Annotated in this window: 53 protein-coding genes and 1 riboswitch (2 of these 54 only partly in view); of the genes, 16 read left to right on the top strand and 37 right to left on the bottom strand. The window is 42.0% G+C overall.

Annotated features, from left to right (window positions below; all coding sequences use genetic code 11):
• The 17 genes from PR808_RS08640 to leuO form a co-directional block, all read right to left on the bottom strand.
• A protein-coding gene (locus tag PR808_RS08640; protein WP_206082697.1) for a D-alanine--D-alanine ligase crosses the window boundary here: on the bottom strand, positions 1-670 show its 5' portion. It extends 251 nt beyond the left edge of the window; the window shows 670 of its 921 coding nt (coding positions 1-670); its start codon is at positions 668-670; its stop codon lies off the left edge, out of view.
• Between the two features lie 2 nt (positions 671-672).
• On the bottom strand, positions 673-2136 hold the full coding sequence (murC, locus tag PR808_RS08635; RefSeq protein ID WP_225819189.1) for a UDP-N-acetylmuramate--L-alanine ligase: 1464 nt from the start codon (positions 2134-2136) through the stop codon (positions 673-675).
• Positions 2137-2181: 45 nt separating this feature from the next.
• Positions 2182-3255 (bottom strand): undecaprenyldiphospho-muramoylpentapeptide beta-N-acetylglucosaminyltransferase, encoded by a 1074-nt coding sequence (gene murG, locus PR808_RS08630; protein WP_206082699.1) that lies wholly within the window; start codon positions 3253-3255, stop codon positions 2182-2184.
• The gene (ftsW, locus tag PR808_RS08625) at positions 3252-4445 is read right to left on the bottom strand and encodes a cell division protein FtsW (RefSeq protein WP_206082700.1); all 1194 of its coding nucleotides are present in this window, start codon (positions 4443-4445) and stop codon (positions 3252-3254) included. Before ftsW ends, murG begins: the two co-directional genes overlap by 4 nt.
• Positions 4445-5755, bottom strand: coding sequence for a UDP-N-acetylmuramoyl-L-alanine--D-glutamate ligase (gene murD / locus PR808_RS08620; RefSeq protein WP_272539110.1), 1311 nt, complete (start codon positions 5753-5755; stop codon positions 4445-4447). Before murD ends, ftsW begins: the two co-directional genes overlap by 1 nt.
• A gap of 1 nt (position 5756) precedes the next feature.
• On the bottom strand, positions 5757-6839 hold the full coding sequence (gene mraY / locus PR808_RS08615) for a phospho-N-acetylmuramoyl-pentapeptide-transferase (protein WP_206082702.1): 1083 nt from the start codon (positions 6837-6839) through the stop codon (positions 5757-5759).
• On the bottom strand, positions 6833-8197 hold the full coding sequence (gene murF / locus PR808_RS08610; protein ID WP_206082703.1) for a UDP-N-acetylmuramoyl-tripeptide--D-alanyl-D-alanine ligase: 1365 nt from the start codon (positions 8195-8197) through the stop codon (positions 6833-6835). The genes mraY and murF overlap by 7 nt, the downstream gene beginning before the upstream one ends.
• Positions 8194-9681, bottom strand: a complete 1488-nt coding sequence (gene murE, locus PR808_RS08605) for a UDP-N-acetylmuramoyl-L-alanyl-D-glutamate--2,6-diaminopimelate ligase (protein ID WP_206082704.1) — start codon at positions 9679-9681, stop codon at positions 8194-8196. Before murE ends, murF begins: the two co-directional genes overlap by 4 nt.
• A complete protein-coding gene (gene ftsI / locus PR808_RS08600; RefSeq protein ID WP_206082705.1) occupies positions 9668-11434 on the bottom strand; it encodes a peptidoglycan glycosyltransferase FtsI in 1767 nt (588 codons plus the stop codon). Before ftsI ends, murE begins: the two co-directional genes overlap by 14 nt.
• Positions 11435-11446: 12 nt before the next feature.
• Positions 11447-11767 carry a cell division protein FtsL gene (gene ftsL, locus PR808_RS08595; protein WP_206082706.1) on the bottom strand — a complete coding sequence of 107 codons (321 nt, stop codon included), beginning with the start codon at positions 11765-11767 and terminating at the stop codon, positions 11447-11449.
• On the bottom strand, positions 11767-12720 hold the full coding sequence (gene rsmH / locus PR808_RS08590) for a 16S rRNA (cytosine(1402)-N(4))-methyltransferase RsmH (RefSeq protein WP_206082707.1): 954 nt from the start codon (positions 12718-12720) through the stop codon (positions 11767-11769). The genes ftsL and rsmH overlap by 1 nt, the downstream gene beginning before the upstream one ends.
• A 2-nt stretch (positions 12721-12722) precedes the next feature.
• A complete protein-coding gene (gene mraZ / locus PR808_RS08585) occupies positions 12723-13181 on the bottom strand; it encodes a division/cell wall cluster transcriptional repressor MraZ (protein WP_206082708.1) in 459 nt (152 codons plus the stop codon).
• 699 nt (positions 13182-13880) lie between these two features.
• Entirely contained in the window at positions 13881-14897 is a 1017-nt protein-coding gene (gene cra, locus PR808_RS08580; protein ID WP_206082709.1) for a catabolite repressor/activator, read from the bottom strand.
• Between the two features lie 84 nt (positions 14898-14981).
• A complete protein-coding gene (ilvN, locus tag PR808_RS08575) occupies positions 14982-15473 on the bottom strand; it encodes an acetolactate synthase small subunit (protein WP_206082710.1) in 492 nt (163 codons plus the stop codon).
• A gap of 2 nt (positions 15474-15475) precedes the next feature.
• Positions 15476-17203 carry an acetolactate synthase 3 large subunit gene (gene ilvI / locus PR808_RS08570; RefSeq protein WP_206082711.1) on the bottom strand — a complete coding sequence of 576 codons (1728 nt, stop codon included), beginning with the start codon at positions 17201-17203 and terminating at the stop codon, positions 15476-15478.
• Between the two features lie 360 nt (positions 17204-17563).
• On the bottom strand, positions 17564-19396 hold the full coding sequence (locus tag PR808_RS08565; protein ID WP_272539109.1) for an AMP-dependent synthetase/ligase: 1833 nt from the start codon (positions 19394-19396) through the stop codon (positions 17564-17566).
• A gap of 244 nt (positions 19397-19640) precedes the next feature.
• A complete protein-coding gene (gene leuO, locus PR808_RS08560; protein WP_206082713.1) occupies positions 19641-20609 on the bottom strand; it encodes a transcriptional regulator LeuO in 969 nt (322 codons plus the stop codon).
• A gap of 914 nt (positions 20610-21523) precedes the next feature.
• Between leuO and leuA the strand changes: the two genes are divergently transcribed.
• From leuA to PR808_RS08525, 7 genes are all read left to right on the top strand, one after another.
• A complete protein-coding gene (leuA, locus tag PR808_RS08555) occupies positions 21524-23101 on the top strand; it encodes a 2-isopropylmalate synthase (protein ID WP_206082714.1) in 1578 nt (525 codons plus the stop codon).
• A gap of 2 nt (positions 23102-23103) precedes the next feature.
• Positions 23104-24192, top strand: a complete 1089-nt coding sequence (gene leuB / locus PR808_RS08550; RefSeq protein ID WP_206082715.1) for a 3-isopropylmalate dehydrogenase — start codon at positions 23104-23106, stop codon at positions 24190-24192.
• 2 nt (positions 24193-24194) lie between these two features.
• Positions 24195-25598, top strand: a complete 1404-nt coding sequence (leuC, locus tag PR808_RS08545; protein ID WP_272539108.1) for a 3-isopropylmalate dehydratase large subunit — start codon at positions 24195-24197, stop codon at positions 25596-25598.
• Between the two features lie 11 nt (positions 25599-25609).
• A complete protein-coding gene (gene leuD / locus PR808_RS08540) occupies positions 25610-26212 on the top strand; it encodes a 3-isopropylmalate dehydratase small subunit (RefSeq protein WP_206082717.1) in 603 nt (200 codons plus the stop codon).
• A 522-nt stretch (positions 26213-26734) separates the two neighbouring features.
• Positions 26735-28414 (top strand): HTH-type transcriptional regulator SgrR, encoded by a 1680-nt coding sequence (gene sgrR / locus PR808_RS08535; protein WP_272539107.1) that lies wholly within the window; start codon positions 26735-26737, stop codon positions 28412-28414.
• A 564-nt stretch (positions 28415-28978) separates the two neighbouring features.
• Positions 28979-29662 carry a DNA mismatch repair endonuclease MutH gene (mutH, locus tag PR808_RS08530; protein ID WP_206082719.1) on the top strand — a complete coding sequence of 228 codons (684 nt, stop codon included), beginning with the start codon at positions 28979-28981 and terminating at the stop codon, positions 29660-29662.
• A gap of 71 nt (positions 29663-29733) precedes the next feature.
• A complete protein-coding gene (locus PR808_RS08525) occupies positions 29734-30465 on the top strand; it encodes a TerC family protein (RefSeq protein WP_225819204.1) in 732 nt (243 codons plus the stop codon).
• On the opposite strand, the gene PR808_RS08520 is transcribed toward PR808_RS08525, so the two are convergent.
• On the bottom strand, positions 30462-30710 hold the full coding sequence (locus PR808_RS08520) for a helix-hairpin-helix domain-containing protein (protein ID WP_272539106.1): 249 nt from the start codon (positions 30708-30710) through the stop codon (positions 30462-30464). The genes PR808_RS08525 and PR808_RS08520 overlap by 4 nt on opposite strands.
• 151 nt (positions 30711-30861) lie before the next feature.
• Between PR808_RS08520 and PR808_RS08515 the strand changes: the two genes are divergently transcribed.
• A complete protein-coding gene (locus PR808_RS08515; protein ID WP_206082722.1) occupies positions 30862-31737 on the top strand; it encodes an alpha/beta fold hydrolase in 876 nt (291 codons plus the stop codon).
• A 65-nt stretch (positions 31738-31802) separates the two neighbouring features.
• Here PR808_RS08515 and PR808_RS08510 read toward each other — a convergent pair whose 3' ends face one another.
• The 4 genes from PR808_RS08510 to PR808_RS08495 form a co-directional block, all read right to left on the bottom strand.
• A complete protein-coding gene (locus tag PR808_RS08510) occupies positions 31803-32582 on the bottom strand; it encodes an acetoin reductase (RefSeq protein ID WP_102137372.1) in 780 nt (259 codons plus the stop codon).
• A gap of 337 nt (positions 32583-32919) precedes the next feature.
• Positions 32920-33840, bottom strand: coding sequence for an agmatinase (gene speB, locus PR808_RS08505; RefSeq protein ID WP_206082723.1), 921 nt, complete (start codon positions 33838-33840; stop codon positions 32920-32922).
• A gap of 272 nt (positions 33841-34112) precedes the next feature.
• Entirely contained in the window at positions 34113-36017 is a 1905-nt protein-coding gene (gene speA, locus PR808_RS08500; RefSeq protein WP_206082724.1) for a biosynthetic arginine decarboxylase, read from the bottom strand.
• 169 nt (positions 36018-36186) lie between these two features.
• Positions 36187-36330: a hypothetical protein gene (locus PR808_RS08495; RefSeq protein WP_272539105.1), complete on the bottom strand. Its 144-nt coding sequence runs from the start codon at positions 36328-36330 to the stop codon at positions 36187-36189.
• Positions 36331-36922: 592 nt separating this feature from the next.
• Here PR808_RS08495 and metK point away from each other — a divergent pair.
• A complete protein-coding gene (gene metK, locus PR808_RS08490) occupies positions 36923-38074 on the top strand; it encodes a methionine adenosyltransferase (protein ID WP_206082725.1) in 1152 nt (383 codons plus the stop codon).
• An 84-nt stretch (positions 38075-38158) separates the two neighbouring features.
• On the opposite strand, the gene PR808_RS08485 is transcribed toward metK, so the two are convergent.
• Genes PR808_RS08485 through PR808_RS08475 form a run of 3 tightly spaced genes read right to left on the bottom strand, consistent with a single transcriptional unit; the run spans position 38159 to position 39339 of the window.
• A complete protein-coding gene (locus PR808_RS08485; RefSeq protein WP_206082726.1) occupies positions 38159-38569 on the bottom strand; it encodes a DUF6691 family protein in 411 nt (136 codons plus the stop codon).
• Positions 38570-38573: 4 nt separating this feature from the next.
• Positions 38574-39011, bottom strand: coding sequence for a YeeE/YedE family protein (locus tag PR808_RS08480; RefSeq protein ID WP_272539104.1), 438 nt, complete (start codon positions 39009-39011; stop codon positions 38574-38576).
• Position 39012: 1 nt separating this feature from the next.
• A complete protein-coding gene (locus PR808_RS08475; RefSeq protein WP_206082728.1) occupies positions 39013-39339 on the bottom strand; it encodes an ArsR/SmtB family transcription factor in 327 nt (108 codons plus the stop codon).
• 109 nt (positions 39340-39448) lie between these two features.
• Here PR808_RS08475 and PR808_RS08470 point away from each other — a divergent pair, with 109 nt between their 5' ends.
• On the top strand, positions 39449-39982 hold the full coding sequence (locus tag PR808_RS08470; protein WP_206082729.1) for a SprT family zinc-dependent metalloprotease: 534 nt from the start codon (positions 39449-39451) through the stop codon (positions 39980-39982).
• 31 nt (positions 39983-40013) lie between these two features.
• On the opposite strand, the gene PR808_RS08465 is transcribed toward PR808_RS08470, so the two are convergent.
• Positions 40014-41084 (bottom strand): magnesium transporter, encoded by a 1071-nt coding sequence (locus tag PR808_RS08465; RefSeq protein ID WP_206082730.1) that lies wholly within the window; start codon positions 41082-41084, stop codon positions 40014-40016.
• 74 nt (positions 41085-41158) lie between these two features.
• Positions 41159-41331: riboswitch (M-box (ykoK) riboswitch) on the bottom strand.
• A gap of 576 nt (positions 41332-41907) precedes the next feature.
• Here PR808_RS08465 and PR808_RS08460 point away from each other — a divergent pair.
• The gene (locus PR808_RS08460) at positions 41908-42144 is read left to right on the top strand and encodes a HEAT repeat domain-containing protein (RefSeq protein WP_206082731.1); all 237 of its coding nucleotides are present in this window, start codon (positions 41908-41910) and stop codon (positions 42142-42144) included.
• 102 nt (positions 42145-42246) lie between these two features.
• On the opposite strand, the gene hcr is transcribed toward PR808_RS08460, so the two are convergent.
• Together hcr and hcp are read right to left on the bottom strand one after the other, a co-directional pair.
• Positions 42247-43251, bottom strand: a complete 1005-nt coding sequence (gene hcr / locus PR808_RS08455) for an NADH oxidoreductase (protein ID WP_272539103.1) — start codon at positions 43249-43251, stop codon at positions 42247-42249.
• Between the two features lie 77 nt (positions 43252-43328).
• Complete coding sequence (gene hcp, locus PR808_RS08450) at positions 43329-44981, bottom strand: hydroxylamine reductase (RefSeq protein WP_206082733.1); 1653 nt, start codon at positions 44979-44981, stop codon at positions 43329-43331.
• Positions 44982-45288: 307 nt separating this feature from the next.
• Here hcp and clcA point away from each other — a divergent pair, with 307 nt between their 5' ends.
• Entirely contained in the window at positions 45289-46674 is a 1386-nt protein-coding gene (gene clcA / locus PR808_RS08445) for a H(+)/Cl(-) exchange transporter ClcA (protein ID WP_272539102.1), read from the top strand.
• A gap of 43 nt (positions 46675-46717) precedes the next feature.
• On the opposite strand, the gene tehB is transcribed toward clcA, so the two are convergent.
• From tehB to PR808_RS08420, 5 genes are all read right to left on the bottom strand, one after another.
• The gene (gene tehB, locus PR808_RS08440) at positions 46718-47605 is read right to left on the bottom strand and encodes an SAM-dependent methyltransferase TehB (protein ID WP_206082735.1); all 888 of its coding nucleotides are present in this window, start codon (positions 47603-47605) and stop codon (positions 46718-46720) included.
• A gap of 120 nt (positions 47606-47725) precedes the next feature.
• Complete coding sequence (locus PR808_RS08435; protein WP_272539101.1) at positions 47726-48805, bottom strand: linear amide C-N hydrolase; 1080 nt, start codon at positions 48803-48805, stop codon at positions 47726-47728.
• Positions 48806-48984: 179 nt separating this feature from the next.
• Positions 48985-49758 (bottom strand): topoisomerase IV, encoded by a 774-nt coding sequence (locus PR808_RS08430; RefSeq protein WP_206082737.1) that lies wholly within the window; start codon positions 49756-49758, stop codon positions 48985-48987.
• 310 nt (positions 49759-50068) lie between these two features.
• The gene (locus PR808_RS08425; RefSeq protein ID WP_206082738.1) at positions 50069-50647 is read right to left on the bottom strand and encodes a YceI family protein; all 579 of its coding nucleotides are present in this window, start codon (positions 50645-50647) and stop codon (positions 50069-50071) included.
• Between the two features lie 13 nt (positions 50648-50660).
• On the bottom strand, positions 50661-51218 hold the full coding sequence (locus PR808_RS08420; protein ID WP_047756889.1) for a cytochrome b: 558 nt from the start codon (positions 51216-51218) through the stop codon (positions 50661-50663).
• A 366-nt stretch (positions 51219-51584) separates the two neighbouring features.
• On the opposite strand from PR808_RS08420, the gene PR808_RS08415 reads away from it, so the two are divergent.
• Positions 51585-52214 carry a glutathione S-transferase family protein gene (locus PR808_RS08415; RefSeq protein ID WP_206082740.1) on the top strand — a complete coding sequence of 210 codons (630 nt, stop codon included), beginning with the start codon at positions 51585-51587 and terminating at the stop codon, positions 52212-52214.
• Between the two features lie 147 nt (positions 52215-52361).
• Here the strand turns inward: PR808_RS08415 and PR808_RS08410 are convergent, their stop codons facing one another.
• Positions 52362-52982 (bottom strand): malonate decarboxylase holo-ACP synthase, encoded by a 621-nt coding sequence (locus PR808_RS08410; RefSeq protein ID WP_272539100.1) that lies wholly within the window; start codon positions 52980-52982, stop codon positions 52362-52364.
• Positions 52983-53190: 208 nt separating this feature from the next.
• Between PR808_RS08410 and PR808_RS08405 the strand changes: the two genes are divergently transcribed.
• Positions 53191-54186: an FUSC family protein gene (locus tag PR808_RS08405; protein ID WP_272539099.1), complete on the top strand. Its 996-nt coding sequence runs from the start codon at positions 53191-53193 to the stop codon at positions 54184-54186.
• Between the two features lie 19 nt (positions 54187-54205).
• Here the strand turns inward: PR808_RS08405 and PR808_RS08400 are convergent, their stop codons facing one another.
• Positions 54206-54898, bottom strand: a complete 693-nt coding sequence (locus tag PR808_RS08400) for a DAPG hydrolase family protein (RefSeq protein ID WP_206082743.1) — start codon at positions 54896-54898, stop codon at positions 54206-54208.
• A gap of 91 nt (positions 54899-54989) precedes the next feature.
• Between PR808_RS08400 and PR808_RS08395 the strand changes: the two genes are divergently transcribed.
• Positions 54990-55631 (top strand): TetR/AcrR family transcriptional regulator, encoded by a 642-nt coding sequence (locus PR808_RS08395; RefSeq protein ID WP_206082744.1) that lies wholly within the window; start codon positions 54990-54992, stop codon positions 55629-55631.
• 129 nt (positions 55632-55760) lie between these two features.
• The gene (locus PR808_RS08390; RefSeq protein WP_206082745.1) at positions 55761-56402 is read left to right on the top strand and encodes an NAD(P)-dependent oxidoreductase; all 642 of its coding nucleotides are present in this window, start codon (positions 55761-55763) and stop codon (positions 56400-56402) included.
• A gap of 181 nt (positions 56403-56583) precedes the next feature.
• Here PR808_RS08390 and iolB read toward each other — a convergent pair whose 3' ends face one another.
• Both iolB and iolE read right to left on the bottom strand, forming a co-directional pair.
• Positions 56584-57414, bottom strand: a complete 831-nt coding sequence (gene iolB / locus PR808_RS08385; protein WP_272539098.1) for a 5-deoxy-glucuronate isomerase — start codon at positions 57412-57414, stop codon at positions 56584-56586.
• Between the two features lie 174 nt (positions 57415-57588).
• A protein-coding gene (gene iolE, locus PR808_RS08380; RefSeq protein ID WP_272539097.1) for a myo-inosose-2 dehydratase crosses the window boundary here: on the bottom strand, positions 57589-57671 show its 3' end. The gene runs 811 nt beyond the window's last position; 83 of the gene's 894 nt are visible here — the last part of the coding sequence; its start codon lies off the right edge, out of view; its stop codon occupies positions 57589-57591.

The raw sequence follows: 57671 nt of genomic DNA, 5'->3' as shown, positions 1-57671 counted from the left end.
AATATTGGGTCTCATCAGACAAATATTTTGCTTCGTAGTCATAAAATATTCCTGGCGGCTGGATACGAATCGACGGTAGAGTTTTATCACCTAATACCGCGATGGTGTATTCAGGACCACTGAGCCATTTTTCAATTAATACGGTTTCGTCGAAACGAAACGCTAATTCAAGTGCCGCAGGTAATGCATCTAAGCTGTCCACCTTACTCATACCAACACTCGAACCTTCTAAGCTTGGTTTTACAATTAATGGCAAATCCAGAGCCTTAACTTTTGCAGTGATTTGTTCACTGCTCATCTGCAAATGTTGCTGTTTAGTTAAGTATATATAAGGAGATACACTTAGTCCCGCACCTTGCCATAATTGTTTTGTTCTGAGTTTATCCATACTCAGTGCCGATGCCATTACGCCACTTCCAGTATAAGGCAAACCAAGGTATTCAAGCATCCCTTGGATCGTACCATCTTCACCACCTCGACCATGTAATGCGATGAAAACTTTATCAAAACCTGCTTCTTTTAGTGTAATAACAGGGAAAGTTTTGGTATCAATAGGATGCGCATCAACTCCGCCTTGGCGAAGCCCTGCCAATACGGCATTTCCTGACTGAAGTGACACTTCACGTTCAGCTGATGTCCCACCAAATAGCACCGCAATTTTCTCTGCCATGTTTATTCCTCGACCATTGGCGGCTGTAATTTCGTTTCCGCGAGCGTTTTGGCTATTTTACCAATATTTCCTGCGCCTTGAACTAAAATTAAATCATTTTCATCAAGAGTTTGAGCTAAAAGGTGAGAAATTTGTTCCGGTTCTGAAACATAAATAGGATCAATCTGACCACGACCTCGAATTGTGCGGCACAATGAGCGGCTATCAGCCCCTGCAACATGCTTTTCACCCGCTGAATAGACATCCAACATCAGCAATACATCCACTTGCCCTAATACATTGACGAAATCGTCGTATAAATCACGGGTACGTGTATAACGATGAGGTTGAAAAATCATCACAATGCGTTTATCTGGCCAACCTGCTCGTGCTGCTTTAATGGTGGCATCCACTTCTGTTGGGTGGTGACCATAGTCATCTACTAACATGACCTCACCTTCTTTGCCGTTGACATTGCGTAATGCAAAATTACCCAAGAAGTCAAAACGGCGCCCTGTACCTTGGAATTCCACCAATGCAGACAAAATGTGTAAGTCATCAATGCCTTCTTCCGTCGCAACCGCAACCGCAGCTGTGGCGTTTAATGCATTATGGCGACCTGGTGCGTTCAACACGACCGTCAATTCCGGCATATTTTCACGTGCAATAGTGAAAAATCCTTGATTGCCTTTTTGTTCGTATTTGGTGATGCGCACATCGGCGTCCTCACTAAAACCATAAGTGGTGATGTAGCGGCCAATTTTTGGTAGCAATGAACGAATAACAGGATCATCAATACACATCACTGCACGGCCATAAAATGGCAAGTTATGCAGAAAATTAATGAAGGTGTCCGTTAAATTATCAAAGTTACCTTGGTAAGTATCCATGTGGTCAGCTTCGATATTGGTCACTACTGCGACTAATGGCTGCAAATGCAAGAACGATGCATCACTTTCGTCCGCTTCTGCAATCAGATAACGGCTACTCCCTAAGCGTGCATGTGTTCCCGCTGATTTCACTAACCCGCCGTTAACAAACGTAGGGTCTAAACCTGCTTGTGCATAAATGCCTGAAATCATCGCCGTCGTGGTCGTTTTACCATGTGTTCCCGCAACAGCGATACCGTGACGGTAACGCATTAATTCAGCCAACATTTCTGCCCGACGAATAACTGGAATACGGAGTTCTTTCGCCGCTTGAATTTCAGGGTTTTCACTTGAAATCGCCGTTGAAACGACAACCACACTGGCATTCTCAACATTTTCTGGACGGTGATTAAAATAAATCGTTGCACCTAATTCAGTTAATTGTTGAGTCACAGCATTGGGTGCCAAGTCTGAACCACTAATTTCATAGCCTTCATTTGCCAACACTTCAGCGATACCACCCATGCCTGCACCGCCGATGCCGACAAAATGGATGTGCCTGACTCTTCTCATTTCTGGCACTGATGTTCTTAATTTCGCTAATTGTTGTGTATTCACTCTGTTTTCGCTTCTTTATAAAATCGGTATCAAATGTGACTAAAACTATTTAGCCACTTCGCAAATCACGGCTGCAACACGTTCAGTTGCATCACTAATTGCACAATCATGGGCTTTTTCAGCCATCGACAACAATTCTGCTCTATCCCACTGCTCAAGCAAGTTTGCTACCGCTTCAGCGGTAAATTGTGGTTGCTCTAAGATCTTCGCAGCGCCCGCTTTTTCCAGTGGTAATGCATTCCAATATTGTTGGCGGTCTTTGTGCTGAAAAGGAACAAAAATAGCAGGTAAACCTGCGGCTGCAACTTCACTGACGGTCAATGCGCCAGAACGGCATACAACAATATCTGCCCAAGCATAAGCTTGCGCCATATCGTCAATAAATTCAGTAACTTTATACTCAGAATTGCCTGAAACTTGCAGCTGTTCATTATACAACGCTTCAGTGGATTCCTTACTGCCTTTTCCCGCTTGGTGCCAGATATTTAACTGTTTGCCTACTTTTGCAGCAACTTGCGGCATCACTTGGTTTAAAATCCGTGCGCCTTGGCTACCACCGACAACTAACACGCGTATCGCGCCTTCTCGGCCTGCTAAGCGAACCGCTGGCGTAGGAAGTGCCAGTACATCTTCACGAACAGGGTTACCAACTACAGGCGCATCAGGGAAAGCCCCCGGAAACGCTTGCAAAACCCGTTTTGCGATGCGTGATAACCATTTGTTCGTCAAACCCGCGATGCCATTTTGCTCATGCAGAACAACTGGAACACCACACTGCCATGCCGCAATACCACCAGGCCCTGAAACATACCCACCCATGCCTAATACCGCATCGGGCTGATAACGCTTGATGATTGTTTTCGCTTGTCGTATCGCTTTATAAATACGCCATGGCGCGCCTAACTGTGCGGCAATACCTTTGCCTCTTAAACCTGAAATCTGAATAAACTCAATATCTATGCCATGTTTTGGCACTAAGGTCGCTTCCATTCTATCGGCAGTACCTAACCAGCGAATTTCCCAGCCCTGAGCCTGCAAATAATGCGCCACAGCGAGCCCTGGAAAGACATGCCCTCCTGTTCCACCTGCCATGACGAGTAATTTTTTGGGCTGACTCATTTGGTACTCCTTACAAACGCCTGCGCTTTTTCTAGGCGTGTTTCAAAATCAATTCGCAGTAATACCGCTATCGCTGCGGCCATCACTAATAAACTGGAACCACCATAACTAATTAGGGGTAACGTTAACCCTTTCGTTGGCAGCATACCTGAGGCTGCACCAACGTTAACCAAAGCTTGGAAAGTAAACCAAATACCAATAGAGCAGGCCATATAGCCGCCAAATAATTGGTTAGACATCAACGCACGACGCCCAATCATCATCGCCCTAAATGCCAACATGAACACCATTAACAGGACTAATACAACTCCGACATACCCCAATTCTTCTGCTAACACGGAGAAAATAAAGTCAGTATGCGCTTCAGGGAGGTATTCCAGTTTTTGAACTGAATTTCCTAACCCTTGGCCTAACATTTCACCACGACCAAATGCCATTAATGACTGTGTTAACTGGTAGCCACTACCAAATGGGTCATCCCATGGGTTTAAAAACGAGGTCACACGGCGCAAACGGTAAGGCTCAAACCAGATCAGCGCTAATACCCCCACCGCACAGGTGGCAATACCGATAATAAACGGTGCCAGCCTTGCGCCCGCTAAAAACAGTAAGCCTAATGTTGTGACGACTAATACAATGACTGTACCTAAGTCAGGCTGTAAAAGCAGTAATGATGCCATCACAATCAAAATACACATCGGTTTGATAAACCCGAGAAAGCGAGTACGAACTTCTTCTGACTTGCGTACTAAGTAGCTTGAAACATAGCAAAATAGAGTGAATTTCGAAATTTCAGCTGGCTGAATTTTCACTAACCCGACGTCAATCCAACGAGATGCCCCGTTAACCGAACTCCCTGCCACTAATACCACGACTAACATGCCCAGTGAGCCCATCAAAAATAGGAAATTATACTTTTCCCAAAAAGCCATCGGTATGCGCATGACCGCTAATGATAAGGCGAAAGCAATAACGAGATAGACCATGTCGCGTTTTGCAAAGTAAAACGGGTCTTCTGTCAAACGCTGCCCTACTGGCATCGACGCCGAGGTCACCATAATGAAGCCGATAGCCGCTAAACCGAATGCCAACCAGACCAATGTACGGTCGTACAGCGTTGAGCCTGAAATTACGCCATTTTTTTCACCAATGACCCAATTTTTTAAACGCATCGCACCCGGTATGGTCATTACCCAAGCTCCTTCGCTAATTGAGCAAAAATAGCGCCACGCTGCTCAAAGTTTTTAAACTGATCTAAACTGGCGCAAGCTGGCGATAATAACACCATATCCCCTGCTTTTAATTGCGGTGCAATTTGACGTAAGCTTTGCTCCATCGTGTCAGTTAATACTGATTTTTCAGGGGCTAAAGCGGCTAATGATTTACCATCACGACCAAAGCAGTATAAATGGTAGTTATCCGCGGCAATATATTGTTTTAACGATGAAAAATCAGCCGACTTACCATCACCACCTAACAATAGATAGACTGAGCCGTCAACATGCAACCCATTCAATGCGGCTTCAGTACTGCCCACATTAGTGGCTTTGGAGTCATTAATCCAACGTACTCCATTGTTAAATAATACCAATTCAAAACGATGTGCTAACCCAGCGTAGGTTTTCAACACCTCAATACAAGCAGGGCGCGGAATATTTACCGCATCCGCAAGGGCTAACGCAGCCAGTGCGTTCAAATAGTTATGCTGGCCCGTCAAGCGCATCTCATTCACGTCTAACAATGTTTTATCGTTGACCACCAACGCACGATTTTTCGTGTCAAAGCAATACTTGCCACTGTTCACCCCAAAACCAATACATTCATCAGCGGATTGGTTTTCAGGCAGCGTTAACGCATCTTGCATATTCACGATACAGTTCTGTGCACCATGATAAATTTTTAATTTCGCACCGCGGTATTGTGATAAGCCCAGCGGATATCTGTCCATATGGTCTTCGCTGATATTCAGTACCGTTGCTGCTGCCGCTTTTAGGCTTGATGTGGTTTCGAGTTGGAAACTGGATAGCTCTAGAACGTACAATGCATGGCCTGAATTGAGTAAAGACAGCGCTGGCGTGCCAATATTGCCACCCACACCGACAGAAATTCCTGCCGCGCTCGCCATCTCCCCAACTAATGAGGTAACAGTGCTTTTCCCGTTTGACCCTGTAATCGCCACAATTGGCGCATCCGCTTCACGACAAAACAGCTCGATATCACCGACGATTTCAATACCGTTTTGCGCAGCTTCCTGCAATTGTGGTGTCGCTAATGCAATCCCTGGACTTGCAACAATCAAATCGGCTTCTTGAAGCCATGCGTTGTTCAAACTTCCGCTATGGCACTGCACATTTTCAGGCAGTTTATCCACACCCGGAGGTGTTGCACGGGTATCCATTACGCGTGGCACAGCACCACGCTCAATGAAAAATTGAACGCACGATAGACCTGTGACGCCCAGACCTATAATGACAACGTTCTTACCCTGATAATCAACCATATTAACGCACCTTCAACGTTGCTAGCCCAATCAGCACTAGCATCAAGGAAATAATCCAGAAGCGCACGATAACACGAGGTTCTGGCCAGCCTTTCAATTCATAATGGTGGTGAATTGGTGCCATGCGGAAGATCCGTTGACCACGTAATTTAAACGAACCGACCTGTAAAATAACGGATAAGGTTTCAACCACAAACACCCCACCCATAATCACTAATAGGAATTCTTGACGCAGTAAAACGGCGATTGTACCTAATGCACCACCGAGCGCCAGTGAGCCTACATCCCCCATAAAAACTTGTGCTGGGTATGTGTTAAACCAAAGAAAACCTAAACCTGCCCCAACAATAGCCGTGCAAACAATCACCAACTCACCTGCGTGTGGTAAGAATGGAATATGCAAGTAGCCCGCAAAATTGACGTTACCTGTCGCCCATGCCACTAATGCAAAACCAGCTGCAACAAATACCGTTGGCATGATGGCTAAGCCATCAAGGCCATCCGTTAAATTCACCGCATTACTGGTACCGACAATCACAAAATAGGTCAGTAAAATGTATAACATGCCCAGTTGTGGCATCACATCTTTGAAGAATGGCACAACAAGTTGAGTGGCTGGCGTGTCTTTGCCTATCGTATACATAGAAAAAGCAACAACTAACGCGATAACGGACTGCCAAAAATATTTCCAACGAGCGATTAAGCCACGCGTGTCTTTTCTTACTACCTTGCGGTAATCATCCACAAAACCAACGATGCCGTAGCCGATTAACACCAGCAATACACACCAAACATAAGGGTTATCTAAGCGCGCCCACAGTAAAACTGACACTGTAATTGAAAACAGGATCAACAGACCGCCCATAGTTGGCGTGCCACGCTTACTGAAGTGTGACTCAGGGCCTTCGCTACGCACGACTTGCCCAATCTGCATTTTTTGCAGATAAGCAATCAGGTGCGGCCCCATCCATAACGCAATCGCAAGTGCAGTCAGCAAACCGACAATGGCTCTGAACGTCAGATATGAAAAGACGTTCAAGACAGAAAACTTGTGGACCAACATTTCGGCAAGCCAGACTAACATTCGAAGCACTCCTTCAATGCATTCACCACATCTTCCATCGCGGAGCTGCGTGAACCTTTAACTAAAATGGAAACAACATCATTCTGCTGTGCTAGCGGAATTAGTCGGGTTAATAAATCGCTTTTTACCGTAAAGTGCTCACCACACTCACTAAATTCGCTGATCAACTTACTGAGTTGACCAACGCTGAATACTTTATCTAAACCAGCCTGTTTAGCCGCAACGCCAACACGTTGGTGGCACTCTTCTGCGTAATCGCCAAGCTCGCCCATATCACCGACAACTAAAATGCGGTAACCTGGCATTTTTTCCAGTACGTGAATGGCGGCAATCATGGAGCCATCATTGGCATTGTAGGTGTCGTCCAACACCACTTTGTGTTCTGCTAAGCGAACAGGAAACAAACGGCCTGGCACGGCTTTGGTATTTGCTAAGCCATTCTTGATATCTTCAAGGCTTGCCCCAACCGAAATGGCTAATGCACTCGCCGCTAATACGTTGGCAATATTGTGGACGCCTGGTAGTGGTAACGTAATATCAACGCACCCAACTGGCGTATGTAACACAAAATCTGTTGTTAGCTGTTTGATTTGAATATCTGTTGGGTAAAAATCAGCTTTAGGCTGTTGTGTTAATGAGTAATACCACACCGTTTGGCGTGGTTGGAACTGCCATTTTTCACTGTAGCTATCCAAATTGACAATTGCCGTCCCTTCTTCTGGGATACCTTGGTAAATTTCACCTTTGGCTTTTGCCACGCCTTCTGGCGAACCAAACCCTGCTAAGTGCGCACCAAATAAATTGTTTACTAATGCCGTTTCTGGCTTAACAATATTAGTGGTGTAAGCAATCTCATTTGGGTGGTTAGCCCCCATTTCAATCACAGCAAAATCGTACTCTGGCGTTAAGCGAAACAGCGTTAACGGCACGCCGATATCGTTATTTAAGTTACCTGCGGTATATAAGGTTTTGCCTCGCTCAGCCAAGATAGATGCCGTCATTTCTTTCACGGACGTTTTGCCCGATGAACCTGTTAAACCAACAATGCGAGCACTCACTTGCTGGCGAACCCAGGCAGCCAGTTGCCCCATTGCAATACGGGTATCATCAACAACCACTTGTGGGCAATTTACGGCCAGTTGGCGATCGACTAATAAGGCTTTTGCACCGCCTTCCACCACTTGCTCAGCAAAATCATGAGCATCAAAACGCTCCCCTTTAAGGGCAATAAACAAACCGTTCTCACCAATTTTACGGCTGTCTGTGCTAACGCTTTCAAGCACAAATTCGCAGTTAGATGCAAACTCAATCCGCCCTGAAGTGATTTTTGCGAGTTGCGTGAGGGTTAATGGGATCATGCTATCACCCCCAATAACCGTGCCACCGTTAAGCGATCTGAATAATCTAACTTACGATTACCTATAATTTGGTAATCTTCATGCCCCTTCCCTGCAAGGACAATCACATCATCGGGTGAAGCTTGCAAAATAGCATTAGTTACTGCTTCTGGACGCCCTGGTATCGCTAGAGCACGACTTGAATCCAGTAAGCCCGCCATAATATCGTTGATAATATCCATTGGGTCTTCACTGCGAGGATTATCGTCAGTGATAATGATTTTATCTGCCCACTCTTCTGCCACAGCACCCATAAGTGGGCGCTTACCTTTATCGCGATCTCCACCGCAACCAAACACACACCAAAGCTGCCCTTTACAATGTAAACGAGCTGCTGCAAGCGCTTTTTCTAATGCGTCAGGTGTATGAGCGTAATCAACCACCACGGTCGGTTTGTTTGGTGCACTAAAAACTTCCATTCGACCACAAACAGGGGAAAGGGAAGATGTGGATGCTAATAACGAGTCAAGTGGGTAACCCATCATTAACAATGTCGCCATCGCAACTAATAAGTTACTGACGTTGAACGCCCCCATTAATGGACTTTCAAATGCGCCGTTACCCCATGTGGAATCAAAATGAATAGTCGCGCCTTTATCGTGGTATTCCACTTCAGTAGCTTTTAACCAAGGCCCTTGCCAGTTGGCTGGAATACGATTTTCCATCGTTACCGCACATGCTTGTGGTAGGCGTTGTAACCATTTCAGCCCAACGTCATCATCTGCATTAATAATTTGATTTTTAGTTTGATGCGTCGAGAAAAGTAACCATTTTGCCGCTTCATAATTTTCCATATCACCATGGTAATCAAGGTGATCACGGCTTAGGTTGGTGAACACTGCGGCAGCGAATTGCAATGCAGCGACACGCCCTTGTACTAAACCGTGGGAGGACACTTCCATCGCAGTCAATGTGGCTTTTTTATTTAATAGCTGCGTGAGTTCTAACTGAATATCTACCGCAGAGCCTGTCGTATTCTCCGTTGGTGAAACCTGCCCTAATAAACCATTTCCAACAGTTCCCATCACAGCGCTTGTCTCGCCAAGACCTTGCGCCCACTGTGCAATCAGTTGGGTTGTTGTTGTTTTACCATTTGTTCCCGTCACGCCGACTAATTTCATTTTGGCAGAAGGCTGGTCATAAAACTCACCTGCCAGTGCAGATAAACGATTGTTTAAGTCATTGAGATAAATCACTGGCACACCATGAACAAAGCGAATTTCGCCTTCTTCAGCTTCACCTTGTGCCTCTGCAATCACAGCACCAACCCCTTGTGCAATCGCTTGAGGAATATAATGCCTACCATCCGACTGGTGGCCTTTTATGGCAATAAACAGATCACCCGCAGCAGCCTTTCGACTGTCTAGCGTCATCTCACGTAGTGAGATAGGAGTTGTGCTTACACCAAATGGCGCAAGAAGATCACAAAGATTACGATCTGCCACTTTTAACCTCTTTTTGACTGTTCACAATTTCATTTTTATCATCAGGTTGTAACGCATCTGGCTCAATATTCATCAGTCGTAAGACTCCGCCCATAATCGAACCAAACACAGGAGCAGAAACTGCCCCTCCGTAGTACTTACCACCGCTTGGCTCGTTGATTAATACAACAAGCGCATAACGTGGATTACTTGCAGGGGCTACACCCGCTGCATAAGCGAGATATTTTTCAACATATCGCCCTTCAGGACCGACTTTTTTCGCGGTACCTGTTTTAATTGCAATACGGTAACCTTTAATCGCGGCACGAGCACCACCACCACCAGGCAGAGCTACACTTTCCATCATATGCACCACCGTACGCATAATTGGCTCAGGGAAAACACGAGTTCCTGGTACTGGTGGGTCAACTTTTGTGATAGATAGCGGCCTATAGATACCAAAACTACCAATTGTTGCGTAGGCTCGCGCTAATTGTAACGGTGTTACCATTTGCCCATAGCCAAAAGAAAAGGTGGCCCTATCTAAATCAGACCACCGTGTTTTTTTACTTGGAAAGATGCCACTACTTTCCCCGACTAACCCCAGATTAGTCGGCTTGCCAAACCCAAAGCGGCTATACACATCCACCAGCTCTGTGGCAGGCATCGCTAACGCCAGTTTAGAAACACCCACGTTACTCGACTTCTGTAAAATTCCAGTAATCGTTAATTCCGCATAGCGCGCAACGTCTTTAATTTCATGTCCACTAATACGATATGGATAAGTATTAATGACTGAATTTTCTTTAATAATTTTGTTGTGTAATGCGCTCATTACCACCATTGGTTTTACTGTTGAACCTGGTTCAAAAATATCGGTAATTGCGCGATTACGCATGGCATCCATTGCTGTGCCAGCAAGGTTATTTGGGTTATACGATGGGCTATTGGCCATCGCCAATATTTCCCCAGTGTGTACATCCACTAAAATCGCCACACCTGATTCCGCTTTATTTTCTTGCACGCCGCGAGTCAGTTCACGGTAAACAATTGATTGAATACGTTCATCGATACTTAATGTCAGGTTATGCGCCGCTTGGCTATCGACTGATGAAATCGTTTCGATCACGCGACCATTTCTATCTTTACGAACAGTACGCTCTCCTGGAGCGCCTTTTAACCAGCGGTCAAAACTTTTTTCAACACCTTCAATACCTTCACCATCAATGTTTGTCACACCTAACAAGTGTGCTGTCACAGGGCCTGAAGGGTAATAACGGCGAGATTCTTTGCGCAGGTAGATACCTGGGATTTTTAATTTTTTAACGTAGTCACCGATAGATGGGTTAACTTGGCGCGCTAAATACACAAAACGGCCACGTGGATTGGCCGATATTTTCTTGGTAATTTGCTCGAGTGGAATTTCGAGTGCGTCTGCAAGCGCTTTCCAGTGCTCATCATTGCTAATTCCACCTTTCTCAAACACTTCTTTTGGATCTGCCCAAATTGCATTAACTGGCACGCTGACCGCGAGCTGCCGACCTTCACGATCACTAATCATACCCCGAGCAGTTGCCACTTCTTGAACACGCAAAGAGCGCATATCCCCTTCTTTAACCAGTTTTTCAGGGGCAATAATTTGCAGGTAAGCCACTCGCGTTAATAACCCTGCTAGCGCTAAGACAATACACCCGCACAGCAAAATAAAGCGCCAGCGGACAAAGCTGGTACTTTCTTCTTGTTTCTTATTTTTTGCTGTTTTTGGTGCTTTCATTGGGAACCTTTTTTATTGTTGAGAAACAATAATTTTTTCTTGTGATGGCTCAACTTGAACCATCTGTAATTTATCAACGGACAAACGCTCAATACGGCTATGGCTCGCTAATGCGTTTTCCTCGAGGATCAGATTGCGCCATTCAATATCCAACGAATCTTTTTCTTCGTACAATTTGTCTTTAGCTGCGGTTAATAAGCGAGTTTCATGTGCCGTTGTAACCACAAACACGGCGCTAATAATAATCGCAGCCAATAAAATCAAAGGAACGATGCCGTAGCGAAATAAATCACGTCCAATTACGCGTGCTAGGCTGTGCCTTTCAGGAACCATTATTGCGTCGCCTTTTCTGCAAAACGCAGCACAGAGCTTCGTGCGCGTGGGTTTTCGTCAATTTCATTATCTGAAGGCTTCATTTTGCCTAAGTCACGTAACTGCGCACTACCTAATGCTTTAATTTGCGTTTCTGTCAGTGGGATCCCAGCAGGCACACTTGGCCCTTTACTGTTTTTACGGATAAATTGTTTAACTAACCTGTCTTCCAAAGAGTGAAAACTGATCACTGATAAACGCCCTTCTGGTGCTAAAACCCTCATCGCACCGTTTAGTGCCTGCTCAATCTCTTCCAGTTCACTATTGATGTAGATACGAATAGCCTGAAAACTGCGAGTTGCAGGATGTTTATGTCGGTCTTTCATCGGGCTGACTTTTGAAATTAATTCAGCCAGATGGCGTGTCCGTGTTAATGGCTCTTCTTCGGGGTTATGATTGCGTTCCACAATCGCCCTAGCGATACGCTTCGAAAAACGCTCCTCGCCAAAGGTTTTCAGCACCCATGCAATGTCATCAGCCTCTGCGTTCATTAACCATTGCTGTGCCGATTGCCCTTTGGTTGGGTCCATGCGCATATCCAATGGTCCGTCTCGCATAAATGAAAACCCTCTTTCTGGGTCATCCAATTGCGGTGAAGACACGCCTAAATCCAATAAAACACCATCAATTTGCCCTGTTAACCCTTCTTCTTCCACATATTGTGCAATGTCAGAGAACGGGCCATGCTTAATCATAAAACGTGGATCATCAATGGCTTCGGCGGCTTTAATTGCCTCTGGGTCACGGTCAATGGCGATTAAACGCCCATGCTCACCCAATTGACTTAAAATTAAGCGAGAGTGCCCACCTCGACCAAAAGTGCCATCGATATAAATACCATTTGGCTTAATATTCAAGCCATTAACGGCTTCATCCAATAATACGGTTACGTGCTTAAATTGCTGTTGCGTCATTGTTATAGTGACAAATCCTGTAAGCGGGCTGAGAGTGGTTCAGTGGTGAGACGCTCCGCAGCGATATCATTTTCCACTTGTTTGTACCAAGTTTGCTCATCCCAAAGTTCAAATTTATTAATCTGGCCAACCAACATGACCTCTTTGGTTAGCCCTGCGTGTTGGCGCAATGTATTGGCTAACAAAAGACGTCCTGCATTATCCATCTGGCATTCGCTAGCATGACCCAGTAAAAGCCGTTGTACACGTCGTTCTGCTTCGTTCATGGTAGATAAACGAGACAGCTTTTCTTCAATGATTTCCCATTCAGGCAAGGTATAAAGCAGCAGGCACGGCTGATGAAGGTCAATGGTACAGACCATTTGCCCTTTCGCTTCCTCGGTCAGCATTCCTCGATAACGAGTAGGCACGGTTAGCCGCCCTTTGCTGTCGAGATTAACCAGTGTTGCCCCACGAAACATACCCGATTAAACCCCTTTTATTTCCTAGCTACCCACTTTACCCCACAATTCTCCACATATAAAGTTTACGAATGGTATGAAAACCTTGTCAAGCCAGTCACACCTGGCTTTAGGTTTATTTACAGAACAATTCAGAAAATAGAAGGACGAGTAAAATCTTACTTGGAAAGAAAATAAGAAATAACAAATTGATATAATTAGCTTATTTTATAAATTTCGCACAAAATAGCAAAGTGGCTGTTTATTGTTGAAAAATTACACAAACGACGCTAAATCCAATCTCTATCTCATTTTTAATCAGTGTATTTCGTACCAATTCTTTACTTTTAATCTGTTCGTAAAACAGTGTTGATGCACTGTAAAGATAAAAACGCCTCTCCAGTAAAATAAAACCGTTATATTTCATTGAACTAAACAACTGTTTTAATAAACAGTATTAAAATTACAAAAGAAGTAACCAACCCAATGCAAACCTATGCAAAAACCTTTTTTATTTTTGTTTTTATCGCATTTAGCTTTTGTTACAAAATAAATAAATAATCGACTAGGATAATTCCTAAAGTTAAATATTTACTTATTTTTAGCCTATAAAAAAAGGGCGCCTACATTGTAGGGGCCCTTATATTACTCATAATCGTGATCAACATCACTCATTATTGAATGGCATTACACTGATCGCCTAAAGTTGCGGCTATTTTTTTATTGCTTACGACCTAAACTTCCACGACGACATAAGTCACGACGAATTCGAGTGATACCGGCCTCGGGTTTTTGCTTTTCATCGAGGCTAGCTAATACTAGTTCTAAGATACGCTCTGCAATATCACGGTGGCGCTGAGCAAGTGATAGCACAGGGCAACCGAGGAAATCCAATAATTCGTTATCCCCAAAAGTCGCAATAACCATATGCTCAGGCAAACGGCCACTACGTTTAAGAGCCACATCCAGTACGCCTTGGAGTAAGGAAAAGGATGTTGTAAATAACGCATCTGGCATCTCATTACCGCTGTCGAGCCAATTCGCAAATACTTCTGCGGCAGCATCTCGCTCGTAGCTATTTGCATACAAATAGTCAACTTCACGTTCACGTGTATCGCCATTCCATGCTTTACGGAAACCTTGTTCACGTAAATAGCTGACAGACAGTTCAGGTAATGCCCCTAAGTACAATACCGATTCAGCTTTGAATTTACGCAATTCAGCTGAAATCATAAAAGCATCTTCTTGGTCATCCCCTACAACACTAATAAAGTGCTCTTTTTCAAGCGCCCTATCCAGTGCAATGATAGGAAGTGAACGGTTCGCCCAGCGCTGATAAAAAGGGTGCTCTGGTGGAAGTGCAGTCGACACAATAATAGCATCAACTTGGCGCTGCAAAAGGTGCTCAACACAACGGATTTCGTTGTCGGGTTGATCTTCAGAACACGCGATTAGCAGTTGGTAGCCACGTTGACGTGCCTGTCTTTCTAGATAATTTGCTATACGTGTATAGCTGGTATTTTCCAGATCAGGGATCACTAACCCAATGGAACGGGTGCGCCCTGCACGTAACCCCGCAGCAACTGCATTTGGATGGTAATTGTGCTCTCTGACGACTGCCATCACTTTTTCAACAGTTTTATCGCTGACTCGATACTGCTTGGCCTTGCCGTTGATCACATAACTAGCCGTTGTGCGGGAAACACCCGCTAGACGGGCTATCTCATCCAGTTTCACGTTAACCTCTTTTTAATTTCGGGAGCAGCCTCGAGTCATTCGAGGCCTTATATCCGAGTATTCTACCTTTGGAAGATAAATTTTTCACCGCATAATTTTGTCACCACGCGAAACACCGACAATACCCGAGCGTACAACTTCAACAATTTCAGCAACACCACGTACTGATTCGATGAAAGCATCCAGTTTATCGCTTGTTCCTGCGAGCTGAACGGTATAAAGCGTTGGTGTAACATCAACGATTTGCCCACGGAAAATATCTGCACAGCGTTTCACTTCATCACGCCCATAACCAGACGCTTGAAGCTTCACTAACATGATCTCACGTTCGATATGTGCTGAAGCCGTCAGCTCACTCACACGCAGAACATCCACCAGCTTGTGCAATTGTTTCTCAATTTGCTCAAGAACTTTCGCATCGCCTTTGGTTTGGATAGTCATTCGTGACAATGTTGGGTCATCAGTGGGTGCAACCGTCAAACTTTCAATATTATAACCACGTTGAGAAAACAGACCTATGACACGGGACAAAGCACCTGATTCATTTTCTAATAAAACGGATAAAATACGACGCATAATCAGGTCCTCTCTGTTTTACTCAACCACATTTCGTCCATTGCTCCACCACGGATCTGCATTGGATAAACGTGTTCGGTTTCATCAATATTGATATCAACAAATACTAAGCGTTGGTTTTCATTCACTTCCACAAGCGCTTGCTTGAGTTTTTCTTCCAGTTCATCAGGAGAAGCAATTGAAATTCCAACATGGCCATATGCCTGCGCTAATTTAATAAAATCAGGGAGCGATTGCATATAAGATTGTGAATGGCGGCCTTGATAAATCATATCCTGCCACTGTTTCACCATCCCTAAAAAGCCATTATTGAGGTTCAGAACTAACACAGGCAAGCCATATTGCAATGCCGTTGATAACTCTTGGATATTCATCTGGATGCTGCCATCACCCGTCACACAAACCACTGTTGAGTTTGGATGGGCTAACTTCACCCCTAGTGCAGCAGGTAAGCCAAAGCCCATCGTGCCGAGACCACCTGAATTTATCCAATGTCTTGGTTTATCAAAAGGATAATACAATGCGGCAAACATTTGATGCTGACCAACATCAGATGTCACATATGCCTCACCATTTGTTAAACGGTAAATCATTTCAATGGCTTGCTGTGGTTTGACTTTTGTTTGATTGGTTTCATAACGTAGACACTGTTTTTTACGCCACTCTTCAATGTCTTTCCACCAATCTTTTAATGCATTTTCATCTTGTTTTGCAACAGCTTGATCTAATTGCCCTAACATTTGTTTTAAGGTTGATTTCGCATCACCAACAATCGGAATATCTGCATTTACCGTTTTTGAAATTGAAGTTGGGTCAACGTCAATTTGGATCACAGTCGCATTCGGACAATATTTTTCTAAATTGTTCGTAGTGCGGTCATCAAACCGCACGCCAACAGCAAAAATGACATCTGAATTATGCATGACTTTATTTGCTTCATAAGTCCCATGCATACCTAACATCCCTACGGATTGCTTATGAGTTTCAGGAAATGCCCCTAAGCCCATCAACGTGGATACAACAGGCAATTTTAATGACTCTGCTAATTCAATGATTTCCGCTGAGCAATTGGCGTTAATCGCACCGCCACCAATATAGAAGACGGGTTTTTTCGCAGCGACTAATTTAGAAAGTGCTTTTTTGATCTGCCCTTTGTGCCCTTGCAGTGTAGGGTTATACGAGCGTAAAGAAACAGATTCAGGATAATGATAAGGAAACTTAAGTGCAGGGTTTACCGTATCTTTCGGGAAATCGATAACGACAGGTCCAGGGCGACCACTCGCCGCAATGTAGAAGGCTTTTTTAATCGTCTCAGGAATTTCTTCAGCACTTTTAATTAAGAAACTGTGTTTCACTATCGGGCGAGATATTCCTACCATGTCACATTCTTGGAATGCATCATTACCGATTAAAGAGCTAGCAACCTGCCCTGATAGCACCACCATCGGCACAGAGTCCATATAAGCAGTTGCTATGCCAGTAATCGCATTAGTTGCCCCGGGGCCTGAAGTGACGAGAACTACACCAACATCCCCTGTTGAGCGAGCATAGCCATCGGCCATATGCACTGCGGCTTGTTCATGACGCACCAGAATATGTTCCACACCACCAACGGTATGAAGCGCATCATAAATATCTAATACTGCACCGCCTGGATATCCAAACACGTGCTTTACTCCTTGGTCAATCAATGATTTGACGACCATTTCAGCTCCCGACAACTTCTCCATGAGTTTGCCCCCAGACATTATTTGCAAGTTAAGAGGTATTAATTACCCCTTTATTTTTATCGTTTAAACAGGTTAATGCGTGCTATTAACATATCTCTCTGGCTGAAACGAAGCAAACATCATTTCAGCACAAAAATAGCGAGTATTTCACATCATCTTAAACATTTATCGTTCACAGAGGGAATAACTGCATATGGAAAAAATGGAAGAAATATTGACTATTTTCCAACCGACTAACGACGTGAAATATTTTGTACTGCAGGCAGTAATGAATAAGAAAAAAGAACATGGATGAAATGAATATATAGAAATCAGGCTCACCTACCGAAATAGAAATAAGCCTGATAATAAAACGCTTAATTACTCTTGATACATAGATTCAATTTCTAATTGATAGCGTTCAGAAATAATCTTACGGCGCAATTTCAACGTTGGCGTTAATTCACCTTTTTCCATTGAAAACGTAGTGGGCAACAAGGTAAAACGCTTAACCTGATGAAAATTCTCTATATTTTTTTGCAGATCTTTTAAGCGAGCTTCAAAAAGTGCCACAATATTAGAATCTTTCAGCAACTCAAGGCGATCACGATATTTTAAGTTAATCGAATGCGCGTACTCTTCTAGGCTGTCATAACAAGGAACTATCAATGCAGAAACAAACTTACGTGCATCGGCAATGACGGCAATATGCTCAATAAATTTGTCTTGGCCTAATACCCCTTCAATCATTTGAGGTGCAATATACTTGCCGTTAGACGTTTTCATTAAGTCTTTGAGCCTATCCGTAATATATAAATTACCTTGCTCGTCAATTTTCCCTGCATCACCTGTTTTTAACCAACCGTCGGAGGTAAACGTGTCTAAGGTTTCATTCGGGCGATTGTAGTAACCTTTCATCACGACAGGGCCCTTGACTTGGATCTCATCATCTTTACCGATACGCACTTCAACCGAAGATAATGGTGTACCAATCGAACCTAGTGGATATTTACCCTCTTCCCAACATGAAACCGTCGCGCATGTTTCTGACATACCATAGCCGTATTTAATATCCACGCCTGCGGATAAGAAAAAGGCAATAACATCGTCATCTAAACGCGCTCCTGCGGCGGGCATAAAACGAATGCGCCCCCCTAACCCCTCGCGTATTTTACTTAAAACCAATTTATCCGCTAATGGAAAGATAGCCTGATTGATTAATGATGGTGTGCCGCCTTTTGACAGCGCTTTAATGCGACGTTTACCAAGGGAAATTGCCATCTTAAATAGCATTCTACGTGCCCACGACGCTTTCGATACCTTACTTTGCACCGCACTGTAAACTTTTTCATAGAAACGCGGCACTGCACACATCACCGTTGGTTTGACATCAGCTAGCGCTTCTCGCACTAAATTGGTGTCCGTTAAATAGACGTTAAGTGCCCCCACGTGTATGACATAGAAACTCCAAGCGCGCTCAAACACATGAGATAACGGTAAAAAGCTTAACGAAATATCATCGGCGGTGAGTTGTAATCGTTCATCGTGCAGATACAGTTGGGCAGCCATATTGTAATAATCCAACATAACGCCTTTTGGCTCGCCTGTAGTGCCTGATGTATAGATAATCGTAAATAAATCACTGAGGTTATGGGCTGAAATTCGGGCATCCAGCTCCATTTGGTATTCAGGTTGTGCTTGTTCCATAAAAGTCGACAAGTGTAAGGTTGCCACTGAGTTATCAATCAACTCAACACTCTCGTCCATGACGACAATCATTTTTAATTGCGGGCAAAGCGCAGGCAATTGGCACGCAATGTCATATTGCGTTTGTTCACCGACAAACAACACTTTAATGTTGGCATCGTTGATAATATAAGCGGCTTGTTCAACACTGCTGGTCGCATAAAGCGGAACCGTCACTGCTCTAATCTGAAGTGACGCTAAGTCAATCAGTGACCAATTCATGCTGTTATGGGCAAATAACCCAATATTTTCCTGTGTTGAAACATCTAAGGCCAAGAGGTGGCGAGAAATCGCAGAGATGCGCTCCCCCACTTCATTCCATGTTAATGAGCTTTGTTGCCCATTATTCCATTGACTGAAAGCTATCCGGCTCGCTGATTCGTGTGCGTTGATTCTGCTACGTAAGCGATTGACTAAATGGTATGGATATAGATTTTCAGTAATCAAAGTTAATTCCCTATCGGTCATTATTGATATAAGTCACTCGGTATCTTCACAAGAACTTAACCGTTTCATTATTTCAGCTTACAAGTGTTAGCTGAATATCGGCAGTGTATCGACTAATAACGTAGGAGGAAAGTTTTTGTATGTAAATTTTCTGCAAATGTTATGTTTGCCGCAAAACTCATCATAGTATTCTCTAGAATGAGTGAATTAACTTGTCTTGGAGCCAAGAATCCTATAGTTCAAGGCTCCATTCAGAGTATTTACCTTAAGCCGCGACAGCTTGGTCCAAGAGTTCCGCAATCATTTGGCTGAATTGCGATTTCATCCATTGGTGGCCTTTATCCCTTGCAGTTGATTCATGCCATGTCAGATAACAAGGACGAGACTGACTTTCTAAAAGCAACGGTAAAGTACGTAATTTCAGTTGCCCTGTATAATGTTCAACTAACCATTTAGGCGCAATTGCAACTAAATCGGTTTGTGCAACGATATTTAATACACTACTGAGGTCAGTGCCTTGATAACTAATAGTATGGGACAATTCAGTATTGTAATAATAAGGTTTGCTGAATGAACCAATATTGTCCATTGACATGATTGCGTGTCGTTCATTCATTAAATCATACTCTTTAATAGAATTAACAATTCGTGGATGGTTATTCGCTGTAACTAATACCAGTTCATCATTAAATAAAACCTGATGTTGATATTCGGGTTTTTCGAATTGGTTATATCCAATAAAGAAATCTATTTCTTGATATTTTAACTGATGTGCAATGTTATTATCCAAAAATGAATGAATAAACACATTAATATTAGGTGAGGCCATTTTAAATTTTGCAACAATCATAGCAGCCAAGCGAATATCTAAAGGTGAACAAATCGATAAATTAAATATACGGTCGCTATCTTGTGGGTCAAAACCTGCGCCAGGTAATTCATTATGCACTAATTGCAACGCTTGTCTTACAGGCCCAAAAAGCTGTTTTGCCCGCGATGTAGGCTGGATACCACGGCCATAACGAACAAATAGTTCATCGTTAAACATTGACTTTAAACGTGAAACCGCATTACTCACCGCGGGTTGAGACATCCCCAAAACTTGTGCTGCTTTCGTGACATTTTGCATCTGCATAACGACATCAAAAACGGTTAATAAATTTAAATCAACATTACGTAGGTGAATATCGCTGCTTTCTTTTTTACCTGTTGAAATCGTATCAAAATCAGTCATTTTTTACTCCACTAAATATATTTATCATTTTTCATTAACGAAAAGACAAATTCACCTTAAAAATACCGACGAATATATAAACTCGTTAAATATTATTTCTGAAACAACTTATAGATAGTAAGCTATTTCGCTTTCCCTGCATTTATTAAAACGACGTTTCTATTACTTTACTCATTAATTATAATTCACAGAATAGATATCATTATAAAACGCAAACATTCACCAAGGTAATGAGTGATATTTTTGTATTAGAATCACGATTACTCTCAGTAAAAATAATAAAACAATTTCCCGAAGAAATCATAATAAATCGCATTTGGATTCTGTAATTATTCTTATTATCAGATTAATTTTTACTTATTCATTTATTAGACAACTAAGTTAATCAATAGCTATTGATTTTAGTAATTAATTTTATGTGTTTTATCTTTTTTACAAATCATTAAACCCAAAAAAAGCCAACAATAATTTAAAAAACAATAAGTTACATGAATCAAAGACACCAATGAAATTCATTGAAAGAATTTTACCCTAAGTTTAGACTCAAAAAATAGGCAAAAACATCATAGAAATTAGTGAAAATAGTCACATACCCTAACTCAAGGACTTAATTCACAATTGGTAAAAAACAGTCAGAAATCCATGATTGACATTAACTTTAAGATCACGTATCAATAAATACAGTTTAATTTAGATATTGATGAGAGACAGTTTAAAATGACATTTTCTATTCGCCTACTAAGCCTACTACTACTCGCATTAAATTTGCGCGGTATGCTTATGGACGGAAAATAGAAAGGCACTGTCCACAAACATTAAGAACCCGCGCAACCCGCGGGTTTTTTTATGCCTGCGGCTTTGGAAGAACATAAAACTCAATTTATTAAAACAAAATTCGATATGAGGAACACAATATGAGCAACCAAGTCATTATTTTCGATACCACATTACGTGATGGTGAGCAGGCGTTACAAGCAAGTTTGTCCGTAAAAGAGAAATTACAAATCGCATTCGCATTAGAACGCTTAGGCGTTGATATTATTGAAGCTGGTTTCCCTGTGTCATCACCAGGCGATTTCGAATCAGTTCAAACTATTGCTCGTGAAATTAAAAATAGCCGTATCTGCGCATTGGCTCGTTGTGTTGAAAATGATATCGATGTTGCAGCAGAATCCTTAAAAGTGGCTGAAGCCTTCCGTATCCATATCTTCTTAGCCACCTCCAATTTACATATGGAGAAAAAATTAAATAAGTCGTTTGATGGTGTGATGGATATGGCAATCAACTCTATCAAACGTGCAAGACGCTACACGGATGATGTTGAATTTTCTTGTGAAGATGCAGGACGTACAGACCCTGACAATTTGTGCCGTATTGTTGAAACGGCTATTAATGCAGGTGCAACCACCATTAACATTCCTGATACCGTAGGCTATACAACACCTTATCAATTTGGCGGTATCATTACCGATTTGTATAACCGTGTTCCAAATATTGATAAAGCCATTATTTCAGTTCACTGCCACGATGACTTAGGCATGTCCGTCGCAAACTCTATTAGCGCCGTTCAAGCAGGAGCTCGTCAAGTAGAAGGGACTATTAATGGATTAGGCGAACGCGCTGGAAATACAGCATTAGAAGAAGTCATTATGGCCATTAAATTGCGCGAGCAAATGTTAAATGTCCACACCAATATTAATCACAAAGAAATTTATCGCACTAGCCAATTAGTTAGCCAATTATGCAACACCCCAATCCCAGCCAATAAAGCAGTAGTTGGTAGCAATGCGTTTTCCCACTCCTCAGGTATTCACCAAGATGGCGTATTAAAAAACCGCGAAACTTACGAAATCATGACGCCTGAGTCAATTGGTTTAAAAGCAGAGAAATTAAATTTAACCTCTCGTTCTGGCCGCGCTGCCGTGAAACACCGTATGGAAGAAATGGGCTATCACGAAGGCAAAGACTTCAAATTGGATGAGTTATACACCGCGTTTTTGAACTTAGCCGATAAAAAAGGTCAAGTGTTTGATTATGACTTAGAAGCCTTGGCTTTCTTTACTAAGCAACAAGATGAAACCGACCACTTTGTGATGGATTATTTCAGTACACAGTCTGGTTCAAGCATTGTGGCAACCGCAACTGTCAAAATGCAGTGTGGCGATGAAGTGAAATCTGAAGCTGCAACAGGCAATGGTCCTGTAGATGCTATCTACCAAGCCTTTAGCAACATCACCAATTACCCAATGAAATTAGTTTCTTATCAGTTATCTGCAAAAGGTCATGGTGAAAACGCATTAGGCCAAGTGGATATCGTGGTGGAATGCCATAACCGTAAGTTCCACGGCATGGGATTAGCGACAGATATCGTTGAATCCTCAGCAAAAGCGATGGTTCACGTCTTAAACAGCATTTGGCGTTCTGAACAAGTCGAAATCGAAAAACAAAAAATAAACCAAGAATTACAATCAAACACAAAGGAAGCAGTGTAACCATGTCTAGTTATCAAATTGCCGTATTACCGGGAGATGGTATCGGTCCAGAAGTAATGGCACAAGCGCATAAAGTCTTGGATGCAGTGAGCAAACGCTTTGCTATTACGATTAACACTAAAGAATATGATGTCGGTGGTGCGGCCATCGATAATCATGGCGAGCCACTGCCACAAGCGACGGTAAAAGGTTGTGAAGAAGCTGATGCGGTGTTGTTTGGCTCAGTTGGCGGCCCAAAATGGGAACATTTGCCACCCGATAGCCAACCAGAACGAGGGGCATTATTACCATTACGTAAGCATTTCAAATTATTCAGCAACCTGCGTCCAGCGCGCTTATACCAGGCCTTAGAGGCATTTTGCCCGTTACGTGCAGATATCGCTGCACAAGGCTTTGATATTCTGTGCGTTCGTGAATTAACAGGCGGTATTTACTTTGGCCAGCCGAAAGGCCGCAAAGGCGAAGGTAGTGAAGAATATGCGTTTGATACCGAAGTGTATCATCGTTACGAAATCGAGCGTATTGCACGTATCGCGTTTGAATCTGCGCGTAAACGTACACATAAAGTGACGTCAATCGATAAAGCAAACGTCTTGCAAAGCTCTGTATTATGGCGTGAGGTTGTCAACCAAATCGCCAAAGAATACCCAGATGTAGAAGTTAATCATATGTATATCGATAACGCCGCGATGCAAATGATTAAAGCACCATCGCAGTTTGATGTAGTTTTATGTTCTAACTTATTTGGCGACATTATCTCTGATGAGTGTGCAATGATCACAGGCTCAATGGGCATGTTGCCATCGGCGAGCTTAAATGCAGACGGTTTTGGTTTATATGAACCTGCAGGCGGCTCAGCACCTGATATCGCGGGTAAAAACATTGCAAACCCAATTGCCCAAATTTTATCTGCCTCAATGTTATTACGCTTTAGCTTAAACCAAGCCGATGCTGCTGATGCAATAGAGCGCGCAGTTAACAAAGCATTAGAAGATGGCCACAGAACATCCGATTTAGCGGGTGCGGGCAAATCAATCAGTACCAGTGAAATGGGCGATGTTATTGCTCGTTATATTGCACAAGGGGTTTAATCATGGCCAAAACTTTATATCAAAAATTATATGATGCTCACGTGGTACGTGAAGTCGAAGACGAAATCCCTTTGATTTATATCGACCGTCATTTGGTACACGAAGTAACTTCTCCACAAGCATTTGATGGGTTAAGAACCAAAAACCGTCCATTGCATCAACCAAGTAAAACGTTTGCTACGATGGATCATAACGTATCCACCCAAACCAAAGACATCAATGCTTGCGGTGATATGGCGCGTATTCAAATGCAAGAACTGATGAAAAACTGCAAAGAGTTTGGTGTCACCCTGTATGATTTGAACCACCCATACCAAGGGATAGTTCATGTAATGGGGCCAGAACAAGGGATCACCTTACCAGGTATGACGATTGTGTGTGGGGACTCACACACCGCAACCCATGGCGCTTTCGGTGCATTAGCGTTTGGTATCGGTACGTCAGAAGTTGAGCATGTTATGGCGACCCAGACACTGAAACAAGCTCGTGCAAAAACCATGAAAATTGAAGTGGTCGGCAAGGCGCCTGCAGGCATTACAGCAAAAGATATCGTTTTGGCGATCATTGGTACAACAGGCAGCGCAGGTGGTACAGGCTATATTGTTGAATTTTGTGGTGAAGCCATTGAAAACCTGAGTATGGAAGGTCGCATGACGGTTTGTAATATGGCCATCGAATTGGGTGCAAAAGCAGGTATTATCGCACCAGATGCGACAACATTTGATTACATGAAAGGCCGTCAGTTTGCACCAAAAGGCCAGCAATGGGATGACGCCGTTGCTTATTGGAAGACCTTAAAAACGGATGATGATGCTAAATTTGATAAAGTCATCACCATTCAAGCTAGCAGTATTGCACCACAAGTGACTTGGGGAACCAATCCAGGGCAAGTGATTGCAATCAACCAACCGATCCCTGCACCAGAGTCTTTTGCGGATCCTGTTGAGCGCGCATCTGCTGAAAAAGCGTTAGCTTATATGGGGTTACAATCAGGTATTAAGTTATCTGATGTCAAGATCGATAAAGTGTTTATCGGTTCATGTACTAACTCACGTATTGAAGATTTACGTGCAGCCGCAGCAATTGCTAAAGGCAAAAAAGTGGCTGATGGCGTACAAGCTATTGTGGTTCCAGGATCGGGGCCTGTAAAAGCCCAAGCAGAACAAGAAGGTTTGGATAAAATTTTTATTGATGCAGGCTTTGAATGGCGGTTACCTGGCTGCTCCATGTGCTTAGCCATGAACAATGACCGCTTAAACCCAGGTGAACGTTGCGCGTCCACCAGTAACCGTAATTTTGAAGGTCGCCAAGGCCGAGCAGGTCGCACCCATTTAGTCAGCCCTGCAATGGCAGCTGCGGCGGCGATTAATGGTCATTTCGCTGATGTTCGTGATATTCAGATTTAAAGGAGAGAAAAATGGACAAGTTAATCACCCATGTGGGCATTGTTGCTCCTTTAGACGCCGCGAATGTGGACACTGACGCGATTATTCCAAAGCAATTTTTACAAAAAGTCACCCGCACAGGTTTTGGTCAACATTTATTTAATGACTGGCGTTTTTTAGATGAGAATGGTCAGCAGCCTAACCCTGATTTTGTACTGAATAAACCTGTTTTCAAAGGGGCGAGTATTTTGTTAGCCCGTGAAAACTTTGGCTGCGGATCGTCTCGTGAACACGCCCCATGGGCACTGACGGATTTTGGTATCCAAGTGGTTATTGCACCAAGCTTTGCAGATATTTTTTACGGCAACTCATTCAATAACCAACTGTTGCCAATCAAATTAAGCGAGCAAGAAGTGGATGAGATGTTTAACTACGTCAACAGCCACGAAGGTTGCCAGTTTACCGTTGATTTAGAAGCACAAACGGTCACTGCAGGGGATAAAACCTATCATTTTGATATTGATAGTTTCCGCCGTCATTGCATGATGAATGGGTTAGATAGCATTGGTTTGACATTGCAACATGTCGACCAAATAAAGAATTATGAGCAACAAATCCCAACCTTTATGAACTAAGATACTCGTCATATTTCACGTGGCAACGGCTTCACTACGCCTGCTTCGGTAGGCGTATTTCCGCTTTTATCTCACATTTATTCATATATAGCCGCTTTTCACCTCAAAAATGCGGAATTAACCCTTCTTAACAAATTTACGACTCCAAACGACTTCCCTATTAATTTCTTCCTGTATAATTAATAACAAAATAAATTTTTGCTTTTGCTTTTACTTTTGCTTTTAACTGACCGATTTTTTCTAAATAGTTTGAGGTGTGGCTAGGCGGCAAGCGAAGATAGCTTGGGGAGCATACACAAGTATGTGACCCAAGTAGCTGAGCGCAGTCAACAACGCCACAGCGCAAAATATGACGAAAAAATAAAAAAAAGCCGGCGAACCGGCTCGGTGATATATACACCATTACTCTAAATGGGGGAGTCGGCTTGCAATTGCACGCCAAACGAGCTACTTACTGCCACCTATTATCCGCAGATATTAGGAAATTAAAATTGATGCAATTTTTGCCGGAGTTCCTCTTTTATGTCTAATACACGCTTACAAACACAATTCGTTCGCCTCTGGCAACATTTTCAAGGGCACGATAGTGAAACCACGTTGCAGGATATTGCTGATATCTTGTTCTGTTCGCGCCGTCATGTACGAACGTTATTAAATAACATGCAAGGCCATGGTTGGTTAAGTTGGCAAGCGGAATCTGGTCGAGGCAAGCGTTCTACACTTATTTTCCATGTGAATGGGTTAGAACTCCAGCAAGCCCAAGCAGAACAACTGCTTAAAGAGGAAAGCATTGAAAAACTCGTGGCGTTAGTGGGTGATAAAGAAACTATCCGACAAATGGTGCTTTCCGAATTAGAGCGTAGCTATCGGCAAGGAAAAAATCTCTTACGCATTATTTATTACCGTGATTTCCCCAATTTATTGCCGGGAGCCCCCATGCGCCGCTCCGAAATTCATTTAATGAGCCAAATTTTTAATGGGTTAACCCATATAAATGAGGAAAAAGGGGAAGTAGAAGACGGGCTAGCCCACCACTGGCAGGACATCAGTGACACCCATTGGCGTTTCTATTTACGCCCTGCTATCTATTTCCATCATGGGCGGGAAATGCTTGCGGAAGATATTATTCACTCATTATTACGTTTAAAACAGTGCTGGCCGCTATTTTCCCATATTCAATCTGTGAGTTCACCACAGCCTTATGTCATTGATATTCAGTTAAATCAGCCTGATAAACAACTGCCTTGGTTGTTAGGTAGTCACCATGCGGCTATTTTACCTAAAGAATGGGAAAGCCTAGAAAACTTTAACCGCTACCCTATTGGCACTGGCCCCTACCAAGTTGATAAAAACCTGCCTCAAAAGCTGACCATTACCGCCTTTGACCGCTACTTTGGTTATCGCGCGCTCTTGGATGAGGTCACCATTTGGGTTGTACCTGAACTTTCAGAACAAATGGTGTGTACCACTCTAAAAATGGATGGTGATAAACACCATAATGATTCCTTAGAAAGCCGTATGGAAGAAGGTTGTTATTTTTTATTGATGGATCAACGCTCTGAGTTATCACAGCGGGAAGACGTTCGCAAATGGCTATGCAGCTTTCTCACGCCTGTCAACCTACTTGCTCATTGTGAACCTTTTTACCAGCGCCATTGGGCACCTGCTTATGGTTTATTGCTGCACTGGCATCACAGCAAAATGCTAACGTTATTTCCCAAACCTGACGACCTCACAGAGCTAACGGTCACATTTTACCATCACCACCACGAGTTCTATGCAATCAGCCAAATTATGAAGCGAGTGTTGCATGAACAAGGAGTCGAGTTAAAAATCAACATTGTTGACTATGATGACTGGTTTAACGGCAATTCCCAAAGTGATATTTGGCTAGCCACCGCCAATTTCTTTAAACCCCTTGAGTTTTCTATCTTTGCCACCTTGTATGAAATGCCACTATTACGTCAGTGCCTTGGTGATAGCCTCGATACGCAATTAAATCAATGGCGAAATAATACTTTTGATGTCGAAGCGTGGTGTGAAAGCTTAATTGACTCACAAATCTTTCATCCTATATTTCACCACTGGCTTGAGTTGCAAGGTCAACGCACTATGCGCGGCGTTAGGATGAATACCTTTGGTTGGTTTGATTTTAAATCCGCATGGTTTAAGCCTTCTGAGGATAACCTGTCTAATTTATGATAGTTATAAACAGCCAAAGTGAATAATAAGGATGTTATTCACTTTTTCTGTGGATATCCATGTGAACAACCCTATAGCAATCAGGGTATATCCCCAAATCAGGTTTTTATCAAAAATAATTAAAATCTAATAAACTTTGATAAATCAACGAAATAAAGCCCCAAAAAACACGTTATCCACTGGTTAATTTTTTCACTAAAAAGCTTAGGACTTTAACTGAGCAAATATCAAACAACGTCGTATTTATCCACAACTAATGTGTTTAACTTACTCTATTTTTGTGATGAACGTCATAAAACCCCATTCGTCAAGGCTGTAAATACACACAGTAATCACTGTTTTACACAGTTATCCAGAAAACCTGTGGATAACCTAGTGTATGATCCTGTGATTATCTTGGGATGAACATGAATAACCCGATAAACAAAATTTAATACCGTTGGATAAAAAGCATTAACTACATATATATCATGCAGTTAAAAATAGTCATGAAAAAGTGTTATACTCTCTTAGTTATGTGAATTATTTTTGATTGTTTTTTATACATTTAATTTTTAGAGCATTATGTCATTTACGCCACCACAACCACCAGATAACGAAGCTACCTTAATGAGTCGGGCTCAAGCGCTTGCCGGCTATACTTTAGGTGAACTCGCCCAAATTGCCAGTGTCCCTATCCCCCCCGATCTAAAACGTGATAAAGGCTGGGTAGGCATGCTACTTGAATATTATTTAGGGGCGAGTGCAGGTAGTAAGGCGGAGCAAGATTTTGCCCACATTGGCGTTGAGCTCAAAACTATCCCTATCGACCGCCATGGTGTTCCTCTCGAAACGACCTTTGTCTCCGTTGCCCCTTTAACAGGGAACAGCGGTTTAACATGGGAAAATAGCCATGTACGGCGTAAACTATCGCGTATACTGTGGTTTCCTATTGAAGGTGAACGCCAAATTCCCTTAGCGGAACGTCGGGTCGCTAACCCAGTAATTTGGAGCCCATCCCCGCTTGAGGAACAGTTACTACGGCAAGATTGGGAAGAATTAATGGATTTGATTGTGTTGGGAAAAGTCGAAACAATTACGGCACGCCATGGGCAAGTTCTACAAATCCGCCCAAAAGCGGCAAACAATAAGGCACTGACAGAAGCCATTGGCGAGTTTGGCCAACCCATTATGACGCTTCCTCGCGGTTTCTACCTTAAAAAAGATTTTACCGCCCCACTGTTAGCTCGGCATTTTAATCTCACTTAATCAACAAGGTGTCGCCTGTACCAAAGCAGACGATAAACATTTATCCCTGTTTCATAATAAAAGGTACACAGATGTTTGAATGGATACTCGACCCCAATGCTTGGATGGCACTTGCCACTCTAACCATTTTGGAAATAGTTTTAGGTATCGATAATATTATTTTTTTGAGTATCGTAGTGAGTAAGCTCCCCGCTCACCAACAAAATAGTGCCCGGCGTACAGGGCTAATTGCAGCGATGGTCATGCGCCTTGCCTTATTAGCCTCAATTGCCTGGTTATCACGCCTCACAACCCCGTTATTTACCATTGCAGACCATGTCGTTTCCGCTCGAGATATCATTTTATGTGCAGGGGGAATTTTCCTGATATGGAAAGCCAGCCAAGAAATTTTTGAAACTATTGAAGGAGAGGATGAAAACAATCTTGCGCAGCGGCAAGTGCATTCATTTTGGGGCGCTATTGTACAAATTGCCCTGTTAGATATTATTTTTAGCCTCGATTCCGTTATCACCGCCGTTGGGCTTTCTGACCACCTGTTTATTATGATGGCCGCAGTGATTATTGCAGTGCTTATCATGATGTTAGCCGCAAAAAGTATTGGTGACTTTGTCGAACGCTACCCATCCGTTAAAATTCTCGCACTCTCTTTTTTAATTTTAGTCGGCTTTACACTGATACTCGAAAGCGTACAAGTTCATGTTGCTAAAGGGTATATCTATTTCGCAATGTTCTTTTCCATGGCCGTTCAAATGCTCAATATCCTGCGCAGCAAAAAATGGAAAATGAAACACAAAGTAGATTAACGCCCTGATTCAAGCGCTTGCTTTGCAGCTAATATAGCCCCTTCAACTGCTTTCTTAGCTTGCGGGCTATTTTTCCAGCAACTTGAACCTGTAAGTGCAGCACCAGCAATTAAAATTTCATCATAAGATGCTTCACTAAGCTGAGCCAATGATGAAAACCCCATCTGTTCCAAACGGCTGATCACCTTCGGGCCAACCCCTTTCACTGCCAATAAAACCTGCTTTTCTGACGCCGAAAATGCCATGAACACCTCTTTTCGTTAATTATTCAGCTAATATTTTGCAATTTACCTCTTTAATACTTTAAAATTGCAACCATAACAATGCCAGTTTGAATAATTATTAACTGAACTATCTTATCACCCAATCTTTCTTTGCCTGTTTTAGGAATTTACCATGTACAATGTGCCGTTGATTAACCCACGCCAACACTTCATGACGCTCTCTGATGGCCGTCAACTTTGCTGGTTTGAATCAGGGCCCAAAACAGGTTTTCCTGTGATTTTTTGTACTGGTGCAGGAATGAGTGGCAACCTTGGCTTTGGCTTAGATTTGCTGGAAAAATACAACATTCGCTTAATTGTGCCAGAACGTGCTGGCCTCGGTGATTCCACTTTTCACGCCAAAAAATCATTAAAAAGCTTTGCATTCGATATTCAAGCACTACTTGATAACCTAGCAATTAACCAATTTTCGGTACTGGGTTTTTCCCAAGGTGGTGTTTTCGCGATGGCGGTTGCCCATTATTGCCAGCCTGTTTCCCTTTCGATTGTGTCTGGGCAAGACCAATTCGAATACCCTGCGACTCGCGCTAAATTAACCGCTGACGTAGTGAATATGCAGGAACAAGCACTGAATACACCTGAGAACTTATCCGACTGGTTACAGAAAAATGTCACTGGCGAATGGTTACTAGCGTTTATCCTCAATTGCAGTGCAGAAATCGACCAACAGTTATACAATGAAGCACATTTTTTAGAGGCCTATACCGATTGTATACGCCGTGCTTTTTCTCAAGGCAATCAAGGCTATGTGCAGGATTTATTGCTTTCCCTGCAGAACTGGGAGTTCACCCCTGAAGACATCACCTGCCCAACCTCATTATGGTATGGTGAATTGGATATGAGCACCGTGCATTCCCCTGATTTTGGCGATGTTTTGGCCGACCGTTTTTTCAACTGTAGCCATCATTTATACACACAAGAAGGCGGTTCCTTGCTCTGGACACAAGCCGACGCTATTTTAACTGACCTGCAAAACCACGCCGCATAACATAAAAAGCCGCGGTGAATAATTCACAGCGGCTATCATTGCCATCCTAATATTACTACCTTCTATTAACGGTAAACGATCCCGCCATCCGTCAGGATAGATTGTCCTGTAATATAGTCAGAGTCATCGCTTGCTAAGAACGCCACTAAGCCCGCGACATCATCAGGAGTTTGAGCACGGCCTAATGCGATACCTTCAACATATTTTTTGTAAGTCTCACCTTTTGGCGCGCCTGTAATTTCAGCAAAGCGCTCATCGATTTCCACCCACATGTCTGTCCCAACAATACCTGGGCAATATGCATTTACAGTAATACCTGAACTTGCGTACTCTTTCGCCGCCGCTTGTGTTAAAGCACGCACCGCAAATTTGGTTGCTGAATATACACCTAACATAGCGAAACCGTCATGGCCTGCAATAGAAGAGGCATTAATGATTTTCCCTTTGTGCTTACGCTCTTGGAATTTCTCACTGGCAGCTTGAATACCCCACATAGTGCCATCTACGTTGATTTTGAAGATTAAATCCATATCTTCTTGGCGAACATCAGCGATTGGCTTAACTTGCGCAATCCCTGCGTTGTTGATCATCACATCAAAACCACCTAGCTCAGCTTCTGCATGAGCAACCGCTGCAAACACTTGGTCACGCTGGCTAATATCCGCAGCAAACGTCGTGACTTTACGACCTAATGCTTCAATTTCTTTAGCCACATCTTGCAGTTTGTCTTTTTTCAAATCAACCAGTGCAATGTCCGCACCTTCTTTTGCTAAACGCAGTGCAATACCACGACCAATTCCCTGTGCCGCTCCGGTCACTAAAATAACTTTGTTATTTAAAGCCATACTGTTCTCCTACTTATTCATAGCCAAAATGACTAGTCCACCATGACTTATAAGTTAACAATAATAACAATAAGTTACAAAGAAATGATTTTAATCTACCATTTGGAACTTATAAAAAACATTTCACTATCTGATAGCGCTATTTATTTTACTCACCAACGAAAAGTACACAAATTCGTAAATTAGCAGGTATTCGTTAATAAAAATCATTCTCAAACAAGTGAGCAAAAAGTGCGAAACTCCACTATTTAATACACGATTGTTGAATATACCAACATAAAAAAGCCACCAATTTGGTGGCTTCATGATAGCTAACTATATCGCTATAAGCGGATAATTATTTTTTAGACGCTTGAATATACAGCATTTCTAAAGCAATCGATGCCGCGGCTAATGCGGTGATTTCAGATTGGTCATAAGCGGGAGCCACTTCCACTAAATCCATCCCAACGATATTTAATGGCTGTAAACCACGCAGTAATTTCAGTGCACGGTCTGACGTTAAACCGCCAACGACTGGTGTGCCTGTGCCTGGTGCAAACGCAGGGTCAAGGCAGTCAATGTCAAAGGTTAGGTACACTGGCATGTCACCCACGATCTCTTTAATTTGCGCAACCATCTCGTCCACACCGCGGTCATTCACTTGCCCTGCATCGAGTACAGTGAAACCGTTGTCGCTATCGTGCTCAGTACGGATACCAATTTGCACTGAACGCGTTGGGTCAATCAAACCTTCTTTTGGTGCATGATAGAACATGGTGCCATGGTCATATTGACTACCATTGCCGTAAGTGTCAGTGTGAGCATCAAAATGCACTAGCGCCATTTTGCCGAAGTGTTTTGCATGTGCACGTAACAGTGGCAGCGTGACAAAGTGGTCACCTCCAAAGGTTAAGCAACGTTTGCCTGACTCTAACAGTTTTTCAGTATGTGCTTGCAGTTTATCGCACATGTCTTGTGCATCACCAAAAGCAAACACGACATCGCCGCAATCTACCACGTTTAAACGTTCTGTCAGTTTGAAGTTCCACGGCCAACGATGGCTTTCCCATGCTAGGTTAGTAGATACTTGACGGATTGCCGCAGGCCCATGACGGCTACCTGCACGGCCAGAGGTTGCCATATCAAATGGCACACCTGTAATAACCCACTCAGCGTCTGAGCTATATGGTTGAAAATTCAGTGGGAAACGTAAAAAACCAAATGCGTTAGAAACCAGTGAATTATCAACTTGATTACCTAATGTACTATTAATCATTTTTTATTCCTCAAAATAGACCCGCCTATTAGCAAGCCCCTTTAATATTTGGTTCGAATGGTTTTTACCTAATCAACTTCACACAGTATAAATAACAAGTCATGTTATGCGCATAAAGTTATTATCTATTCACCTTCTTGATGCGCTAAATAGTTCGCGTTGTGGCTAGGCGGCAAGAGAGGATATCTCGGGGAGCATACAAGAGTATGTGACCCGAGTAGCCGAGTGCAGCCAACACCGCCACAGCACGAAATATGACGAGCATTAAGTATTTATTCGTCTTCGAGATAAGTATAACCATACAACCCATTTTCGAACTCTGCCACAAAGTCTTTTTGCAGCTGCTCGCTCAGCCCCGTACCTTTGACTTGCTCTGTAAAACTGTCTAACAGTACCTCTGGCACCAGTTTGACGTATTGCAGCATATCTGCCACTGAGTCGCCTTCTTCACTTTGTAGGTAACGAATATTACCTTGGCTATCGACCCACACATCAATTGCTGCAGTATCTCCGAATAGGTTATGCATGTTGCCTAAGATTTCTTGATAGGCACCTATCATAAAGAAACCAATCATTGGTGGGTTTTCTGGATCATATGCTGGCATTGGCATGGTGGTTTCGACACCATCACCATCAACGTAATGGTCGATGATCCCATCAGAGTCACACGTGATATCTAAGAGCACCGCACGACGGTCTAACGGTTTATCTAAGCCTTCAATCGGTAACACAGGGAAAACTTGGTCAATCCCCCATGAATCTGGCAGAGATTGGAATAATGAGAAATTTACATAGAACTTATCTGCCATGCGCTCTTGCAGCTCGTCGATGATTGGACGGTGAGCGCGGTTGCTTGGGTCTAAGTCTTGCTGGATACGACGGCAAATATTGAGGTATAGCTCTTCTGCCCATGCGCGTTGAGTTAAATCAAGTACGCCATGAGCATACTGGGTATGGGCTTCTTGCAAGTCGAACTGGCTATCATGCAACCATTCACGTAGCGAACGACTATTGCCTTGGTGCTGCATGGACTCCCATGTTTCCCACAGTGATACCAAAGAGCGTGGTGCGTCTTCATCTGGCGGTGAGGTTTTGGTAAATTCGTTACGCTCAACACCGATAACATTCGAGACCAACACAGTATGGTGCGCTGTCAATGCACGACCTGATTCCGTAATGACGGTTGGATGTGGAAGGTCAAATTCTTCACACGCATCGCCAATTGCCCAAATCACATTATTCGCGTACTCGTTCAAGCCATAGTTAACTGAACAATCGGACTGCGAACGTGTTCCTTCATAGTCAACGCCTAAACCGCCACCCACATCAAAGCATTGAATATTGACACCTAAACGATGCAACTCCACATAAAAACGTGCAGATTCACGAACCCCTGTCGCGATATCGCGAATATTGGCCATCTGTGAGCCTAAATGGAAATGCAGTAATTGCAGGCTATCTAAGCGATTTGCATTGCGTAAAATTTCCACCAATTGCAGAACCTGCGTAGCCGCCAAACCAAATTTTGATTTCTCGCCGCCACTGGCTTGCCATTTGCCTGATCCTTGAGAGGCTAAACGTGCACGCACACCTAAACGAGGCGTCACATTCAAGCTTTCCGCTTCTTTTAACACCATCTCAATTTCAGACATTTTTTCGATCACAAGATAAACCTTATGACCCAATTTTTCCCCGATTAACGCTAAGCGAATATATTCACGGTCTTTATAACCATTACAGACGATGACGGTTTGTGTTTTGCCTGCGTTGGCGAGTACCGCCATAAGTTCCGCTTTCGAACCTGCCTCAAGCCCTAATGGTTCTCCTGAATTAACCAATGACTCAATCACGCGGCGCTGCTGATTTACCTTAATTGGATAAACCAAAAAATAGTCGCCTTTATAGCCATAGGATTCACGAGCACGTCTAAATGCGGCATTAATTGAACGCAAACGGTGCTGTAAGATTTGAGGAAAACAGAACAATGCAGGCAAGCGCAAATGCTCTTGTTCTTCTTTGACTTGGTTAACTAATTCAGCAAGATCAACAAAAGTGTCAGGGTTTTCAGGGTTTGGGCAAACACAGACATTTCCGCGCTCATTCACCTGATAGTAACCACCGCCCCAATACGCAATGTTATAGGTCTGGCGCATTTTGCGTGCGATATTATCATTCATAATAAACTCCTGTATGGAGGGGTGAGTGGCGCGCTCTCATTCCTGATATATGTCAGTAAAGACATAGCACTGGCAAGCAGTTATATCGGAGGAAACGGCAATACTCAGATTTTAATAAAAAGTGCTTAGAATTCTAAACAGTGACAATATACGACCTTAAGCTGACAAATTAATGACTCAGCCTTGAAGGTGTATTAAAGATGTGACGGTAACTTCGTGATGAAGTAAAGAATGACAGGAAAGTAAACGCCAAAGTCACACGGCGATCCGCATATGACGGTTGGATACTGTTATTCAGTAGATTATGGATCATTCCCCATTAACCCCCAATATAACTGTTTAGCCCCTTCAGATTTCAATGTTGTAGCACTATTTTGGCAGGCTGACCTGTTGATTTAAGCTATATCACCTTGTGTTTTATTGAAATTCAAAAGTTTATAAACATTCCTGATAGATAGTAGGCGCTTTATTTTGACCTACTGGTATATAACGGGAAAAAACAACCATCCGTTACGGTCGCAGTTTATACATCTATTGGACGCAAAAAGCAAAAGCAAAATGCCGAAATTGCGATAAAATTTTAACGGCAATAAATCGAGCTATTAATCACGGCGACCTATAAGCAAAAAATAGCTCATCGATATAATGCTATTCACCCTAAATGATTTTTAAGTGAAAAACAGCCAAATAAAATAAACCTCCCTTTCCTTAAGGATTTAAAGCGATTTTGCTTAGTTTATGACGTGTTAGTAGGGATTACGCCTAGGGGATGATAGTTAATTTGTGCCTCTATTCGTTTTTTGTATAAATACAGGTAGAAATTTTTACTTCATAGGACTAAAATAGCCGTCTAGATGTTAAAACATCCAATTATAAATTCTGCGAATTCTTAAGGTATTAAACTCATGGCTACACATCTCTTTACTTCTGAGTCTGTATCAGAAGGGCATCCAGACAAAATTGCGGATCAAATCTCTGACGCAGTACTTGATGCTATTCTTGAACAAGACCCAAAAGCTCGCGTTGCCTGCGAAACCTACGTCAAAACAGGTATGGTAATGGTCGGGGGAGAAATCACCACCAGTGCTTGGGTTGATATTGAAGAAATCACACGCAAAACGGTTCGTGAAATTGGTTACACCAGTTCAGATATGGGCTTTGATGCCAATTCTTGTGCTGTTTTAAGTGCGATTGGTAAGCAGTCTCCTGATATCAACCAAGGTGTTGACCGTACAGACCCATCAGAACAAGGTGCGGGTGACCAAGGCCTGATGTTTGGTTATGCAACCAATGAAACTGATGTGCTAATGCCAGCGCCAATTACTTATGCACACCGCTTAGTTCAACGCCAAGCAGAAGTGCGTAAAAATGGTACATTGCCATGGTTGCGTCCAGACGCGAAAAGCCAAGTCACCTTTAAATACGATAACAATAAAATTGTGGGTATCGACGCCGTTGTTTTATCCACTCAGCATTCTGAAGATATCCAACAAAAAGAACTGCATGAAGCGGTGATGGAAGAAATCATCAAGCCCGTTCTGCCAGCAGAGTGGTTATCAAAAGAAACGAAATACTTTATTAACCCAACAGGCCGTTTTGTTATCGGTGGGCCAATGGGTGACTGTGGCTTAACAGGCCGTAAAATTATCGTTGATACCTACGGTGGTATGGCACGTCATGGGGGCGGTGCGTTTTCTGGTAAAGACCCATCAAAAGTTGACCGTTCAGCAGCCTATGCAGCACGTTATGTTGCAAAAAATATTGTTGCGGCTGGCCTGGCTGATCGTTGTGAAATCCAAGTGTCTTACGCGATTGGTGTTGCTGAGCCAACCTCTATTATGGTGGAAACCTTTGGTACAGCGAAAGTTGATGAGACTTTACTTATCCAATTAGTGCGTGAGTTCTTTGACTTACGTCCTTATGGTTTGATCAACATGCTTGACCTACTACACCCTATTTATCAGCAAACTGCGTCTTATGGCCACTTTGGCCGCCCACAATTCCCGTGGGAAAAAACAGACAAAGCAGAAGCTTTACGCGAAGCTGCTGGTCTGTAATACATCGAACTAAAACGTATTACACAAAAACCCATCATAGTGATGGGTTTTTTATTGCTTGTGACTTAAACCCTATAAAATGGCTTAGGATTTTTGGCTAAATTGGTAAACGGACATCCCTGCAATCATTGCCAGCGTAAAAATAATTCCTTGAGTGATCCCCAAGCCAGTTAATAATAATGCAGGTCCTGGGCAAATCCCTGCAAGTCCCCAACCAAGGCCAAATACCGCACTCCCAGCCAACAACTTTTTGTCTATTTTTTGATTAGTTGGAATTTGCAACGGGCAATTTAACACACTCACTCGGCGCTTTTTCACCCATGCATAAGAAACTCCGCTAATCGCCATCGCAACAGCCATCGTCACCAGTAATGAAGGATCCCAATTTCCAGTGATATCTAAGAATGCTAAAATTTTGGCTGGATTTCCCATCCCCGCAAGCACTAACCCCAAGCCAAATAAGACCCCTGAAATTAAGGCAATAAGAATTGGCATCAGTTTATCCCCCTAACCCAAAATGATTAGAAATCGCAACGGTCACAAAAGCAACAATCATGAAAATCAACACCGCGACAATTGAGCGACGGGAAAAACGCGCCATACCACAAATGCCGTGTCCACTTGTACAACCGCCCCCTAAGCGCGTGCCGAAGCCAACGAATAAACCCGCGATGATCAAAATAGGCGTACTTGCCGCGATATTGACTTCAGGTGTATAAGCAAACCACGTAAATAAAATCGGCGAGATAATAATGCCCAAAATAAAGGCAACCTTCCATGCGGTGTCCCCTTTAGTCGGTTTTAAGATCCCTCCCAAAATACCGCTAATCCCAGCAATTCTGCCGTTAAAAACCAACAAAATTGCCACAGCAACACCAATGAATACCCCACCGATTGCTGCTGAGACTGGTGTGAAATTTGCCCAATCAATACTCATCTTATTTCTCCTGCACGGGGCAATAAAGTTGATATAACGTATTGAGTAACGTGAATAATTTTTCATCCGCAATTGCATAATAAATGCGTTTGCCCTCACGGCGAGTTTTCACAAGCCCATCATTACGCAACACCGTAAGTTGCTGGGATAATGTAGGTTGTTGGATACCGAGTTGTTGCTCCAAATCGCTGACGCAAGCCTCCCCTTGAGTCAATTGGCACAATAAAATTAGCCTATCTGGGTTACCCAACGTTTTTAATAAGGAAGCCGTTTGTGATGCCGCCTGTTTCATAGCTGAAAGCTGCTGTTCCGATGTGATATTATTCATACAGTCACTTATACTTAACAATATTATATATAAATACAATATATTATTTAATATAATAACTGTCAATTTTTACTTGTTTGAAAGCAACTGCATCACGTATTCTTAACTAATGAAAACCATTCGAGTCCCCATATTCCTACAACAGCACGTTATGCGAGTTCTACGCGAAAAGCTGGCCCTTGCTGAACAAAAACTGGAACAAACATTTCCTGAGCCCGCTGTTAACTACAAACAGCGAGGTACCACGGCGGGTAGCGCTTACCTGAAAGAGTGGGAAATTCGCCTCAATGCAACCCTACTGATTGAAAACACAGAAAAATTTATCGATGAAGTCATCCCTCACGAACTTGCACACTTGTTGGTATACCATGTGTTTGGGCGTAAAGGTGTTGCCCCCCATGGGAAGGAATGGAAATGGATGATGCAGCATGTATTAGAGGTTGATGCGAAACGCACACACAACTTTGCCGTTGCAACGGTAAAAAGCAAAACATTTGCCTATCACTGTGCTTGCCAAACCGTACATCAATTAACCATTCGTCGCCATAATAAAGTGGTACGAGGGGAAAACCAATATTTGTGCCGTCAATGTGGGGAGATTTTAAAACAAGAAAAATTAATCGAAACTGCGGCAGAAAACTGATTTCCTGCCGCATCAAATTTGAGGCGTGTGCTTAAGCGAACTCCGTCATCACTAATTTAGCAATTTCAAAGTAAATGATTAAGCCAGTTCCATCGATAAAGGTCGCGATAAACGGTGCAGATACCACGGCTGGGTCAACTTTCATTTTCTTTAAAACCATTGGAATAATTGAAGAAACAATCGCACTCCACATTGTAATCGCGACGATAGTTAAGCTCACCACGATAGTCACTTCATGGCCAACACCTAAAATCCAAGCACGGATTAGGGCTGCTCCGCCAATAGTAATTGCAACTAAAAACGAAGTTGAAACCTCTTTCTTCAGGACTGTGCCTAAATTACGCAAACTCACCTCGCCCAATGCCATCGCACGGACTAACGTTGAGGTAATTTGTGTTCCACTGTTACCCCCCGTTCCAATTAATAATGGAATAAAGAAAGCCAGTGAAATTGCGGCTTCAAGTTGTTCTTCAAATGCTTTTAGTACTGTTCCTGTGTATGCTTCCGCCACAAACAACATTAATAACCAAACCACACGCTTACGCCATAATGTGACTGGGCTTGTGGTTAAGTAAGGTTCATCAAGTGGTGTGGTTGCGCCTTGTAACTGCGCATCAAGTGTATTCTCATCTTCAATCAGTTCTGCGATATCTTGCGGACGCAAAACCCCCATTAACTTGCCAAATTGCACCACTGGGATCATATCTAACCCACTATGGTTAATCAGGTCATAAACATCATGACGAGATTGTTCAGGCGCAACTGAAAAATAATTGTGACGCATAATATCTGACACAAATAAGTTTTCAGGTGATGCTAATAATGATTTAACTGAAAGAATACCATTTAAATAATTGTCGTTATCGACAACAAATAAATAGGTGGGGATTTGCTCGCCCTCAAGGTGCTCAATAAGGTTTTGTTTTACACAAGCAATTGAATCTGCGACAGAAACTGGCAAATATGATTGGCTCATATATGCGCTGACTGTGGCGTCATCGATTTTTGGTTGTTGTGTATTGTTGCCTTTGAGGCGTGCGTCTTTCATCGCGGATTGAGCAATGGCAACTGCTCCCGCTTTGTTCTGGGTAGTGAATGTCATTTTTTTAGTCCCTAGTTACTGTTGGTTACTCAAACAGTACTCACATAGGGGCGAAACCAGATGAGAGAATGCGAAAGCTATCTCTTCGTCTCGGTTTTAGCACTATACAACGTATCCTGTCTTTAACAGGAAGTTACATGGGGATATACCTTCGGTCGATATATCCTGTCCTAATCTTGGGCGTCTCTCGACGTCGTCAGATCAGTAACCTATGTTTGTATAGGAGCCTCGCCTAACGAGATACTGCACTTTGGATGCGGCGCGAATTATACCCACTGAGAAATTAATTACCACCCTATCCCTACGGTTTTTTACGCATTGAAAACTTACCGTTTAGGTCTCGTTTAAGTTAATGTTTAAAATAAACTAATAAAGTAACAAAATGTAATTTTAAATAATTTTCATTACTTTTCTATTAACAGTTAGCATAAAAAATAAATAGTCATGTGGAAAATTAAAAATGTATTTAAAATAATCGTTAACGTTTTTTATATTATACAAAGAAAACAATGACCAAACTTCATGACTACAGCCTATTTCAGCTTTTCAAGATAGATTCACCCCATTTAATATAATGTGAACTCATATAGCGAGTAAGATAAATCACTCATACTATTATATCTTACAATCCTTTCTTTCACCAAAGTGAAAAAAACAGAAATTTAGGTATGGAAATTTACTTATGGCGATATTTAATTCCCAAAAGTAACATAAGGGCACTTTTTTAATTTTATATAAATGTTTTTTTATTTTAATTCAGAATTAAATATCAACGGATTTATCTTAAAATAAATCAAGATTTATTAACCGTGAAAATTTTATTATGGATAAAGTAATTGTAGGAATGTTAACTAGCTTAACATTTCGTGTAAATGATGAAATAAAAATCGCGGCGATTTCCGCTTTAGGAGATTTTAAAGCAACGATTGAATATAATGATGCCATTATAAGAATCATAGACTTGTGCCAAGACCCGAATAAGGAAGTTGCTGTTTCAGCGATCAATACATTAAGTAAGTTATCGGTGTATTTTATACAAACCCCGCTATTAGAACATTAAATTTTACTCTTATTTTATGTATTGTAAATTTTAAATACCTTTTATATGGAATACTGTCCCATTAAATAATACATGAGACAGTATATTATTATTTAAATAACATTAGGCTATTTCAGTGTCGCCTTGTAATTGACAACTACATGCTAAAACATACCCTTCTGCTATTTCAGCGGCGGTCAATGTCATTGTACTTGTTGTTGTATAATTGCCCGATAATACTTTTGTCTTGCAACTTCCGCAAACACCTGCACGGCATGCAGCAATAACAGGTTGTTTATTTTGTTCTAATGCAGATAATAACGAAATCCCCACAGGCACTTTAAAATCAGCGAGGCGCTGGCGAATTTTAAGCGTCAGCACATCTTCGCTATTAACCACTTCTGGCTCAGTTGAAAAACGTTCCATAAAAAAATGTTCGACAGGTACACCTAAATTAGCCGCAAATTGCTGAGCATTTTTCATATAAGGAACTGGCCCACAAGTCATCACTACCCGTGAAGCAATATCGGGGACTAATGCTTGTAGTTTTTCTTCATTTAATCGACCTTGGGCTAACTCCCCATTATCTGGCGTTTCAGCCATAATACATAACTGTAAACGTTCTGGGTATGCACGTGTCAGTTGTTGCCATTCCTGCGCAAATATAACTTGCTTGTCGTCTCGCACATTAAATAATACTTTAACATGCGTTTCTGGACGATTGGCCATCAACCAGCGTGTCATTGACATAATTGGCGTCACGCCACAACCCGCAGCAAGCATTAGATATTGTTGGCTTTTCACATTTGCACAGGTAAATTCCCCTTGAGCTTCAGACAACCAGAGGTAATCCCCAGGCTTCACTGCACGAGTTAACCAGTTAGAGCCCATACCATCCTCTAATCGCCTAACGGTAATTGAAATATAACGGCTTTGACCTGGTGATGAAGAGAGAGTGTAAGCCCGCATGACATCATCACTATTTTTAATACTAACCAATGCATATTGCCCTGGTGAATACATATAAAAATCATGATTAATTAAGTTGATCGTCCAAACATCCGATGTTTCTTGGATAATCGAATGAATTTGCATTCTATTTGGACATAAACTACTTGGCATTGTCATCGCACGACTCCTTTAAAGGGGCTTTCGCCCCTCTCTTCTCATATCTGTGTTTAGGCTTGTTATGTTTTTCTGGCTAATTATGCAGGTAAGATTTCAGCCAAATCTTGCTCAACTGTCGTAATGCTACGCATTCCAAACTTCTCATTTAATACATTGAGTAAGTTTTCAGTTAAGAAACCAGGTGCACTTGGGCCGGTATAAATGTTTTTCACGCCAAGGGCCAGAAGGGTTAATAAAATCACGATGGCTTTTTGCTCAAACCACGACAAAATTAAGCTCAGCGGTAAATCATTGATACCACATCCCAGTTTTTCTGATAAATTCACAGCAAGCATAATCGCTGAGTAGGCATCATTGCACTGACCCACATCAAGTAAGCGTGGTAAGCCTTCTAGGGTACCAAAATCTAATTTATTGAAACGATATTTACCGCAAGCCAGTGTTAAAATCAGGCAATCTTCAGGTACTGCACGTGCAAAATCAGTGTAATAACTTCTTTCATCACGGCTGCCATCACACCCTCCAACAAGGAATACATGACGTAATTTTTTCTGTGATACTAAATCAATTACCGCGTCTGCTGCACTTAACAGGGTTTGGCGACCAAAACCAACCGTAATTTTGTGTTCAATTTCGGTATATGGGAAACCCGCTAATGATTGTGCTTGCGCGATCATTTCTGCGAAATCATCACCCTCGAGGTGTTTTGCTCCAGGCCAACCGACAATACTGCGAGTCCAGATCCGGTCTTTATAATCCCCCACATCTGGGTCAATAATACAGTTTGAAGTCATCAATACAGGGCCTGGGAACTTCGCAAACTCCACTTGCTGATTTTGCCAACCGCTACCGTAGTTACCCACTAAGTGTGCGTATTTTTTCAGCTCAGGGTAACCGTGAGCAGGTAACATTTCACCGTGGGTATAGATATTAATCCCTGTTCCTTCCGTTTGTTCTAATAGCATTTTTAAGTCTTTCAGGTCGTGACCTGAGATTAAAATACATTTCCCTGCAACAGGGCGAACATTAACTTCCGTCGGCGTTGGGTGACCAAACTCGCCAGTTTCACCTGCATCTAAGATTTCCATGATTTTGAAGTTCATCAAACCAATTGCCATGGAATTATTGAGCAGTTCATTCATATCAGCAGGTAATGTACCAAGCCAAGCCATAATTTCATGATATTGACCATAAACATCATTATCATATTGGCCTAAAACATGTGCGTGCTCCATATACGCTGCCGCACCTTTTAAACCATACAAGCAGAGCATACGCAGACCATGGATATCCTCACCCACTTGTGCTTTATCGATATCTAATGCAAATTTTGCCGCTTGTGCTTGTAGTGTTGGGATGTCAGACCCATCTAATTGTAAATTAATGAGTGGATGATTAAATGCGACTGCGCTATTCACAGATTGGCAGTGTTTAATTAATTTATCGCGTAAATAAATCGCTTCACGTGCATAACCAATAATACGGTCTGAATCAAAGTTCACGTTGGTTAACGTGGAGAAAAATGCGCGGGGTGCAAAGCTATCGATATCATGATCAATAACGCCTAAAGTCCGTGCAGTAACCGCACTCGCAGATAAACTTTGCAATACAGCAACTAATAAATCTTGTAGATCAGACGTTTCAGCTGTTTTACCGCACATACCCTGCGCGTATGCACAGCCATTTCCAGCTGGAGTTCTAATTGTTTGTTCACATTGCACACAGTACATGTTGTTCGCCTCTTAAAGTTGCATTTCAAATACAACATTAAGATTACGCTCTTTATTAGAATAAAAAAGAGACATTTCAGGTTATCTAACCATTTATTGATCTATATTAATATTCAATGTTAATGAGAACTATTCACGTCAATTAAAGTATGCTAAATAAACAAATTCGCCTTTTTTTGTGTTACTTTTTGTTCCTTTCAGCCTACCTTATGAAAAAAAATCATTTCCTATGATGGTTTTCGAGTAAGCCTTGGTATACTAAATATAAGTGGTTGTTATTTGGTCGTAATTAGAGAATCCAATAAAGATGATACAGGCAAACGCGTCCCAAAAATCTCCCCCTTCTTCAGCCAAAGGGTTATTCACACGAATAAAAAGCTCAGACAAGACGCCATTAAAGATCCTATTACTGTCCGCCATTATTGGCGCATTTGTAGGATTAGTCGGCTCTTTATTTGAAATGGGCACAACATGGGTCAGCAACATTCGAGTTCAATCGGTAGATGAACTTGTTGATAACAAGTGGCTGGTTGTTGTAACCATGTTTTTTGTTTCCGCCATTTTAGCGATGATTGGCTATTACCTCGTAAAACGCTTTTCTCCAGAATCTGGAGGGTCAGGGATCCCTGAAATTGAAGGCGCTTTACAAGATTTACGCCCTGTCAGGTGGTGGCGAGTGATCCCCGTAAAATTTATTGGTGGCCTTGGCACATTGGGTTCAGGAATGGTTTTAGGCCGTGAAGGCCCAACAGTACAATTAGGCGCAAATATTAGCCAAATGTTCTATGACCTTTTTCGCTTAAAGGATAATGAATCCCGCCATACTTTATTAGCTTCAGGGGCAGCAGCAGGTTTGGCCACTGCGTTTAATGCCCCCCTTGCAGGCATATTATTCATTATCGAAGAGATGCGCCCACAATTTAAATACAGTTTAATCTCCATTAAATCGGTGTTTATTGGTGTAGTGACTGCCACAATTGTTTACCGCTTAATCAACGGTGAAGCTGCTGTACTCAACATTGGACAATTTTCTGCTGCTCCGATGAATACCCTGTGGTTGTACCTTATTTTGGGTATGTTATTTGGCATTATCGGCATTTGTTTTAACCACTTCCTGCTGTTCTTACAAAGCCAGTTTCAACGTTTTTACCAAAATAAACTTTCTCGTTTTGTCATGATGGGCGGTTTAATCGGTGGCCTTTGTGGCGCAATTGGTGTTTACATGCCTGAAATTGTGGGTGGCGGTTATGCCGTGATCCACCAGATGGTTGCTGGTAGTTTTACCGTCACCTTATTATTATTGTTTTTTGCACTGCGTTTTCTGACGTCGACCATTAGCTTTAGTTCAGGTGCACCTGGTGGGATTTTTTCACCTTTACTCGCTTTAGGTACATTATTTGGAGGGATTTTTGGTTACAGTGCATTAGCGCTTTTTCCTGAATACCAAATCGAAGTGGGCACATTTGCCATCGCTGGAATGGGTGCTTTATTTGCAGCAACAGTAAGGGCCCCATTAACAGGGATAGTCTTAGTTTTAGAAATGACCAATAATTACCAGTTAATCCTACCGATGATTATTACCTGTATTGGCGCCACTATGATGGCTCAATTCTTAGGCGGTAGACCGCTATACGCTGTCTTATTAGAAAGAACCTTAGCACGTAGCGAGAAAGAAAAAGCAGCAAACGCATAACTCTTGTGTAAAAAAGGGGGCTTTAATTAGCCCCCTTTTTTAATTATTTCTTTTTAGCAATTAGCGTCGCAAAATTTAATTTAATGCGGTTACCTTGTGCATCTGTACGATGTAAATGCCCAGGATTTTCATTGTATTTTAAGATATCCCAATCTTGGTAATAACCCTCTAATTCACCTGGTTTTAAGAAACACTTGAATGGTACTAAATCCAATGGTGCATCTGGCGTTTCAACTGCGCAGACAATCACATTGACTCCACCAGATAACGTGTGTTCTTGCATGTTTCTCACCACATCAGTAATTTTTTCTCGCTGTAAGAACATCAATACCACAGTAGAAATAATTAAATCGTAATCACCTTGAATTTGGTGACTATTGATGTCATAAACTGCGGTATTAATATTATCAATACCTGCTTGTTTTTTAACAAAATCAATTGCCTGAATATGTTGCGGATTGATATCAACCGACGTGACATCATACCCTTGCAATGCAAGATAAAAACTGTTTCGCCCACGTCCTGAACCAAGATCCAGCGTTTTACATGGCTTAGCAAGATTATTTTCACACAGATAACGCACTTCAGAATGTGGGGTTGTTAAACCGTATTCTTTATAAAACTTAAGTTCAGGCTTACACATAAATGAAAGCTGGCACTGCATATCATCGCTACATTTAGAAATACGGTGCCAAACTTGCGGCTCAATTATTGGTGGCTGGTTATTTATATCAAACGTGAAATGTTGTTCACTACCATCATCATTAAAAATGATGAAATCTAAAGAGCCTTGCAGCACCTTCAATTGCGCATAAGAATCTTCTTTTGTGTTATGACGTTCTTGAAACATTAAAGGAAGAGACGCTTTATCCCAGACAGGCATGGTCTTGTAACACACTAGCTCGTTCATATCATCACCAATAAGTTGCATTTTAAATGCATCTTATACTGTTAGTTTATTATCTGCAAAGTATTCATCAATAAATTACTGAGGCTTTGATACATATCAACCTACAGCAATTACCGTAGGTTGATACCCCAAGATTGGACACTAATAACCTAATTGTTTTGCGCTAAGCCCTAAGAACTCAAATGGTTTTGTCACCACATAATTATTAGTGGCATCCCCTGAATAGATATGACTTTGCTCTTCACCTAGATCCAACTTTTTCACTTTTCCAGTCTCAGCCGAAAAATCGATTTTCGCTAAATCCGTCCAAAAAATATTAGGCGTGAGTGCAGACTCAAAAAAGTATAATTGACGCTTATGATCTACAAGGGTACGCCAACGAGTTGAGGAGATTTCAGGGGAAGATTCAGAACTTAAACCATAAGGTACAGAGACGTTACGGATCACCCCAAACACACTCGCAACCGCTTTATTTGCCGTGGTATTTTGAGGGATGGCATTGACATAAAACTGAGCACGAGCGAACCTGTCTGCTGATCGGTTAGTACCTGGTAACATCACAGTGCCACCAATACCTTGCCAATATTCCTGCATTGCCAGTTGTTTTTCATAGGTTGGTGAGTTGGTCATGACTTGATATTGACGGCTGTGATGAATAACTTGCTTGCCATCAATATATTCAATGATTGCACTATCACCGCTAGCATCAGAAATCGATAGATGTAAGGTGGCTAAACGGTCTTGGCCAGGAACATTATCAGTGGCCACCAGCAATGGATTTTTTTCAAGCGCCTCAACGGCCTCGGCGACAGTCGCATAGTTGTCTAAAACATATTGCGCCCATAGTGAAATTGATAATGCAGGTTGTTTGTCATTGACTTGTGGATATTTAGATTCTGCTAGCCACAATAGATTGGCAACTAAACCTTCTTCATTAATACCATCAGTGGTCGAAATATCGTACCCTGAAGCAATCACACTGCCGTATTTTGATTTCCATTTCACTGAATTCGGCCCCGCTACACCATCCCGCGCCATACCACGTGGAAAGATCCAAAGATTAGTGCCGATATCATATTTCCAGTCCATGGTTCGCCCTGTCATGATTTGCTCATTTTCCCCTAAATACACAACACGGGTACAAGCTTGGCTAACCACGGCTGGCAAAGAAATTGCCGCTAGGGTAATGAGCGTCACAATACTTTTTTGAACGAACTTCATGCCACCTCCAAAAGAGATAAAACTAACAGATTGATATAGTAAGCATACTACATAAATGCAGATAATAAGTTTTGCACAGATAAAGTATAAAAAATGGCAGGAGATGTGAATAAAATAAATGTAATAATTAATAATACGTAATAGCACCCCATTAAGAGGTGCGACTATTTAACCTAAAACTAATTATTCACCGATGAAAATAAAGAACGTAATAATGCGGCTTTTTTCCCGTTATCAGGGATAGCAAGAATTTCATCATAAAAACTGATGGATATTTGGCAAGCAAGTGCAGGGGATTTTTTACCTGCCTCTAAATTCCCAAGAATTGCAGCATCTGCACCATATTCAGCACTCAGACCAGCGGCTAATTGGCTGAGTGTTTCCGTATATTCAGTGGGTGACATTAACGCCTGAGTTTTACCTGCTTCACTGGAAATCAATAATTCATTGGTCGCTTGAATTTGCTTCAATAATACTGCTTGGCTTTTTTTCGGTGGAATGATTTCAGCCGTTTCTCTTAAATGTGGAAATAGTGAATAAAAACAGGTTTTCCCTGTAGGGTCTTCTTCCAATAAAACTTTAAGATAATCATTAACCTTACTGGTAAAATTAATCACTGCATCATCAGATGCGTATTCCATTCGTTCTAAGACCAGTTTCATCACACTACCGACAACTTGGTCGAATAATTGGCGACGAATATCTTCGTTTTCAGGGTAGTATTGTGTAATCAGGTGTTCAAAGCTTTGATAGGTTTCAGGGCTGATTTTTTTCACCGTCGCAATAATTGGCAGCTCTTTCTCAGCTTGCGCTAACGCTTCCGAGTGGATAGCGGTATTATTGTCTGTAGATAACACATTGTTATCTTTGCTTAACCAGTAAAAACCGACTGCAAATGCAATAAATATAATGCTAACTATCAATGCGGTTTTACGTGAACTATGTGTATTCAAAGTCGCCCTGCCTTTTCTTAATAAAACGAATAACTACTCTCATTTTCACGTTATTACGTTACCTTTTCGTCACATTCAATCACCCAAAGACATTAAGCCTCTTAGGTAATTATAGTGTGCATTACGATAACATCCTGAATTAACCTGAAAAAAGTGATATTGGCTATTTTAGCCTGTATCAATGCGGGCTAGCTATAGGAATAAGGGAAATTGCGAGGGAAAAAAGAGAGGAATTGCCACAAAAAATCAATTCGTTCTTTTATGAAAAAACACCCTCAAGGTTTATTTCCCCGAGAGTGTTGTCATAGAATTATTTAGTCTGAACGCCTTCAACTGAAATTAACAGTTGAGCTTCTTGGGATTTAGGGCCCAAATCAGACTTAATATTAAACTCTTTCAACTTAATGTTACCTTGCGCTTCGAAACCTGCACGGTATCCACCCCATGGATCTTTACCTTCCCCCATGAGTTTTGCATCTAATGTAATTGGTTTCGTTACACCATTTAAGGTGAAATCACCCGTAATTTTGTAGGCTTCACCGTCTTTTTTCACTTCCGTTGAAACGAATTTCGCTTCTGGGAATTTAGAGGCATTTAAAAAGTCTGCGCTGCGTAAGTGTTTATCACGCTCTGCATGGTTAGTATCGATGCTGCCTGTTTTAATCGTCACTTCAACTTTGTCTTTTGATGGGTCTTTTGCATCATAAGTAAAGTTACCATCAAAATCTTTAAAACTGCCGTATACCCAGCTATAACCTAAGTGCTGAATACGGAATTCGATGAAAGCGTGTTGGCCTTGCTTATCAAATTGATAAGTTTCAGCAAGTGCAGAACCTGCCGTTAAAAATAGAGCACCAGAAGCCAGACCAAGAACCGTTTTCTTCAACATAATTATCTCCACGTTACTTATCGGGATTAAAACCCAACATTCTTTTTAATGTAATATCACGATCAAAGATGTGATGTTTAAATGCAGCAAACGCATGTAAAACTGACAATAAAACTACCGCCCAAGCGAGGTACAAGTGAATTTCACCTGCGGTATCCGCTTGTGTTGCAGCGCCAGTAAATAAAGCGGGAACATCAAACCAACCAAATACGCTGATTGGCTGTCCATCAGCGGTCGAAATTAAATAACCGCTAATCAAAATACTGAATAAAATAATATAAATCAGAATTTGAACAGTAATAGAACTGACTTTAGTTAATTTACTGTAACTTGATAATGGCTTTGGTGGCGGTGAAATAAATCGCCAAATCACACGAAATGCCATAACAATAAATAATAATATTCCTATACTTTTATGAATTTCTGGTGCTTGGTGGTACCAACTATCATAATAGCCCAGCGTCACCATCCATAAACCTAAAGCAAACATTCCATATACGACAATTGCGACTAACCAGTGGATGAGCAGCGAAATGTGCCCATAACGGGTTGTATTATTTTTCCATTGCATGATAAAAAACCAGTTAGAGATGAAGGTGATATTTAATTAACTAAGCCGTAATAATCATAAGGTGAAATTAATTTTATTCCTATCCCAAAGTTAGACAAATATTTTGTTGAAGATATTCAAATACGATCACCATTATAAAAAATAGTTTATTATTCCATTTTGTCTATATTAAATAATAAAATTTGAATAAAGTTTTTTCCAGTTTTGTAAATCACTATGACAGTTTATTTTTTAATAGTGTTATTCATTCTATCTTATTCTGATTCGTTATATTCTGTTTAGCGATAAAAAACATTTGTAGACCCATCATCTTCCTTTTACATTGGTATTCTCTCTTCCCTACTTTTTTGATGAGCAGGTTCGCCTATGTACACACTTTGGATTGCTAACAAAAATTACTCTTCTTGGTCATTACGTCCTTGGGTTTTATTAAAAACGTTGCAAATTCCTTTTGAGGAAAATATCTGTTTTTTTGAAAGCGGCAGAAGCAGTCATGATAAATTTAGCCGTTTTTCTCCGACGGGGTTAGTTCCTTGTTTAGTGGATGGGAAACAAACCGTTTGGGACTCTTTAGCGATTTGCGAGTATGTGGCAGAAGATCACCCCCAAGTGTGGCCAACAGGCCGTGCAGCTAGGGCTTGGGCACGTAGCGCCAGCGCTGAAATGCATTCAGGTTTCACTGCCTTACGCCAACAATGCCCAATGGATGTTTCTCGCAATGCACCATTAACTGAAATATCCCGTGAGTTGCAAGCAGACATCGACCGAATTTCACAGTTGTGGCAAGAAGGGCTGGAAAAATTTAGCGGCCCTTGGCTGGCTGGAAATGAATTTACAGCGGTAGATGCTTTTTATGCCCCTGTCGCATTTCGTATCCACAGTTACCAGTTGCCAGTTAATGCAGCGGCACAACAATGGGTTGCCCGTATGCTGAGCTTGCCTGCGATGCAAGAATGGCGACAAGCTGGCATTCAAGAGCCCCATATCGACCATTAAAAAAATAGCGCAGAGTCTTTTTTCTCTGCGCTATTTTCAACCGATTATTGTTCGGTAAAAAATCACCTGCACGAGCATCAAAATTAATTATTAAACAATGTGTTTAACAAACAAACGAGTTACGTGCATTTTTACGACAAACGCAATTTAAAGTATTTCATCCCACGGATCTGCTGTCATCACATCACCTTGTGGTGTATGCAATGTCACCTGGTCATTTTTAAACCACTCCGCTAATGAAAACCCCCCTTTCGGCGTTTCCACATGAATATCGATGGGGCAATAAGGTGTATTCGCTTTGATGGCAAATTCAGCAAAATCTTCTTTTTGATGGCGCGTTGGGCAGCGCAGTACTACATCGAGGTCGCAATCGGATAGCATGCTTTGAATATCCGTTGCCAACGTATAGGCACAGCTCCCCGCTACGCCCCATTTCCACGGCCATTTGGTTTGTGAAATTAGCCATAAAACCTGTACAGGTGGCAATGCAATAAACATCGACCGTTGTAATTCAACGGAATCAGCCACCAATGATTCCACATTCATAATGTGAGTGATTGCTGATTTTTTGATTTGTGTCGTAGCACGTTGATGCGGCTTAATACCCCGTATTGCGACTGTCACATAACCGTCTTCTGCCTTATCACGGTACACCGTCAGTGGCAATTTGCTATTCCACTGTGCGCCAACCCATTCAGGGAGTGATTCTATCTCGACATCTTCATTACTGCCGACCCAAACAAAATCATGAGGATTGATTATTTGCATTTTTTTACCTTTATGATTGTTACGACTGCTCTTTGTCTATTATGCCTTTTTTGCTATATAAAAACAGAAGTTACCTCGACTTTGCTTTAGCAATAACATTTATTTCCAATCTGATAAAATACATATTCTCCCTTGTAATCCCATGATGCTTATTATTTAATTACCTTAATAATTAATAAGTTAAATATCGGTTTATGAGCGTCGTATTATGAGAACATTTCCAGCTATTCACGATGGGATAACCTTTACCAGTTGCATACTTTTCAGTGCGGCAACCGCTTTTGCAATTTTAGATGCGCAAGCGGCTATGTGGGCGGCCTTCTCAACCTTATATTCCTTTAATTTATTCAATGCTGCGAAAGAATATAAAAATTATACTTATACCGCGTTTTGTTTATTGATGATCTTAGTGGCAATTTTTATTGGCGATACCCTGCGTCTTGGTGCTGCTTTTTATCTTTACCTGGCAGTCTTTTCGTTCATTTATTATCAGTTGTACGGCACCGATCCCGCCATGGATTTAACCATGAAATTTATGATTATCATGTCAACCATTGGGACGATTTTACCCGATATTTCTAAAAGCTTAGCGCTGGGATTTATTATTGGCAGTACAGTAACACTGATTACCTATTATGTTCTTAGCCACAAAATGACGCGCCACAGTGTGGTCACCAGCGCCTTAGTTGAACGCAATTTATTTACCTTGCGTAAAAATATTATCCCACGGTCAATGACCTATGCACTGGGATTATTACTTGCACTTGCGATCCCACGGTTTATCGACCTCGGGCACTTTTATTGGACACTACTGACTTTTGTGTTTGTTTTGCACCCCAAATCACAAAGCATTATTAAAATTACCTTGCAGAGAGTCTTAGGCAGCCTGATTTCTGTTTTACTACTCTATTTTTTATTTAATACTCCACTCATGCCGTATATCGGGTTAATTGCGATGGTCGTTTTTGCTTTTTTAATGCCAATGAGTTTCCATCACGGGTATACCTTTATGACTTTTGTTGTAACGAGTTTGATACTCTCCGTGCTTGAACAAGTGGTGTATTGGCGCCATCCAACCTATGAATTACTGTTCGACCGCGTATTAGAAACCGCATTGGGCGGTGCAATTGCCATTGTGACGAGTATTATTTTGAAATTGTTCCGTGAGGGAAGCTCAACTGGGCAAACCGTGGAAAAAGGTTAATTTTCCACGGCGGCCGCATTTACCAAGGCAGAGGGGCTTTCTCATTATTCGCGTGTTCTCCGTAATATAATGACGGTAAGAAACGCGATAAATAAGTAAATTCGTTATAACAATGGCGCATTAATTCAAGCCCGATATTGTCAGGTAATTCATTGATAGGGTCAGCTAATGAAGCGCCCAGTAAAAAACGGCTCCGCAAAACGCAGCCAAACTCGGTGTCTCGCGTAATGTGCATCATTTTGCCATCGACTGGGTAACCTTGAGCATCCATCAATACATTGTTCCCAAAACCAATTGAAGCACAAACTGCTCCCGAGATTGATTGGTTTTCAATCGCTTGTTTCAGTGCATTTGAGTCAAAAAAGTCACTGGCTTCGCGAAATTTCAATTTAGCGGCAACAGGGGGGATCTCCCCTAATGATTCAACCGCATGAATTGATGCACCAATATAACTTTCCCCTTTTTTCCACTTGTCATCCCATCCATGGTGGGCAACATGGTCATGGGGATGCCACCAGCGGATGTGCTGCGTTGTTTCAAAAAAAGTAAACCACCACTCCACCATTCGGCCTTTACAACCGTGTAAGTCCGTTCGAACTGCAACAGTAAGTAACCCATTTTCATCCCTTTCAATTCCCATCTCTAACCGTAATGGTGCAGGTAACAGTATGTCATTTACATTTTCGACGGCCCAAGCGGTATTCATTTTCATCTTTCACCTCAATTAGGAAACTTTATTTGTTTCCTAATTATATTTGAGCTAAAATACGCCTAAGTCAAGCACAAAAAATAGAGCGCCATTTATGCAAAAAGATGAACCGAGCAAATCGACACGCGGTAGACCCAGTGTTCCTGAAGCTGAATTAAAAGAAAAAATTATTCAGGCCACAGCGCAATCTCTCCTTGAGGAAGGTTACTTATCCACCACCATTGATACGGTGGCAAAACGAGCAGGTGTGGCGAAAAAGACTATCTACCGCTTTGTTGATAACCGCGAAACGTTAATTGAGATGGTGATTTTGAGTTGGACAGACAGCTTTGTTCCCCTGTTTGAGCAAGAAGCACAATCAACCGATAACTTTTTTGCCTTGCTTACCCAAAACCTCAATGCAATTGCACAAAAAGTATTGTCTTATGAAGCCGTTGGGCTCTTTCGTTTATTGCAAACCGATTTCAAACAAAAACACATTTTGCTCGATAAATACCAAAAAAGTGGCATCGAACGCAGCCGCCAACTGTTGACGCAGTGGTTAGTTCGCCATAAAGAAAAGCAGCTTATCAAACAAGCGGATTTTGTGGTGCTCAGCGATTTAATCTTATCCATGGCCATCGCCGAACCATTGAGGCAGATTTCCTTAGGGCTCTCCCCTGCGGGGTTAACACCCACAATTGAAGCAAGAACAGAGCAAGTCGTTGCCCTTTGTAAACACGTATTGCACCCATAAAAACTGGCGAATAATATCAAGAAAATGCACTAAGTACATTCCGCAGAAGATAAATCTGCCCTATACTTTAATGAGATGATATTTACAAAATCAATCAAACAACAGTGTGTCACACACTAGGGGTTCCGTATGAAAATATCGATCATTGGCGCGACCGGTTTTGTGGGAAAAGCATTAGTTGCAGAAGCGCTGCGACGCCATCACCAAGTGACAGCCATTTCTCGCCATAGCAACACCCTGCCGCAACATGCTCATTTGATAACAGAATCTGGGGATATTACCGATGTGGCTTGGCTAACGTCTCGCCTTAAAGGCCAAGATGTGGTGATCAGTGCATTTAACGGTGGCTGGCAAAATCCGAACTTGTACCAAGACACGGTTACAGGGAACAACGCCATTTTGCAGGCGGTACAAAAAGCCGCGGTAAAACGCTTTATTGTGGTAGGCGGTGCAGGCAGTTTAAAAATCGCGCCTAATTTGGATTTAATCGACTCCCCTGATTTCCCAGCTGAAATTAAACCTGGCGCACAAGCCATGCGTGAGTTTAAAAGCCAATTGCAAACCATCGATACCCTTGACTGGACTTATGTGTCCCCCGCAGCCATGTTAGAACCTGGTGAACGTACAGAAACGTTCCGTTTGGGTGGTACTGAATTGTTGATGAACGGTAATGTGCCTGCGAAAATTTCGGTCGAAGACTTTGCCGTTGCTGTCCTTGATGAAGTCAATAATGCCCAATTTGTTCGCCAACAATTTACAGCGGCTTATTAATCACAGATAAAAAAGCCGGTAAATAATTTACCGGCAAAATAGATAACAGATTTGGTGCTTATACTCTAAATCATTCGAGTTGCATATAGGCGGCTATCTGAGTGTAGCCACCCCCCATGCAACACGAAGGATAACGAGCATACAACTTTATTTCACTTTATTCACAACTACTGGTAACAACTTACTGCCCTTTGTGCTTGGCGGCATACACATCACTATTGACCCAATTATGGTCTTTTTCCCATGTGAATAACCACTTACGTGTTGGCCCTGCCATCACATTTAAATAGTAGTTATCGTAGCCTGCCATGGTTGCCATTGGGTGATATCCTTTTGGCACCATAACCACATCTTTGTTATACACCGCCATACACTCGTCTAACTCACGGTCGTCAGTGTAAACACGCTGCATACAGAAACCTTGTGATGGGTTCAATCGGTGATAATAGGTTTCTTCTAAATAAGTTTCATTGGGTTCATTATCGGTATCATGTTTATGGCTTGGGTACGAGCTGGTACACCCTTCATCCGTAAATACTTCCACGACTAATAAACTATCTGCCGCTTTATCGTCTGGTAAAATATTGTGGACATAACGTTTGTTATAACCATGGCCACGTTGCTCAGCACCAATATCATCGGGCCCAATTAAACGAGTTGGATAAGTCCCTTTGCCTTTCGCACTACAAACAGCAAGCTCCAATGCTGTTTCGGCTTTAACTTCTGCAAATTCTTGCGCTGTTACATACACTGCATAGGGTTTTTTACGCTCAAATGGATCCATGCGGTCGCCGATATTTTCAAACGCTTGATTTGGCGTTTTGATCGTCGCCTTACCTGCCACTAAGACTAAACACATTTCATTTTCAGAGGCAGGCAAGGAAATGGATTCACCTTGTTTCAGTTCATACACATCAAAGTGTACATATCCCCAGTTGGCAATCTGCGGCGTGATATGCTGAGTACGCTTATGTGCATCTGGAGCATGGTATTTCGACAATAATTTTGACATAACTTTCCTCTAGCTTTTTCAAGTTGCCTGCTAATACTCGCAACCTGTTTAATGAAATTTTTAACGTTCAGCTTTTCAACCCCCATACGTGAAGTCGTTCAGTCTGTGGCACAAGTATATGAACTGTGTGGTCGAGTGCAGACACCAACACCACGGACTGAATATAAAGCTGAGTTAGATTAAACCAGCCTCTTTAGCCAACTTAGATAAATTATTGTACCCAAGTGTTGCATATGTCAGTGGGTGTGCAATTGCTG

The organism is Providencia sp. PROV197, assembly GCF_028479625.1.
In the GTDB taxonomy this organism is placed as follows: Bacteria; Pseudomonadota; Gammaproteobacteria; order Enterobacterales; family Enterobacteriaceae; genus Providencia; species Providencia vermicola.
The sequence above is the reverse complement of the archived record's forward strand: the minus strand, read 5'-3'. Positions and strand labels throughout refer to the sequence as shown.

What these genes read in the sequence shown, in the direction of transcription:
- iolB (WP_272539098.1), bottom strand. Translation starts at nt 57,414, where the DNA reads ATGTCAAAATTATTGTCGAAATACCATGCTCCAGATGCACATAAGCGT.
- PR808_RS08435 (WP_272539101.1), bottom strand. Translation starts at nt 48,805, where the DNA reads ATGAAGTTCGTTCAAAAAAGTATTGTGACGCTCATTACCCTAGCGGCA.
- PR808_RS08525 (WP_225819204.1), top strand. Translation starts at nt 29,734, where the DNA reads ATGTTTGAATGGATACTCGACCCCAATGCTTGGATGGCACTTGCCACT.
- PR808_RS08460 (WP_206082731.1), top strand. Translation starts at nt 41,908, where the DNA reads ATGGATAAAGTAATTGTAGGAATGTTAACTAGCTTAACATTTCGTGTA.
- ilvN (WP_206082710.1), bottom strand. Translation starts at nt 15,473, where the DNA reads ATGCGTCGTATTTTATCCGTTTTATTAGAAAATGAATCAGGTGCTTTG.
- PR808_RS08470 (WP_206082729.1), top strand. Translation starts at nt 39,449, where the DNA reads ATGAAAACCATTCGAGTCCCCATATTCCTACAACAGCACGTTATGCGA.
- tehB (WP_206082735.1), bottom strand. Translation starts at nt 47,605, where the DNA reads ATGCAACTTATTGGTGATGATATGAACGAGCTAGTGTGTTACAAGACC.
- PR808_RS08520 (WP_272539106.1), bottom strand. Translation starts at nt 30,710, where the DNA reads ATGGCATTTTCGGCGTCAGAAAAGCAGGTTTTATTGGCAGTGAAAGGG.
- hcr (WP_272539103.1), bottom strand. Translation starts at nt 43,251, where the DNA reads ATGACAATGCCAAGTAGTTTATGTCCAAATAGAATGCAAATTCATTCG.
- hcp (WP_206082733.1), bottom strand. Translation starts at nt 44,981, where the DNA reads ATGTACTGTGTGCAATGTGAACAAACAATTAGAACTCCAGCTGGAAAT.
- ilvI (WP_206082711.1), bottom strand. Translation starts at nt 17,203, where the DNA reads ATGGAGAAGTTGTCGGGAGCTGAAATGGTCGTCAAATCATTGATTGAC.
- leuC (WP_272539108.1), top strand. Translation starts at nt 24,195, where the DNA reads ATGGCCAAAACTTTATATCAAAAATTATATGATGCTCACGTGGTACGT.
- mraZ (WP_206082708.1), bottom strand. Translation starts at nt 13,181, where the DNA reads ATGTTTCGTGGGGCAACACTGGTTAATCTCGACAGCAAAGGGCGGCTA.
- PR808_RS08565 (WP_272539109.1), bottom strand. Translation starts at nt 19,396, where the DNA reads ATGACCGATAGGGAATTAACTTTGATTACTGAAAATCTATATCCATAC.
- leuB (WP_206082715.1), top strand. Translation starts at nt 23,104, where the DNA reads ATGTCTAGTTATCAAATTGCCGTATTACCGGGAGATGGTATCGGTCCA.
- speB (WP_206082723.1), bottom strand. Translation starts at nt 33,840, where the DNA reads ATGATTAATAGTACATTAGGTAATCAAGTTGATAATTCACTGGTTTCT.
- PR808_RS08495 (WP_272539105.1), bottom strand. Translation starts at nt 36,330, where the DNA reads ATGATCCATAATCTACTGAATAACAGTATCCAACCGTCATATGCGGAT.
- PR808_RS08395 (WP_206082744.1), top strand. Translation starts at nt 54,990, where the DNA reads ATGCAAAAAGATGAACCGAGCAAATCGACACGCGGTAGACCCAGTGTT.
- PR808_RS08415 (WP_206082740.1), top strand. Translation starts at nt 51,585, where the DNA reads ATGTACACACTTTGGATTGCTAACAAAAATTACTCTTCTTGGTCATTA.
- sgrR (WP_272539107.1), top strand. Translation starts at nt 26,735, where the DNA reads ATGTCTAATACACGCTTACAAACACAATTCGTTCGCCTCTGGCAACAT.
- PR808_RS08400 (WP_206082743.1), bottom strand. Translation starts at nt 54,898, where the DNA reads ATGAAAATGAATACCGCTTGGGCCGTCGAAAATGTAAATGACATACTG.
- leuD (WP_206082717.1), top strand. Translation starts at nt 25,610, where the DNA reads ATGGACAAGTTAATCACCCATGTGGGCATTGTTGCTCCTTTAGACGCC.
- leuO (WP_206082713.1), bottom strand. Translation starts at nt 20,609, where the DNA reads ATGACTGATTTTGATACGATTTCAACAGGTAAAAAAGAAAGCAGCGAT.
- speA (WP_206082724.1), bottom strand. Translation starts at nt 36,017, where the DNA reads ATGAATGATAATATCGCACGCAAAATGCGCCAGACCTATAACATTGCG.
- metK (WP_206082725.1), top strand. Translation starts at nt 36,923, where the DNA reads ATGGCTACACATCTCTTTACTTCTGAGTCTGTATCAGAAGGGCATCCA.
- PR808_RS08405 (WP_272539099.1), top strand. Translation starts at nt 53,191, where the DNA reads ATGAGAACATTTCCAGCTATTCACGATGGGATAACCTTTACCAGTTGC.
- murF (WP_206082703.1), bottom strand. Translation starts at nt 8,197, where the DNA reads ATGATCCCATTAACCCTCACGCAACTCGCAAAAATCACTTCAGGGCGG.
- murD (WP_272539110.1), bottom strand. Translation starts at nt 5,755, where the DNA reads ATGGTTGATTATCAGGGTAAGAACGTTGTCATTATAGGTCTGGGCGTC.
- PR808_RS08475 (WP_206082728.1), bottom strand. Translation starts at nt 39,339, where the DNA reads ATGAATAATATCACATCGGAACAGCAGCTTTCAGCTATGAAACAGGCG.
- leuA (WP_206082714.1), top strand. Translation starts at nt 21,524, where the DNA reads ATGAGCAACCAAGTCATTATTTTCGATACCACATTACGTGATGGTGAG.
- PR808_RS08510 (WP_102137372.1), bottom strand. Translation starts at nt 32,582, where the DNA reads ATGGCTTTAAATAACAAAGTTATTTTAGTGACCGGAGCGGCACAGGGA.
- PR808_RS08420 (WP_047756889.1), bottom strand. Translation starts at nt 51,218, where the DNA reads ATGCAATGGAAAAATAATACAACCCGTTATGGGCACATTTCGCTGCTC.
- ftsI (WP_206082705.1), bottom strand. Translation starts at nt 11,434, where the DNA reads ATGAAAGCACCAAAAACAGCAAAAAATAAGAAACAAGAAGAAAGTACC.
- PR808_RS08465 (WP_206082730.1), bottom strand. Translation starts at nt 41,084, where the DNA reads ATGACATTCACTACCCAGAACAAAGCGGGAGCAGTTGCCATTGCTCAA.
- PR808_RS08390 (WP_206082745.1), top strand. Translation starts at nt 55,761, where the DNA reads ATGAAAATATCGATCATTGGCGCGACCGGTTTTGTGGGAAAAGCATTA.
- murG (WP_206082699.1), bottom strand. Translation starts at nt 3,255, where the DNA reads ATGAGTCAGCCCAAAAAATTACTCGTCATGGCAGGTGGAACAGGAGGG.
- ftsW (WP_206082700.1), bottom strand. Translation starts at nt 4,445, where the DNA reads ATGACCATACCGGGTGCGATGCGTTTAAAAAATTGGGTCATTGGTGAA.
- clcA (WP_272539102.1), top strand. Translation starts at nt 45,289, where the DNA reads ATGATACAGGCAAACGCGTCCCAAAAATCTCCCCCTTCTTCAGCCAAA.
- mutH (WP_206082719.1), top strand. Translation starts at nt 28,979, where the DNA reads ATGTCATTTACGCCACCACAACCACCAGATAACGAAGCTACCTTAATG.
- mraY (WP_206082702.1), bottom strand. Translation starts at nt 6,839, where the DNA reads ATGTTAGTCTGGCTTGCCGAAATGTTGGTCCACAAGTTTTCTGTCTTG.
- ftsL (WP_206082706.1), bottom strand. Translation starts at nt 11,767, where the DNA reads ATGGTTCCTGAAAGGCACAGCCTAGCACGCGTAATTGGACGTGATTTA.
- rsmH (WP_206082707.1), bottom strand. Translation starts at nt 12,720, where the DNA reads ATGACGCAACAGCAATTTAAGCACGTAACCGTATTATTGGATGAAGCC.
- PR808_RS08485 (WP_206082726.1), bottom strand. Translation starts at nt 38,569, where the DNA reads ATGCCAATTCTTATTGCCTTAATTTCAGGGGTCTTATTTGGCTTGGGG.
- PR808_RS08515 (WP_206082722.1), top strand. Translation starts at nt 30,862, where the DNA reads ATGTACAATGTGCCGTTGATTAACCCACGCCAACACTTCATGACGCTC.
- PR808_RS08410 (WP_272539100.1), bottom strand. Translation starts at nt 52,982, where the DNA reads ATGCAAATAATCAATCCTCATGATTTTGTTTGGGTCGGCAGTAATGAA.
- PR808_RS08425 (WP_206082738.1), bottom strand. Translation starts at nt 50,647, where the DNA reads ATGTTGAAGAAAACGGTTCTTGGTCTGGCTTCTGGTGCTCTATTTTTA.
- PR808_RS08480 (WP_272539104.1), bottom strand. Translation starts at nt 39,011, where the DNA reads ATGAGTATTGATTGGGCAAATTTCACACCAGTCTCAGCAGCAATCGGT.